58 protein-coding genes and 1 tRNA gene (2 of these 59 running past the window's edge) are annotated in these 57,671 nt (G+C 40.0%); 49 read left to right on the top strand and 10 right to left on the bottom strand.

From position 1 onward, the window contains the following. The 28 genes from rfaE1 to LEPBI_RS08250 form a co-directional block, all read left to right on the top strand. Positions 1-554, top strand: partial view of a D-glycero-beta-D-manno-heptose-7-phosphate kinase gene (rfaE1, locus tag LEPBI_RS08115; protein ID WP_012388628.1) — the 3' portion only. It extends 466 nt beyond the left edge of the window; 554 of the gene's 1,020 nt are visible here — the last part of the coding sequence; its start codon lies beyond the left edge, outside the window; the stop codon is at positions 552-554. After that, entirely contained in the window at positions 551-1,039 is a 489-nt protein-coding gene (gene rfaE2 / locus LEPBI_RS08120; RefSeq protein WP_012388629.1) for a D-glycero-beta-D-manno-heptose 1-phosphate adenylyltransferase, read from the top strand. The genes rfaE1 and rfaE2 overlap by 4 nt, the downstream gene beginning before the upstream one ends. Before the next feature lie 63 nt (positions 1,040-1,102). Continuing rightward, a complete protein-coding gene (locus tag LEPBI_RS08125; RefSeq protein WP_012388630.1) occupies positions 1,103-2,725 on the top strand; it encodes a CTP synthase in 1,623 nt (540 codons plus the stop codon). A gap of 1 nt (position 2,726) precedes the next feature. Next, positions 2,727-3,572 (top strand): 3-deoxy-8-phosphooctulonate synthase, encoded by an 846-nt coding sequence (gene kdsA, locus LEPBI_RS08130; RefSeq protein ID WP_012388631.1) that lies wholly within the window; start codon positions 2,727-2,729, stop codon positions 3,570-3,572. A gap of 12 nt (positions 3,573-3,584) precedes the next feature. Further along, positions 3,585-4,130, top strand: coding sequence for an LPS export ABC transporter periplasmic protein LptC (gene lptC, locus LEPBI_RS08135; RefSeq protein ID WP_012476266.1), 546 nt, complete (start codon positions 3,585-3,587; stop codon positions 4,128-4,130). Further along, positions 4,127-5,464 carry an LptA/OstA family protein gene (locus tag LEPBI_RS08140; RefSeq protein ID WP_012388633.1) on the top strand — a complete coding sequence of 446 codons (1,338 nt, stop codon included), beginning with the start codon at positions 4,127-4,129 and terminating at the stop codon, positions 5,462-5,464. Before lptC ends, LEPBI_RS08140 begins: the two co-directional genes overlap by 4 nt. Before the next feature lie 49 nt (positions 5,465-5,513). Continuing rightward, the gene (lptB, locus tag LEPBI_RS08145) at positions 5,514-6,221 is read left to right on the top strand and encodes an LPS export ABC transporter ATP-binding protein (protein WP_041769999.1); all 708 of its coding nucleotides are present in this window, start codon (positions 5,514-5,516) and stop codon (positions 6,219-6,221) included. Further along, complete coding sequence (rpoN, locus tag LEPBI_RS08150) at positions 6,222-7,643, top strand: RNA polymerase factor sigma-54 (RefSeq protein ID WP_012388635.1); 1,422 nt, start codon at positions 6,222-6,224, stop codon at positions 7,641-7,643. It begins immediately after the preceding gene. A 3-nt stretch (positions 7,644-7,646) separates the two neighbouring features. After that, positions 7,647-8,615 carry an HPr(Ser) kinase/phosphatase gene (gene hprK, locus LEPBI_RS08155; protein WP_012388636.1) on the top strand — a complete coding sequence of 323 codons (969 nt, stop codon included), beginning with the start codon at positions 7,647-7,649 and terminating at the stop codon, positions 8,613-8,615. Next, positions 8,590-8,865 carry an HPr family phosphocarrier protein gene (locus tag LEPBI_RS08160; protein WP_012388637.1) on the top strand — a complete coding sequence of 92 codons (276 nt, stop codon included), beginning with the start codon at positions 8,590-8,592 and terminating at the stop codon, positions 8,863-8,865. Before hprK ends, LEPBI_RS08160 begins: the two co-directional genes overlap by 26 nt. Beyond that, positions 8,855-10,678: an LIC_11548 family sensor histidine kinase gene (locus LEPBI_RS08165; protein ID WP_012388638.1), complete on the top strand. Its 1,824-nt coding sequence runs from the start codon at positions 8,855-8,857 to the stop codon at positions 10,676-10,678. Before LEPBI_RS08160 ends, LEPBI_RS08165 begins: the two co-directional genes overlap by 11 nt. Then, positions 10,678-12,030, top strand: a complete 1,353-nt coding sequence (locus LEPBI_RS08170) for a sigma-54-dependent transcriptional regulator (protein ID WP_012388639.1) — start codon at positions 10,678-10,680, stop codon at positions 12,028-12,030. The genes LEPBI_RS08165 and LEPBI_RS08170 overlap by 1 nt, the downstream gene beginning before the upstream one ends. 1 nt (position 12,031) lies before the next feature. Beyond that, a complete protein-coding gene (locus LEPBI_RS08175; protein ID WP_012388640.1) occupies positions 12,032-12,850 on the top strand; it encodes a hypothetical protein in 819 nt (272 codons plus the stop codon). 1 nt (position 12,851) lies between these two features. Further along, entirely contained in the window at positions 12,852-14,804 is a 1,953-nt protein-coding gene (gene priA, locus LEPBI_RS08180; RefSeq protein WP_012388641.1) for a replication restart helicase PriA, read from the top strand. A gap of 9 nt (positions 14,805-14,813) precedes the next feature. Further along, a complete protein-coding gene (gene fmt, locus LEPBI_RS08185) occupies positions 14,814-15,782 on the top strand; it encodes a methionyl-tRNA formyltransferase (RefSeq protein ID WP_012388642.1) in 969 nt (322 codons plus the stop codon). After that, positions 15,779-16,798, top strand: a complete 1,020-nt coding sequence (locus LEPBI_RS08190) for a PASTA domain-containing protein (protein WP_012388643.1) — start codon at positions 15,779-15,781, stop codon at positions 16,796-16,798. The genes fmt and LEPBI_RS08190 overlap by 4 nt, the downstream gene beginning before the upstream one ends. 1 nt (position 16,799) lies before the next feature. Beyond that, positions 16,800-17,462 carry a ribulose-phosphate 3-epimerase gene (gene rpe / locus LEPBI_RS08195; RefSeq protein ID WP_012388644.1) on the top strand — a complete coding sequence of 221 codons (663 nt, stop codon included), beginning with the start codon at positions 16,800-16,802 and terminating at the stop codon, positions 17,460-17,462. Positions 17,463-17,509: 47 nt separating this feature from the next. Then, positions 17,510-17,767 carry a 30S ribosomal protein S16 gene (gene rpsP, locus LEPBI_RS08200; protein WP_015675939.1) on the top strand — a complete coding sequence of 86 codons (258 nt, stop codon included), beginning with the start codon at positions 17,510-17,512 and terminating at the stop codon, positions 17,765-17,767. Between the two features lie 7 nt (positions 17,768-17,774). Further along, a complete protein-coding gene (locus tag LEPBI_RS08205; RefSeq protein WP_012388646.1) occupies positions 17,775-18,005 on the top strand; it encodes a KH domain-containing protein in 231 nt (76 codons plus the stop codon). Next, entirely contained in the window at positions 17,995-18,531 is a 537-nt protein-coding gene (rimM, locus tag LEPBI_RS08210) for a ribosome maturation factor RimM (protein WP_012476268.1), read from the top strand. Before LEPBI_RS08205 ends, rimM begins: the two co-directional genes overlap by 11 nt. After that, positions 18,521-19,174 (top strand): tRNA (guanosine(37)-N1)-methyltransferase TrmD, encoded by a 654-nt coding sequence (gene trmD / locus LEPBI_RS08215; protein ID WP_012388648.1) that lies wholly within the window; start codon positions 18,521-18,523, stop codon positions 19,172-19,174. The genes rimM and trmD overlap by 11 nt, the downstream gene beginning before the upstream one ends. Before the next feature lie 8 nt (positions 19,175-19,182). Beyond that, the gene (gene rplS, locus LEPBI_RS08220) at positions 19,183-19,611 is read left to right on the top strand and encodes a 50S ribosomal protein L19 (RefSeq protein ID WP_012388649.1); all 429 of its coding nucleotides are present in this window, start codon (positions 19,183-19,185) and stop codon (positions 19,609-19,611) included. Next, a complete protein-coding gene (locus LEPBI_RS08225; RefSeq protein ID WP_012476269.1) occupies positions 19,608-20,348 on the top strand; it encodes a ribonuclease HII in 741 nt (246 codons plus the stop codon). The genes rplS and LEPBI_RS08225 overlap by 4 nt, the downstream gene beginning before the upstream one ends. Next, entirely contained in the window at positions 20,323-20,997 is a 675-nt protein-coding gene (locus LEPBI_RS08230) for a hypothetical protein (protein ID WP_012476270.1), read from the top strand. Before LEPBI_RS08225 ends, LEPBI_RS08230 begins: the two co-directional genes overlap by 26 nt. After that, positions 20,994-21,254: an EscU/YscU/HrcU family type III secretion system export apparatus switch protein gene (locus tag LEPBI_RS08235; protein WP_012388652.1), complete on the top strand. Its 261-nt coding sequence runs from the start codon at positions 20,994-20,996 to the stop codon at positions 21,252-21,254. Before LEPBI_RS08230 ends, LEPBI_RS08235 begins: the two co-directional genes overlap by 4 nt. A 34-nt stretch (positions 21,255-21,288) precedes the next feature. After that, positions 21,289-22,476, top strand: coding sequence for an HD-GYP domain-containing protein (locus tag LEPBI_RS08240; protein ID WP_012388653.1), 1,188 nt, complete (start codon positions 21,289-21,291; stop codon positions 22,474-22,476). A 174-nt stretch (positions 22,477-22,650) separates the two neighbouring features. Further along, positions 22,651-22,995: a YraN family protein gene (locus LEPBI_RS08245; RefSeq protein WP_012388654.1), complete on the top strand. Its 345-nt coding sequence runs from the start codon at positions 22,651-22,653 to the stop codon at positions 22,993-22,995. Positions 22,996-23,097: 102 nt separating this feature from the next. Next, positions 23,098-23,298 (top strand): hypothetical protein, encoded by a 201-nt coding sequence (locus LEPBI_RS08250; protein WP_012476271.1) that lies wholly within the window; start codon positions 23,098-23,100, stop codon positions 23,296-23,298. Here LEPBI_RS08250 and LEPBI_RS08255 read toward each other — a convergent pair whose 3' ends face one another. Continuing rightward, positions 23,299-24,744, bottom strand: coding sequence for an ATP-binding protein (locus LEPBI_RS08255; RefSeq protein ID WP_012388656.1), 1,446 nt, complete (start codon positions 24,742-24,744; stop codon positions 23,299-23,301). It lies immediately after the preceding gene. Positions 24,745-24,840: 96 nt separating this feature from the next. Between LEPBI_RS08255 and LEPBI_RS08260 the strand changes: the two genes are divergently transcribed. From LEPBI_RS08260 to gspN, 14 genes are all read left to right on the top strand, one after another. Next, complete coding sequence (locus LEPBI_RS08260; RefSeq protein ID WP_012388657.1) at positions 24,841-25,233, top strand: type II secretion system-associated lipoprotein; 393 nt, start codon at positions 24,841-24,843, stop codon at positions 25,231-25,233. Between the two features lie 78 nt (positions 25,234-25,311). Next, positions 25,312-26,247: a peptidoglycan DD-metalloendopeptidase family protein gene (locus LEPBI_RS08265; RefSeq protein WP_226992917.1), complete on the top strand. Its 936-nt coding sequence runs from the start codon at positions 25,312-25,314 to the stop codon at positions 26,245-26,247. A 29-nt stretch (positions 26,248-26,276) separates the two neighbouring features. Beyond that, a complete protein-coding gene (locus tag LEPBI_RS08270) occupies positions 26,277-27,191 on the top strand; it encodes a general secretion pathway protein GspC (protein ID WP_012388659.1) in 915 nt (304 codons plus the stop codon). A gap of 1 nt (position 27,192) precedes the next feature. Then, the gene (gene gspD / locus LEPBI_RS08275; protein ID WP_012388660.1) at positions 27,193-28,956 is read left to right on the top strand and encodes a type II secretion system secretin GspD; all 1,764 of its coding nucleotides are present in this window, start codon (positions 27,193-27,195) and stop codon (positions 28,954-28,956) included. Beyond that, complete coding sequence (gene gspE, locus LEPBI_RS08280) at positions 28,953-30,629, top strand: type II secretion system ATPase GspE (protein ID WP_012388661.1); 1,677 nt, start codon at positions 28,953-28,955, stop codon at positions 30,627-30,629. Before gspD ends, gspE begins: the two co-directional genes overlap by 4 nt. A gap of 4 nt (positions 30,630-30,633) precedes the next feature. Continuing rightward, positions 30,634-31,860: a type II secretion system F family protein gene (locus LEPBI_RS08285; RefSeq protein WP_012388662.1), complete on the top strand. Its 1,227-nt coding sequence runs from the start codon at positions 30,634-30,636 to the stop codon at positions 31,858-31,860. A 5-nt stretch (positions 31,861-31,865) separates the two neighbouring features. Continuing rightward, positions 31,866-32,327 carry a type II secretion system protein GspG gene (locus LEPBI_RS08290; protein ID WP_012388663.1) on the top strand — a complete coding sequence of 154 codons (462 nt, stop codon included), beginning with the start codon at positions 31,866-31,868 and terminating at the stop codon, positions 32,325-32,327. Beyond that, complete coding sequence (locus LEPBI_RS08295; RefSeq protein WP_012476273.1) at positions 32,302-32,934, top strand: prepilin-type N-terminal cleavage/methylation domain-containing protein; 633 nt, start codon at positions 32,302-32,304, stop codon at positions 32,932-32,934. The genes LEPBI_RS08290 and LEPBI_RS08295 overlap by 26 nt, the downstream gene beginning before the upstream one ends. Further along, positions 32,894-33,439, top strand: a complete 546-nt coding sequence (locus LEPBI_RS08300; RefSeq protein ID WP_420804591.1) for a prepilin-type cleavage/methylation domain-containing protein — start codon at positions 32,894-32,896, stop codon at positions 33,437-33,439. Before LEPBI_RS08295 ends, LEPBI_RS08300 begins: the two co-directional genes overlap by 41 nt. Continuing rightward, a complete protein-coding gene (locus LEPBI_RS08305; protein WP_012388666.1) occupies positions 33,439-34,110 on the top strand; it encodes a type II secretion system protein GspJ in 672 nt (223 codons plus the stop codon). Before LEPBI_RS08300 ends, LEPBI_RS08305 begins: the two co-directional genes overlap by 1 nt. Then, complete coding sequence (locus LEPBI_RS08310; protein ID WP_012476275.1) at positions 34,073-35,173, top strand: type II secretion system minor pseudopilin; 1,101 nt, start codon at positions 34,073-34,075, stop codon at positions 35,171-35,173. Before LEPBI_RS08305 ends, LEPBI_RS08310 begins: the two co-directional genes overlap by 38 nt. A 2-nt stretch (positions 35,174-35,175) precedes the next feature. Beyond that, positions 35,176-36,798 carry a cell division protein FtsA gene (gene pilM / locus LEPBI_RS08315; RefSeq protein ID WP_012388668.1) on the top strand — a complete coding sequence of 541 codons (1,623 nt, stop codon included), beginning with the start codon at positions 35,176-35,178 and terminating at the stop codon, positions 36,796-36,798. Next, the gene (locus LEPBI_RS08320) at positions 36,798-37,322 is read left to right on the top strand and encodes a hypothetical protein (RefSeq protein WP_012388669.1); all 525 of its coding nucleotides are present in this window, start codon (positions 36,798-36,800) and stop codon (positions 37,320-37,322) included. The genes pilM and LEPBI_RS08320 overlap by 1 nt, the downstream gene beginning before the upstream one ends. After that, positions 37,323-38,285, top strand: coding sequence for a type II secretion system protein GspN (gene gspN / locus LEPBI_RS08325; protein ID WP_012388670.1), 963 nt, complete (start codon positions 37,323-37,325; stop codon positions 38,283-38,285). It abuts the gene before it with no gap. Positions 38,286-38,521: 236 nt separating this feature from the next. On the opposite strand, the gene LEPBI_RS08330 is transcribed toward gspN, so the two are convergent. Then, positions 38,522-42,148 (bottom strand): vitamin B12-dependent ribonucleotide reductase, encoded by a 3,627-nt coding sequence (locus LEPBI_RS08330; protein ID WP_012388671.1) that lies wholly within the window; start codon positions 42,146-42,148, stop codon positions 38,522-38,524. Positions 42,149-42,370: 222 nt separating this feature from the next. Between LEPBI_RS08330 and LEPBI_RS08335 the strand changes: the two genes are divergently transcribed. Continuing rightward, a tRNA-Asn gene (locus LEPBI_RS08335) sits at positions 42,371-42,443 on the top strand. Between the two features lie 47 nt (positions 42,444-42,490). Next, positions 42,491-43,210 carry a L,D-transpeptidase family protein gene (locus LEPBI_RS08340; RefSeq protein WP_167530797.1) on the top strand — a complete coding sequence of 240 codons (720 nt, stop codon included), beginning with the start codon at positions 42,491-42,493 and terminating at the stop codon, positions 43,208-43,210. A 151-nt stretch (positions 43,211-43,361) separates the two neighbouring features. On the opposite strand, the gene LEPBI_RS08345 is transcribed toward LEPBI_RS08340, so the two are convergent. Next, positions 43,362-44,828, bottom strand: coding sequence for a flavin-containing monooxygenase (locus LEPBI_RS08345; RefSeq protein ID WP_012388673.1), 1,467 nt, complete (start codon positions 44,826-44,828; stop codon positions 43,362-43,364). Positions 44,829-45,684: 856 nt separating this feature from the next. Between LEPBI_RS08345 and LEPBI_RS08360 the strand changes: the two genes are divergently transcribed. Next, positions 45,685-46,260 (top strand): hypothetical protein, encoded by a 576-nt coding sequence (locus LEPBI_RS08360; protein WP_012388676.1) that lies wholly within the window; start codon positions 45,685-45,687, stop codon positions 46,258-46,260. A gap of 5 nt (positions 46,261-46,265) precedes the next feature. Here LEPBI_RS08360 and LEPBI_RS08365 read toward each other — a convergent pair whose 3' ends face one another. Next, positions 46,266-46,739 carry a hypothetical protein gene (locus tag LEPBI_RS08365; RefSeq protein ID WP_226992918.1) on the bottom strand — a complete coding sequence of 158 codons (474 nt, stop codon included), beginning with the start codon at positions 46,737-46,739 and terminating at the stop codon, positions 46,266-46,268. 332 nt (positions 46,740-47,071) lie between these two features. Between LEPBI_RS08365 and LEPBI_RS08370 the strand changes: the two genes are divergently transcribed. Then, positions 47,072-47,458: a DoxX family membrane protein gene (locus LEPBI_RS08370; RefSeq protein WP_012388678.1), complete on the top strand. Its 387-nt coding sequence runs from the start codon at positions 47,072-47,074 to the stop codon at positions 47,456-47,458. 16 nt (positions 47,459-47,474) lie between these two features. On the opposite strand, the gene LEPBI_RS08375 is transcribed toward LEPBI_RS08370, so the two are convergent. Together LEPBI_RS08375 and LEPBI_RS08380 are read right to left on the bottom strand one after the other, a co-directional pair. After that, complete coding sequence (locus LEPBI_RS08375) at positions 47,475-49,649, bottom strand: bifunctional SulP family inorganic anion transporter/carbonic anhydrase (RefSeq protein WP_012388679.1); 2,175 nt, start codon at positions 49,647-49,649, stop codon at positions 47,475-47,477. 116 nt (positions 49,650-49,765) lie between these two features. Continuing rightward, a complete protein-coding gene (locus LEPBI_RS08380; RefSeq protein WP_012388680.1) occupies positions 49,766-50,305 on the bottom strand; it encodes a hypothetical protein in 540 nt (179 codons plus the stop codon). A gap of 173 nt (positions 50,306-50,478) precedes the next feature. Here LEPBI_RS08380 and LEPBI_RS08385 point away from each other — a divergent pair, with 173 nt between their 5' ends. The 3 genes from LEPBI_RS08385 to LEPBI_RS08395 are packed head-to-tail and all read left to right on the top strand — an operon-like array spanning position 50,479 to position 53,852. Continuing rightward, a complete protein-coding gene (locus LEPBI_RS08385; protein ID WP_012388681.1) occupies positions 50,479-51,168 on the top strand; it encodes a succinate dehydrogenase cytochrome b subunit in 690 nt (229 codons plus the stop codon). 18 nt (positions 51,169-51,186) lie between these two features. Further along, the gene (locus tag LEPBI_RS08390; RefSeq protein ID WP_012388682.1) at positions 51,187-53,112 is read left to right on the top strand and encodes a fumarate reductase/succinate dehydrogenase flavoprotein subunit; all 1,926 of its coding nucleotides are present in this window, start codon (positions 51,187-51,189) and stop codon (positions 53,110-53,112) included. Between the two features lie 8 nt (positions 53,113-53,120). After that, positions 53,121-53,852, top strand: coding sequence for a succinate dehydrogenase/fumarate reductase iron-sulfur subunit (locus LEPBI_RS08395; protein WP_041770003.1), 732 nt, complete (start codon positions 53,121-53,123; stop codon positions 53,850-53,852). A gap of 66 nt (positions 53,853-53,918) precedes the next feature. Here the strand turns inward: LEPBI_RS08395 and LEPBI_RS08400 are convergent, their stop codons facing one another. The 4 genes in view from LEPBI_RS08400 to lepA are tightly spaced (at most 20 nt apart) and all read right to left on the bottom strand, a layout consistent with a single transcriptional unit that may run on beyond the window. Beyond that, positions 53,919-54,749 carry a hypothetical protein gene (locus tag LEPBI_RS08400; protein ID WP_012388684.1) on the bottom strand — a complete coding sequence of 277 codons (831 nt, stop codon included), beginning with the start codon at positions 54,747-54,749 and terminating at the stop codon, positions 53,919-53,921. A 20-nt stretch (positions 54,750-54,769) separates the two neighbouring features. Beyond that, entirely contained in the window at positions 54,770-55,756 is a 987-nt protein-coding gene (locus tag LEPBI_RS08405; RefSeq protein ID WP_012388685.1) for a glycosyltransferase family 2 protein, read from the bottom strand. Between the two features lie 5 nt (positions 55,757-55,761). Then, positions 55,762-56,832, bottom strand: a complete 1,071-nt coding sequence (locus LEPBI_RS08410; protein ID WP_012388686.1) for a 1-aminocyclopropane-1-carboxylate deaminase — start codon at positions 56,830-56,832, stop codon at positions 55,762-55,764. Positions 56,833-56,844: 12 nt separating this feature from the next. Further along, positions 56,845-57,671 carry the 3' end of a translation elongation factor 4 gene (gene lepA / locus LEPBI_RS08415; protein WP_012388687.1) on the bottom strand. Its footprint extends 979 nt past the window's final position, so 827 of the gene's 1,806 nt are visible here — the last part of the coding sequence; its start codon lies off the right edge, out of view — the gene reads right to left on this strand; its stop codon occupies positions 56,845-56,847.

Genomic DNA, 57,671 nt, shown 5'->3' on the forward strand with positions numbered 1-57,671 from the left:
AATCTTCTGCGGTGATCCTTTCTGATTATGATAAAGGTTATTTAACTCCATCACTCATTCAATCGGTGATCTCACTTTGTAATGCGGAAGAGAAAATTGTCACTGTAGATCCGCAGGTCAGCCATTTTTTCCTTTATAAAAACATTCATATCATGACACCAAATCATCATGAAGCAGGAAAAGCTTTAGGAAAAAAATTGGCAAGTGATTCTGAAATTGAATCCGCTTGCCGTGAAATTTCTGAAAGAATCACACCCGATGCAATGATGATCACACGAGGGGAGAAAGGGATGTCTATATATGAACGTAAAACCAATACATTTTACCATATCCCCACAGTGGCAAAGGAAGTGTTTGATGTGACGGGAGCGGGAGACACAGTGATTACCACTTACACAGCGTTTGTTGCCAGTGGGATGAGTATCAAAGAAGCAGCCCTTGTTTCGAATGTCAGTGCCGGGATCGTCGTCGGCAAATTGGGAGCGGCAACGGTCACACAACCCGAAATTGAAGATGCACTTCGAACTCTTGGTTATTTGGATGAGGCAGTATGAGTTTTTATCAAGATTTACAAAACAAAATCATTCCATTTGATGCGATAGAATCCAAACGAAAGTCGTTAGAAGGCAAAAAGATCGTTTTTACAAATGGTTGTTTTGATATTTTACACCCAGGTCATGTTTCATACTTAGCCCAAGCTCGCGATTTAGGTGACTTACTTTGGATTGGAGTGAACTCTGATGATAGTGTTAGGCGACTGAAAGGAGAATCCAGGCCCATCAATTCTTGCGAAGACAGGATGTTGGTGCTTGCTGCTTTATCGTCTGTCAATTTTGTATCGAGTTTTTCCGAAGACACACCCCTAACAATTCTAAAGAAGGTACAACCATCCATCCATTCCAAGGGTGGGGATTACCAAGTGGAAACCCTCCCAGAATACCAAATTTTAAAGGAGATGGGTGCGGATATTCAAATTTTACCTTTTGTCTCAGGAAAATCCACAACCAAGATTTTAGAAAAAGCGAAATCTCCTTCCTAAACGTATTGATTTTGGACCCAAATCCCGACAGTCTGTAAAAAACATTCTTTTTTGAGGTCCAGTTTGTCCAAGACCAGATATATATTCATTACCGGTGGCGTTTCTTCTTCTTTAGGGAAAGGTGTCACTGTTGCCGCTCTCGGTTGTTTGCTTGAAGCGAGAGGTTATACCGTCTCTTTACAAAAAATGGATCCTTATATCAACATTGACCCAGGTACTATGAGCCCGTACCAACATGGCGAAGTGTATGTCACCGAAGATGGTGCCGAAACCGATTTGGATTTAGGATACTATGAACGATTTACCAAATCTAAATTTTCACGAAAAAATTCTGTATCCACTGGGCAAATTTACCATGCCGTCATCGAGAGAGAAAGAAAAGGGGATTATTTAGGTAGAACCGTACAAGTTGTACCACATATCACGAATGAAATTCGAAGCCGTATTTATAACCTAACACGGGACCAAGAAACTGACTTTGTCATTGTTGAAATTGGTGGAACTGTGGGAGACATTGAGTCAATTCCATTTTTGGAAGCCATTAGACAAATGCGTTACGAACATGGTAACCAACAGGTATTATTTCTCCACTTAACGCTTGTCCCAACCATTACTGCAGCTGGTGAAGCAAAAACAAAACCAACCCAACACTCTGTAAAAGAGTTACTTGCCCTTGGAATCCAACCAGATGTTTTGATCTGCCGTATCAATAAACCAATGTCCAAGGAGATGAAAAATAAAATCTCTCTTTTTTGTAATGTAAAAGAACAAAATGTAATCTCGGCGGTTGATATCACTACGTCTATCTATGAAATCCCTCTTATGTATCGGGAAGATAAATTGGATGAAGTGGTTTTGAATGCTCTTGGAATGGATTTACGAAAACTCAATTTTTCCCAATGGGAAAATATGGTTAAAAAAATCAGGAATACAAAAAAGACCGTTAAAGTTGCGTTAATCGGGAAATACATTTCACTCCAAGATGCTTATCGTTCCGTATATGAATCTTTGGCACATGGCGGAATCGCAAATGATGTCGAAGTGAGTGTCGTCAAAATCAATCCGGAAGATATCGATTCTAAAAATATCAAAGAATTGTTAAAAGGTGTTCATGGAGTTCTTGTTCCTGGTGGTTTTGGAGAACGTGGCATCGAAGGAAAAATTGCAGCAATTCAATACGCAAGAACCAAAAACATTCCATTTTTTGGAATTTGTTTAGGAATGCAGTGCGCGGTGATTGAATTTGCAAGGAATGTCCTAGGATTCAAAGATGCCAATTCGACTGAATTCAAACCAAATGTGCAATACCCTGTCATTTCGATGATAGAAGAACAAAAGGAAATCGAACGAATGGGTGGAACCATGAGACTTGGTGCATATCCTTGTCTTGTTAAAAAAGGAAGCCTTGCCCATTCGGAATACAAATCGGATCGAATTTCGGAACGTCATCGTCACCGTTTTGAATTTACACTTCGTTATAAGGATGATTTTGAGAAAAAGGGAATGAATCTCACTGGGTTTTCGCCTGATGGCAGTTTGGCTGAGATTGTTGAGATTCCAAACCATCCTTGGTTTATCGGTGTACAATTCCATCCAGAATTCCAATCGAAACCAACAGACCCACATCCACTCTTTGCAGGTTTTATCAAAGCTGCATCGAAATTAGCAAAAAAAACAGAGGATTAGTATGTACGATTTAATTGAAGAAAGAGAATTTTTTGGAAAAAAAATCGGAGGTCGTCAGCCGTTTTTTCTTATCTCAGGGCCTTGTGTGATGGAGAACAAGGACTTACTCGATCGAGTTTGTGGAGAAATGAAAGCAATTTGTGATGATTTAGGGATCGTATATATTTTTAAATCTTCCTTTGATAAAGCAAATCGATCCTCCATCAATTCCTACCGGGGACCAGGTCTCGAGGAAGGTCGAAAGTTACTCGATTTTATCAAAAATAAATACAATGTTCCTGTACTCACTGACATCCATGAAACCATCCAAGTGGATCCTTTAAAAGACACTGTCGATATTTTTCAAATCCCTGCCTTTTTAAGCCGCCAAACTGATTTGATCGCCAAAGCCGCAGAAACCGGAAAATGGGTGAATGTCAAAAAGGGACAGTTTATGGCTCCCGATGATACGAGGCATATCAAAACCAAGATCCAAGAATCTGGTTCTGAAAAATACATGGTAACGGAGCGCGGTGCCAGTTTCGGATATGGAAATCTTGTGTTTGACCTACGTGGCATACCCATGATGCACAAACATGGGATTCCCATTGTGTTTGATGGCACTCACTCTGCCCAACTTCCTGGAGCAGCAGGGAATATCACAGGTGGATTACGAGAATTCATTCCCCATATGATGCGAGGTGCCGTTTCTGTGGGAGTGGAGGGACTTTTTATGGAAGTCCACCCAGACCCAGAAAAAGCCTTATCGGATGCGACCACACAGTTTCCCTTAGCAAAAGCAAAATCATTACTCACACAACTTTTAGAACTCGATCGTTTGGTCAAAACGAAGTTCTTAGAAGATTAAGACAAGTTCCAAATGAAAGCGAAGGGATGTACATTGTGTTTACTTTTGGTTTTGGCCTCGTGTAAAGACAAAGAATACCTTCGTATCGAAGTGGAAAAAGAATCAGGGTCAATGGTTTCCATGCGAAATTTTAGCAGATCATCTTATAAGGAATCTGGAGAATTGGAATGGAGATTGAAGGGAGATGAGTCTTATATTTTTCCAAAAGAAAACAAAACCATTGTTTACGGGTTTGAATTCAACCAATTTGAAAAGGGAAAAGTCACTTCCATGATGACAGGAAATCGTGGAGAGATCAACCACCAAACTAAAACGGTGGTCCTTGAAGGAAAAGTTCGTTTGAAAACCAACGATGGAAAATTCATTGAATCGGAATCTCTCACTTACAATTTGGATGAAAAAACTTTATTCTCGGAAGCAGATGTACTCGTGTATTCAGATGGGACAACAATCCGTGGCAAAGGATTAAGGGCTGATAAAAGTTTAAATAAATTCACGATCATCCAACCGAAAGCAATCACTGTCGGTGGTTCAAACCCTTTAAAGGATAAACCATGAAATTCCTTTTGATTTCGGTTTTAAGTCTGATTCTGTTTTCAGAAACCTTTGCTTCACCGATACCAATTCTTTATGGTTCAGAAGATTTCTTTAAAAAAGAAGATACTTCCTTCTTGAAAGAGGAGAAAAAAACAAAAAAGGATAAAATCCCTATCATTTGGGGTGGCAGTAGTCTCACCCAAGAAGAAAGAATCGTCAACGGATTTCCGATGAAAGTTTTTATCCTAGGTGGTGGGGCTTATATCATGCATAAGTCCATCAAACTAAGTGCCAGAGAGATTGAAATCATTGGAGAAGAAGCACTCCTAGGCAATTTAAAAGGACAAGTCATCGTCGAAGACTTTCAGAATGGAGTCACATTGACTGCCACAAAAGGAATTTATGATAAAATCGCAGGAACTGTCAGTTTAGAAAACCATCCCATCCTCACTCAAAAAAAAGAGGGAAAAACAGTTCGGATCAAATGCCAATCCATTGTTCGCAATTTAGAAGAAGCAAAAACAACTCTAGCTGGGAGGGTGGTTGTCACATCAGAAGAATTCCAAGTTTTCGGTGAAGATGCTGTGTTTACTGAAAAAGAGGATCGTATTGATTTAAAAGGGGAACCATTTTTGTTCTCTGAAAATCGTTTCCTCATTGGGCAAACTCTCTCCTACTTTGTCAAAGAAGGAAGCATTCAATTAGATGGAGAGGCAACGATTTATCAGGTAAGTTACGAAAACAAAAAAGACAAAGAAAAGGATACTGTGACGAAAGAACGTGTTTTAACTTTGTTTTCTGGTAAAACATTAACTCATTTGAATAAAGGAAAAGAAACTGTCACATCTATGAATGGTGATGCCTTTATGTATCGTAAAAATTCCGAATTTAAAGCTGACCTTTTAGAAAGTAGAAAAAGTAATAAAGAAATCAAAGCAACAGGTAACGTTAGTTATTTGGATAAAGAAAATGGATATAGAATGGAAGGAGGACTTCTTTTTTATGATAAGGAAAGAGGTTATTCTTATTTTACTGAAAATCCAAAGATAGTATTTTTAAATAAAAAAGATTTAATGGAACGAGGCCAATTGACCTCAGTATTTATCGAAAGGTTCGATGAACGAAATGAAACTGTAGCTCGTGGCGACGTTCAAGTGGAAACACAATCAGCAAAGGCAACTGGTGAATTTGCAACCTATTATGAAAAAAAGGACGAACTTGTTTTGGAAGGTAATCCGACCCTTGAGCGAAACACAACAAAGGTTTCAGCAGGGAAAATCATATTATATCCAAAATCGGATAAAGCCTTGTTAACAGATGGATTAAAGGTAATCCCGAATGGTGAAAAAAAGTAAAGTTCCAGTTCAAAAAAAGGAATTAGATCCGAATGTAAAAACATTTAGGATGGAAAATTTGGTTAAAATCTATAACAAACGTAAGGTTGTAGATGGAGTCAGTTTTTATATCAAAAAAGGTGAAATTGTAGGATTGTTAGGTCCCAATGGCGCCGGAAAAACCACAAGTTTTTATATGAGTGTTGGATTTGTCACTCCTGATGAAGGTCATGTGTTTATCGATAACGAGGACCTCACAAAATCTCCTATGCACATACGAGCCAGGATGGGAGTCGGATACCTTGCCCAAGAAGCAAGTATCTTTCGTAAACTGACTGTTGCTGAAAACTTAGAAGCCATTTTGGAAACAATGAACTTACCTGGTGACGAAATCATTCGCCGTCGGGATGAATTACTCATGGAATTACAAATCATGCGGGTTGCCAACCAAAAGGGTTATACACTTTCTGGTGGAGAAAGAAGGCGATGTGAAATTGCAAGAGCCCTTGTGACAAATCCTGACTTCATATTGTTAGATGAGCCTTTTGCTGGGGTTGACCCAATTGCAGTAAAAGACATTCAAAATGTCATCCAGTCTTTGAAAGAAAGAGGGCTCGGGATTTTAATCACAGATCATAATGTGCGTGAGACTTTAAAAATTACAGATAGAGCTTATATCATGTATAGTGGTCGAATATTAATTTCTGGAACTGCTGATGACTTAATCAATGATCCCGAAACACGTAGAATTTATTTAGGTGAGGATTTTAAACTATAAATGAAACTCGGGGCTTCACTTTCACACCGCCAAACACAGAAACTGGTGATGACCCAGGACTTACGTCAGTCCATAGAACTTTTATCCTTATCCACATTAGAACTTTCTGATAAAATCCAAAACGAATTACTTGAGAATCCTCTTCTCGATGAATTAGGCGTTGATGAAAAAACAAAAATGCCAGAACTATTTTCCATCGATGAAGTGAAACGATTGGAAAAATTAAATCATGAAAAGAGTACAGATGTCAATTGGCAAGACAGTTATTCTTTGGAAGGTCCAAGGACTTATGATTCTGAAGCGAGTGACAGAAACCAAAAATATATCGAATCCTCGACAAGAGGTGAAACCTTAGAGGAACACCTGTTAAATCAACTTCGTCTTATCAAACTCACAAAATTAGAGTTTGAAATTGGGGAAGTTCTCATCAGTATGATCGATGATAAAGGATTCATCACTGATGATTTGACATTGGTAGCCAAAGAGATGGGTTATCCGGAACCAAAACTTCGTCGTGTGTTACAAGTCATCAATGAGCTTGACCCGATTGGCATTGGTGCAAAGGACATGCAAGAAACCCTTCTCATCCAAGGGAGGATTTTATTTCCAGAAAACACTCTTTTACACCAATTAATTGGCGAGTTTTTATCTGATTTAGAAAAGGTAGATTATAAAAAAATCGCCAAGAATTTAAAAATCACAGAAGAAGAAATTTTAAGTTTAGCAAGGTTAATTAAAAAGTTAGAACCATATCCTGCGACCACCTACCAAGGACGAAAAATCGATTATGTGGTAGCGGATGTAGTGGTCAAAGAAGTGGGAAATGAATTTAACATTTTTATCAATGATGAATGGTTACCAAAACTAACAATCCAAGAAGAATACAAAGAACTCCTCGGACAAAAACTCCCACCGAAAGAAAAGGAATACTTCCAGACAAAATATAGTTCGGCGCAGTGGCTCATTCGTTCGATCCAACAAAGGAGACAAACCTTACAAAGAGTTGTGAGTTGTATCATTGATTTCCAGGTGGATTTTTTTCGCGGAGGGATTGGATTTATCAAACCCCTGACTCTGAAAGAAGTCGCTGAAAAACTAGGCCTTCACGAATCGACAATTTCAAGAATTACAACGAATAAATACATCCAAACCACATGGGGTATTTTTGAATTAAAATGGTTTTTTTCATCAGGTGTGAAATCCGCAGAAGGTGGAAAAGAAAGTTCGAAAAAAATCCATGAGATCATTCGGAATTTGGTGAAAGAAGAAGATGAACAAAATCCTTTGTCCGACCAAGACATCGTCGAACTGATGGAAAAAAAAGGTATTGAAATTGCTCGTAGAACAGTGGCAAAATACCGAAAGGTTTTAAGAATCCTTCCTTCCAACGAAAGAAAGCGAATCAGTTCGCTCAAGGGGTAAACAATGCCAGTTCCTGGAATCACAGTGGAAACCATTCTCCGAGACCACGACGACTTACAATTGCAACTCGTGACTGGCGAAGTTGGTCTTTCGAATCGAATCAATAGTGCAGAAATCAATCGGCCTGGTTTATCTCTAACTGGGTTTTTTGATTTTTTTGCCAATGACCGAATTCAAATTTTAGGAAAGGGAGAATGGGCCTATCTCAATTCCTTGTCAGAAGAAAAACTAGGTGAGATCACAGATAAATTTTTTGAATTCCATCTCAATTGTATCATCTATACACATGGCAATGAACCCCAAGTTCCATTTGTGGAAAGAGCAAAAGAGAAAGGTATCCCATTATTCAAAACAGAAATTGCCACACACCGTTTCATCACCTTGATTTCCCAAATTTTAGACAGAGCACTCGCGCCAAGAACGATGAGGCATGGTGTTCTCATCGAAGTATTTGGAATTGGAACCTTACTCACTGGTAGGTCTGGTGTTGGAAAAAGTGAAACAGCACTCGAACTCATCGAACGAGGCCATCGTTTAGTTGCAGATGACATGGTTGAGATCAGGAGACTGAGCGAAAGTTATTTGATAGGGTCATGTTCTGATTTACTTCGCCACCATATGGAAATCCGAGGTCTTGGCATACTCAATATCAAAGATCTATTTGGTGTTGGTTCAGTAAGAGACCACAAACTGATCGAACTCATCATCAATCTAAAAGAATGGGAAGAACAAACCTCTGGTGATTATGAACGTACAGGCATCGAACAGAGTATGGAAGAAATTTTAGGTGTCTCTGTTCCTTATATTGAAATCCCTGTCAAACCTGGTCGGAATATTCCCATCATCGTAGAAACGGCAGCTATGAACCAAAGGCTCCGAAAGATGGGAAAAAATAGCGCAAAAGAATTTTCGAATAAACTCAATACTTATATCCAGCAGAGCTCCATTGAAACAAATCCAATTAAAGATTAGAGAAGATAGTACAGGTCTACATGCAAGGCCAGCTTCCTTATTTGTAAAGGTAGCAGCGAGTTTTCCTTGTGAAATATTTGTGATCAAAGATGACATCGAAGTGAATGGAAAATCGATAATGGGTTTAATGATGCTTGCCCTCGGTCCGGGTACAGTGTTTTCCGTGAAAGCAGAGGGAAAAATGGAAGAGGAGGCACTACAAGCGTTAGAAACTCTCGTGGTTCAGAATTTTGAAACCAATGCCAAATAAATTCCTTCGATTTTTCCCAAACATCTCTGATGAAAATCGTTATTATTTAAGAGATATCTTTATCTTTTTTTTGACTCTTGCTATCTCCATTGGGTTTTCAGAACTAGTATTCTTTCGGGAAGAAGAAGACATTTCGTTATATTCAAAATTAGATACTTATGTTTTTATTCTCATTCCATTTTTTATCTTATCCTTAATTCTAAGTTATGTTTATCGAAACCGTAGAAATCGAGAAACTGGGAAAATTAGAAGTTCTATTCGATACCGACTAACGCTTGCATTTTTATTCGTGGCACTTGTACCTTCCTTACCAATTTTCATTTTGTCCTCTAACTTGACAGGAAGGCTCATTGAAGGATTCTATCAAGTTGACATTTCGAATGCATTACGTTCTGCCAATTTTTTTGTGAATCAAATTGAAAAAGAAAAGGAAGTTTCCTTTTTGGAAATGATCTCGCGTTTTCGTTCTATTTTGCTTCGCGAAAAACCTGATAGTTTTTCCATTTTTCAAAAGGGTATTAAAAACGGATTTTTTGAAAAAAATGAATTTTATTTAGGATATATTGAAAAAGAAAAAGTTCAATTTGAATCAAAGGGTTTGTACCGGCATTTTCATTCCTTGGAATTTGACGAATCCAAAGAAAAAGGTATTTATCTAAGTCGATACTATGATGCCGATAAGGCATATTTAGTTGCTAAGTTTAGTTTGGATGGTAATGCAAAAGTTTTGATTGCCCAAAGGATCCATAGGGGAATGGAATCCGATGTATTGAATATCGTCAATGCAACATCCACTTATGAGAAAGTGAGTTTATGGAAGGAAAAAATTCCCTTTAGTGTTCGTATCACTATTGCTAGTTTTTCGTTTAGTATGTTTCTCATTGCCATTCTGTTCTCATTCCTATTTGCCAGGCGAATTTCTAAACCTATCATCAATTTGGCGAACGCAACCAAAAAGGTATCTCTTGGAGAATCTGATATCCGTTTGGAAAAAACGGAAGAAGGAGAAATGGGAATTTTGATTGATAGTTTCAATCAAATGGTGAGTGACTTAAAAGCAAAATCTGATGAACTGATGCACACGCAAAGAATTGCTGCTTGGAAAGAAGTGGCACAACGAATGGCACATGAAATCAAAAATCCACTGACTCCCATTCAATTATCTGCTCAAAGGATACAAAGGAAATTTCAGAATCCAAAAAAAGAAAATTTGGAATCTGTGATTTTTGACGCAACGGAAACGATCATTGGGCAAGTGCGTGTTCTGGAACATTTGGTAAAGGAATTTAGTGAATTTGCTCGAATGCCGGTACCTGTTCTCATCAACCAACATATCAATCCCATTCTAGAAGAAGCGGTTGCACTCTTTCGAGATACATCTGACATAGAATTTGAATTGAAACTTGCCGAAGATCTTCCTGAAGTATTTCTCGATAAACGATTGTTCCTTGGTGTTGTGAATAATCTCATTAAAAATGCGGTAGAAGCCATTTTATCGCAGGAAAATTCGAAAGAAGAAATGGATTTTCTTGGTTCGAGAAGAAAAAAAATCCGAGTGATGTCGAAATTACAAAAAAAAGCCCTACGTAGGAGTATTGTTCTTGAGATCGACGATTCAGGCCCTGGTTTAAAAGAGGAATGGCGGGAAAAAATTTTTGAACCCTATTTTTCAACAAAAGAGAAACATGGATCAGGGATTGGGCTTGCAATTGTCCAAAAAACGATCATTGACCATCATGGGCATATTTCCGTTGAGAACTCAAAGTTAGGTGGCTGTAAGTTTCGTATTGAACTTCCTTTGGATCTTTCATAATGCAAAAATTAATCTATATTTTAGACGATGAAAAAGAAATCCGAAAAACGTTACGAGTGATTTTGGAAGATGAGGAATATTCTGTCGAAGATTTTTCGAGTGGGAAGTCATTGATAAAAGCATTAACCAAAGAGAGACCTTCACTTGTATTACTCGATGTATGGGTTGGAAAAGAAGACGGACTGACCATTTTAGATGAATGCAAAAAGTTATATCCTAGTCTTCCCATTGTGATGATTTCAGGTCACGGGACAATTGAACTTGCGGTCAATGCGACGAAAAAAGGTGCCGTGGATTTTTTAGAGAAACCATTATCCATCGAAAAAGTAATCCAAACGATCGAGTCTTCCATCGAAAAAACAAAAGAAGTTCATTTTCCCAATTTTAAATTAGATGTAGATGAAATCTTAGGTGTGTCTCCATCTATCACTCGAGTTAAGTTTGCTGTTTTCCAGGCCGCAGAAACGAATGCTCGTGTTTTTATTTATGGTGAAAATGGCACTGGAAAAGAACTTACTGCAAGAGCCATCCATCAAAATTCGAAACGAAAAAATGAACCTTACATTGAGTTCAATTGTGCGTCCTTACCAGAAGAGAGCTTAGAACAAGAGTTATTTGGTTTAGAACTTGCTTCACAGACTGATTCTCCTGAAATCCGAATTGGAAAATGGGAACAGGCTCAAAATGGTACTTTATTTTTAGATGAAATCTGTGATTTGAGTTTGGCTCTCCAATCGAAAGTTCTAAAAGTCATTCTGGATCAAAAATTAGAACGAGTTGGGGGTAAGGAGTTCATTCCCGTTGATGTTCGGATCATCGCCGCAACCAATTCCAATGTGGAAGATGCGATCCGTGAAGGAAAATTTAGAGAAGATCTATTTTATGCTTTAAATGTAATTCCTCTGGAATTACCACCGTTACGCGAACGTAACCAAGATATCCCACTGCTTGCCGAATACTATTTAAAAAAATCAATATCTGAAAATCATCTATCTCAAAAAACCATTGATCGAGACGGATTAGATGCACTTTCGTCCCATTTTTGGCCAGGAAATGTAAGGGAACTAACCAATATCATCGAACGATTGAGTATCTTAGTTCCCGGAGATACAATCAAAGCGAAGGATGTCAAAGAAGCCCTACATGGGTTCAAAAGGGCAAACGAGATGGTGGCGAGGGGTGATTTAAAACATGCAAAAGAAGAGTTTGAACGTCAGTACATTATCAAAACCTTACAAATTTGTGAGGGGAATGTCACTCGTACTTCCAAAGCATTAGGAATCGAACGAACTCATTTATACAGAAAGTTAAGATCACTCAATATTTCTGTTGATCAATTGATAGAGGGTTAGTATGGACCAAAAAACAATATTAGAGACATTTACCGATATTCTCAAAGAAACTAAATTTCTCATCCAAAATCATTCCATATCCATCTATCGATTTCAAGACGAATCAGATCCAAATGATTTTGTTTTTCCTTGGAAATCGAAAGTGCCTGAATCCATTGAAATCCAAAAAAAACAACAAAAGGAAAACCAAAGAAAAAACAGAGATTTGATCAATTTTTCTTGTACGCTATGCCAAGGGAAATTGAGCGGAGTCAGACAGTTTTTACACAAAGGTAGAAAACCAATTCTGGTTTTGCATTATTCTGGAGCGACCACTGCCAAAGAAAAACCATTCACAAAAACAAGACCCAATCAGATTTTTAAAGATAAGCTAACGGAAGTAAGTTGGGACGGAATCATTAAAAAAGCATTTGGATTCTCTTATGAAGAGTTATATTACGAAGAATACCCTGCTTGTACATTTTCGCATACCGATTCCAAAGAAACTGATTGGAAACAAAGATTAGAATCTTGTAAAATACATGTCAAAGAAACTGTTGATGAGTTTGGGATCAAAGCCATTGTCATTTTAGGATCGTCTGCTCGGTTACTCTTTGGTGCAGACAAAGCAAAAGAACAACTGGGCAAGGTTATGGATTGGGATTTGAATGGTCTAAAGATACCGATTCTCACAACGAGATCGCCGGAAGCACTGGTTTTCCTCGGCGAAAAGGCAAAAAAAGCAGATTCGGAAACAAACCTTTTTCAATATGGAAAAGAAAAACAGGACTTAGAAGAAAGTTTTATCTCTCATTTATCGATTCTAAAACAATATCTATAGTATGATCCAGTATGCGGAAGTTGCCTTAAATCTTTCTTGGGAAAGTAAAACCTTAACCTACGAGATTCCAAATTCGATTACCGCTTTACAACCAGGTGTTCGGGTTCTTGTTCCCTTAAACGGAAAAGAATGGGATGGAGTGGTGATTCAGATCCACAATAACGAACCCAACTATGAAACACTTTCGGTCTTAAAACAAATTGATCCCGAACCTGTTATCACAACAGAACAATTGGAACTGGCAACATGGATGTCTGAGAATTATCTTTCCTCTCTTGGGGAAGCATTGTTTCTTATGGTTCCCAAAGGGAAAAAAAGGAAACTCACGAAAGAAGTTGATACGGAAGTCCAATCCCACTTATTACACCCGTTAAATGAAGCACAAAAAAAAGCTTATACTGAGATCAAACAGAATACACATGCGAATACTCATCTTTTGTATGGAATCACGGGAAGTGGGAAAACGGAAGTTTACCTTCATTTGATGCGAGACATTTTGCAAGAACCTAAGGGTTCGGTTATTTTCCTTGTCCCAGAAATTTCTTTAACCTATCCTACGATCGCTCGGATCGAGGCCATTTTCCCAAACCAAGTGGCAGTTTTACATTCGCATTTACGGATTTCAGAAAAGTTCCAAAACTATTTGGATTTAAAGGAAGGAAAAAAAAGGATCTGCATTGGAACTCGGTCGGCAATTTTTGCGCCCCTTTCTGACCTGAAACTAGTGGTAATGGATGAGGAACATGACGCCTCTTATAAAGAAAATGGTTCTCCTCGTTACCATGCAAGGCAGGTCGCCTTACAAAGGATTTTGAAAACGGGTGGCAAACTCCTACTGGGTTCGGCCACACCGAGTATCGAGTTGTATTACTTAGCTAAATCAGGACAAATTGGATTTTCCATTTTGGAACAACGTGCCAATCCCAAAGCCAAACTTCCTTTCGTAGAGATGTCTGATAAACAAGATGATAAACATTTGATCTCAGGGGACTTACAATTTAAAATTTCTGACCGATTGAAAAAAAAAGAACAAATCATCTTACTCCTGAACCGTAGAGGGTATAACCCTTTTATTTTTTCACCGCAAACAAAGGAGTTTGTCCATTGTCCCAAATGTACGGCAACTCTTTGTTACCATTCTGACCAAACGGTACGTTGCCATTTATGTGGCTATCATTCCAATTTTTACAATCTAAAACAGACGTTTGGTGAAGATTTAGAGCTTTTTGGAGCTGGCACACAAAAATTAGAGGAGTATCTCTTATCTCATTTTCCGAGTGCAAGGATCGAACGCCTCGACCAAGACAGTTCCAAAAACAAAGATGTCACCCGCCTTGTGTTAGAGAAATTAGGAGAAGGGGAACTTGATATCCTCACCGGTACCCAAATGATATCAAAAGGCTTGGATTATGCAAATGTGACTCTTGTGGGAATCCTTAACGCTAATCATGGGTTAGGTGTCCCTGACTTTCGAAGTAGCGAACGCACCTATGCCCTTGTCTCCCAAGTGGCGGGCCGGGCGGGACGCGGTGAAAAACCAGGAGAAGTCATCATCCAGTCGAATGACCCGGAACACCCTGTCCTTAAAATGGCCAAGGAACAAAACTACCCCGCTTTTTTTGAATGGGAACTCCAATTTCGAAAAGATCTGTTTTACCCTCCCTTTGCGAGACTTGCTCGCCTTGTCTTTCGTTCTAAATATGAAGAGGTGGCCAACAAACAATCCGTTGTCTATGGAGAGCTCATCAAAGAAAAAAAAGAGGATTCAATCGTGATGCTTGGACCAAGCCAATGTCCGTTTTATAAAATTGATAATAACTATCGGTACCATATACTACTCAAAGCAAAATCGATCACCGCTCTACGAAATCTTTTAAAAGAAACAAAACAAACGTTCAAACTGGATTCTAAATGTTATATCGAATATGATTTGGATCCTATGGAACTTGTGTAAGGAAAGGATATGAAACTATCAATTGGATACTTTGGATCTCCCGAACATTCAAAAGAATTATTACAAATGATTTTGGATGCGGGAATCCAAGTGGATTTTGTTGTCACCAATGTGGACAAACCGGTGGGGCGTAAACAAATCATCACGCCCACTCCCGTGAAACAACTTGCAGAAGAAAAAGGAATCCCTGTGATCCAATCGGTCCGTCTTCGCACTGACGATGCCGCACAAAAACAAATTCTATCGTTCCGATCCCCGGTCCATGTGGTGTATGCCTACGGATCCATAGTCCCTGAAACGGTATTTATGGACCCTAAATGGGGCAGTATCAACCTTCATGGGAGTTTACTTCCGAAGTATAGGGGTGCCTCTCCCGTCCAAACTGTTTTACTTACGGGAGAGAAGACCACTGGGTTTACCATCCAATACTTGGCAAAGGAAGTGGATTCGGGGGACATCATTTCCCAAAAATCATGGACTGTATCCTTAGAAGAAACAACGGGTTCCCTCTTAAAAACCATCACCAAAGAGGGAGGTGTGGAACTCATACGCCTCTTACAAACATTGGAATCCACAGGGGAAGGTTGGAAGTCCACCCCACAAAAATCGGAAGAGGCCACCCATTGCCAAAAGATCACGGCAAATCATAGGCCAATCGATTGGTCCAGGTCGGCAAAAGAGATCCACAACCAAATCCGGGCTCTAAACCCAGACCCACTGGCCACTACCGAGTTTCGAGGGAAAAAACTGATTCTGGTTTCCTCGTTTTTACCCGAAACCCAAACAGAACCCATCCAAATCCCAATTGAGGCGAAAACAGGTTCCTTTTTTCTTTACCAGAAAAAAAGGCTTTTCTGTCTCTGTGGAGACGGAAACCTGCTTGGTATAGATACCTTACAACCCGAAGGGAAAAAACCCATGAAGGGATTTGAATTTTTTAATGGGGCGCGGGTTTTGACCGGAGAATCGTTTACGTGAAAGAAAAGTTTCTAAAAATTTTACCTTACAGTGGTTATGTTCTATTTGTTGGTCTCGGACTCCTCGTTTTTTTTGTCGCAGCCTTCCTTGTGGTGGTTGTTCGCACCAAAGAAGAACAAAAGGTGATGATGCCGTATGTGATTGGAAAAAATTACATTGAAGTGCATAATGAACTCCAACGCCTCCAACTGAAAGTTCGCCTAGAATCGGAACGGATCCCTGAAAAAACAGATGGGATCATCTTAAGCCAATCCATCGATGCAGGAAAGGAAGTTGAAGCAGGTTCCAAACTTTATCTGACTGTCAATATTGGTTTTGACCGCGTGACGATCCCTGATGTCAAAGGACAAGACCTGAAACGTGCCAAAGCCATTTTAGAAAAAGTGCTTTCGGGTGAAGTGTATGTACCTTTACAAATTGGTGGGATTACCTATGTGCCTGCTGTGGGAGATGAACCTGCTGATACCATCATCGACCAAATCCCTGCACCTGGGAAAGAAACCCATTCTGGTGAAAAAATTTACCTTCTTGTCACTGAGTCGAGTAACGAAAAAAAATCGAACCAAAGTTTGAAAGAAAACAGTGATGAATCCAAACTCGTTGGAACACCTGTTCCCTTCGCTGTCGACTATTTACAAAGGAAAAAAATTCCCTATCGTATCAAAGAAAGCACAAAACCTGAGTTTCGCGAATCCCACGGGCTTGTTTCTTCTTTTGAATTAAAACCAACTGGTGCCGAAATTGGTGCGTTTTATTTGAAACCATCCACTTCTCTGAAACAAGATTATGAAATTTTAGAATACGAAATTGATGACGATGATGTATACTCAGCAAAGCTAAGTTATACGAAGCCTGGGGATGACTCAGAAATTGAAAAAGAAATACTCACAAGCCAACCTTTAAAAGAAGATGAAATTCTGCGACTTGTGGTCCATCGTTCGACAAATACCAAAGTCACTCTGATAGGAAAAGAAACAGGTGTCGCCAAAGTTTGGAAATTAAAAGGAACCTACTAAGATGAAGATTTCAGCCTCTATCCTTGCAGCCAAACTCACGGGACTGGCAACAGAACTCCCTACATACAAAAAGGAAAGTATCGATCTCATCCACATAGATGTGATGGATGGCAATTTTGTACCGCAGATTTCCTTTGGAGAAGCCTTCACGAAGGAAGTGAAGTCTCACACAGATATCCCACTTGATGTCCACCTGATGGTCAGTAACCCGGAACTCCATGTTCCCAAATACTTTGACCTAAAGCCGTATTGTATCACCTTTCATATTGAAACGACGAATTTTTCGGTACGCCTGGCGGAAGAGATCAAAAAACAAGGGATACGAGTCGGTGTTTCCTTAAACCCGCAGACTCCACCCGAATCCATATCGCAAATCCTTCCATATTTGGACCTTGTGCTCCTCATGACAGTGGACCCAGGGTTTTACGGGCAGTCCTTTGTGAAGTCGGGATTTGAAAAAATTGCGGCGGTTCGAAAGCTCACAAAACCATACGATATTGAACTCGAAGTGGATGGTGGTGTGAACGAATCCAATATGGAAGAACTCGCAAAACTCGGTGTGGACATCACTGTCGTGGGCTCGGGACTCTATAAAACAGGGGATCCCAATGCTCAGGGCAAAAAATTAAAGGAACTTGCTGCAAGTGGCCGAACTCGCTCTTGACAGAACGTCCCTATTTAAAAAACTCGCTAGAAAAGGGGTATTTTTCCTTGGTTAAATTAAGATTACAAAGAACGGGAACAAAAGCTGACCCGCATTATCGCATTGTTGCCGCCGACATTCGTGCGCCGCGTGATGGAAAATTCATCGAAGCGATTGGTCACTTTCACCCAACAGCATCTGCTGTGAAAAAAGCAACTTTCAACGAAGAAAAAACACTTTCTTGGTTAAAGAAAGGCGCACAACCAACTGACACGGTTCTTGCTCTTTTGAAAAAAGACGACGTTTGGTCAAAATTCAAAGGTTAGTCTGGATATGGATTCCTTAGTTCGTTATATCGTGACATCTCTCGTTGACCAACCTGACCAGGTGGCTGTCAACCAAGTACCCGGAGAGGAAGAAACTGTGATCGAACTTCGGGTGGCTCCTAAAGACCTAGGTAAGGTGATCGGAAAGAACGGAAGGATTGCAAAGTCACTCCGTACGGTGTTACAAGCCGCGGGAACCAAACAAGGCAAAAACTATACTTTAGAAATTGTCGACTAAACCAAGTTTAGTGAAAGTGGGGGTCTTTGGATCCTCACATGGAATCAAAGGGTTCATCAAAGTTTTCACAGAAGGGGAAACACTGCACACCCTAAAAGCTCCCGCAACCTGCACTGTAGAGGACCCGCAAGGCAAAACATCCACAATTGCCATTGAAGAGTTTCGTCCCAATGGGAATCATTTCCTTGTCAAAATCAAAGGCTACGACACTCCTGAAACTGTAGTCAAATACCGTGGATACTCACTCCTCTGGAAAAAGGAAGACCTTCCGAAGCCGAATGAAGGGGAGATTTATTCAGAAGACCTCATCGGGCTCCTTGTCATTTCCAAAGAAACAAAACAACCGTTAAATTATAAGATCACCCAAGTGATGGATAACCCAGCCCATCCAATTTTGGAATGTAAACCCATCCAAGGGGAAGGAGAGACAATACTCGTTCCTTTCCTAAACCAATTTGTGGGTGATTGGGATTTAGAAAACCAAACCATCGAATGCATTCATTGGGAGCAGTGGTTTGCGCTTTAATTTCATCACACTATTCCCCGAAAAAATCACTTCTTATTTTGATACTGGGATCCCTGGAAAAGCAGTGAAACAAGGGGTCGTCGAAATCAATCCTGTACACTTACGAGACTTCGCCGACAACAAACACCAAAAGGTAGATGATACGATTTACGGGGGAGGTCCTGGCATGCTCTTGCAAGTGGGGCCAATTTACCGTGCCCTGGAATCCTTGGGAGACAAAAAAGGAAAGGTGATTTTACTCAGTCCCTCGGGGGAACTGTTCAACCAAACACTCGCTCGTGAAATTTACGAGTCCTCGGACACCTTCACCTTGGTTTCCGGGTATTATGAAGGGGTCGACCACCGTGTCACGGAGCATTTAATTGACAGGGAAGTGGCCATTGGAAACTATGTTATTTCATCGGGGGATTTAGCTGCTCTCGTTGTTGCCGATTGCCTGTCTCGGTTTGTTCCGGGGTTTTTGGGTAAGGAAGAAAGCCTTCTAGAAGAATCGCACAACGAAACGGAAGAATTAGAATACCCCCAGTATACAAAACCCTATGATTTTATGGGTTGGACTGTTCCAGATGTACTCCTCGGTGGACATCATGAAGAGATCCGGAAATGGCGGCAAAAAAACCGCAAAACAAGAAATCATTCTTAGAGGAAGCCATGAATCAGATTCTAGAAACAGCACTCGCAGGCGAAGCAAAGAACGAACTTAATTTCGAAATTGGTGATACAGTCAAAGTTCACTACAAAATCGTTGAATCTGGAAAAGAACGTGTTCAGGTTTACGAAGGTGTTGTGATCTCCATTGCGAACAAATCACAAAGCAAAACATTTACAGTAAGACGTGTTTCTTACGATATCGGAGTGGAACGAATTTTCCCTCTTCATAGCCCGCGCATTGCCAAGATCGAACTCGTTCGTAAAGGTTCTGTTCGACGTGCAAAACTCTTTTATCTCCGTGAGAAAAAAGGAAAAGCAGGTCGTATCAAAGAAAGAAAAGGCGGACAAGCAATTGTTGCCAAAGACAAAAAGAGACAGGACGAAGCTTCTAAAGCCGCAAAAGCCACAGCAGAAGCACCTAGCGCATAATCTCTTTCGATCTAACGGCCATCAAACGGCCGTTTTTTCCAGAATTCCAAGTCCCACAGTTTGTTCCTTTCTCCTTTGATGAAGCAGGCCGTGGCACACTCGCGGGTCCCGTTTCCGTTGGTTGTGTTTCTTTTTCTTCCCAGACACTAGAAAAAATCCAGTCGGGTACAATCTTAAAAAACCTTCGCGACTCTAAAAAAATCCCCGAACCCAAACGATTCGAACTCCGAACCGAAATTTTACAATACGCTGCGTATTGGCATGTAAGCTTTGTGAGTGCAAAGTTTATTGACAGGTTCAATATCAACCAAGCCATCTTTTATGGGATCAGTCGTGCATTGCCTGTGAATCCAAGACAAGTGACTGGTCATCTTCACAAAACTGGAATCCCGCTGGGAACACAAACAAAGGAAACTCTCGCCCCCTTTCTATTCGTAGATGGAAATTACAAATTAAAGATCCACAAACCCATTGAGGGATACCTTTCGATTCCCAAAGGGGATGATTTGGTCCCATCGATTTCCGCAGCTTCGATCCTTGCGAAAACCTACCGAGATGAATACATGGAAAAAATGGATGCCAAATACCCTGGCTATGGATTTGCCAAACACAAAGGGTATGGAACCGAAGAACACCGGGAAGCACTTCGAAAATTGGGAATTTCTCCGATCCATAGGTTGAGTTTTTGCAATTTTCTCCGAAGGGAAGGGAGTGAACCCTCTCTTTTTCCACTCTAATCCTTTCGGAAACTCAAACCCTCCTTTCTTCCAGTCCTTTGGAAAACGATCTCCTTCGAACCAAGAATTCAAAGATGGTATGGATTTGTCTTTTTCGAAGAAAATTCTTGGGAAAAGAAAAATTTCCCAAGCTTCAATCTCAGAAAAAACGACTTCCAGTACGAAACTTTCTGATTTCCCTCTGGCGATCCAACAACAAAAGTCCAAAACGAATGACCTTTCCCGATGGGAAAACTTTGTCATCCGCCAAAAAGATGACCACCAAACAAACGATCTTTCCTCGCAAAAAACACTTTGGAACTATTTACTGGGAGAGTCACCCTTGACTGACTTCGTCTCCCTTTTCACAAAAGAGCAAAAAGAAAACTTACAAATGGTCGCCGAAGAGAACCAAACAGGGTTTACATTGTATCTCTTTTGGAAGGCGGAAGGATTTGGACCCTTTGGGATCTTTTTTCATTTTGAACCTCAAAATGAAAAGTCTGTCCGCATAAAGTTTGTTACAGAACCCATGGGTGAGGAGAGGGGATCCGCGAATCTGACTTCTCTGCAACACAAAATCCACCTTTTATTACGGGACTTCCCTCAAATTGGTAGCATATCATTTGAAGATTGGGAACAGTCTTCCTTTAACGGAGATTATAGATGAAACAGAAAATGGTTGCTCTTGCCTACAATCCCAATGAAGACCCGGCTCCAAAACTTGTTGCCAAAGCGGAAGGACTCCTTGCCTCTCACTTGGTTCGGATCGCAAAGGATGCTGGTGTTTTCATTGTACAAGATGAGATGATGGTCAAAACACTCGCACATCTCCCTAATGGAAAAGAAATTCCAAGAGAATTGTATGAAGTCGTTGCTTCCGTCTTTCGTATCCTGGTTTTAGAGAGAGAAAAGAAAAACAATTGAAGTTTCTACGCTTCCTACTAGGATTTACGCAATTATGCGGAAAATCTCCATACGTGACTTAGAGGCTGGTTCTAAGTTTACCAAGTCTCTTTACTTAGATAAGGACACTGTTTTTGTTGGAGCCGACCAACCCATCACACAACAAGATCTAGACCGTCTCGTCCAATTCGGGATCACATTCATCCTCACGGATGGAGAAAAAGTCACCGCCGACCAAAGTGACAAATCAGCAAACACCAATGGACCTGGATATTTTGATACCAATCTTCCTTTTTACCAGGATGATGAAAACTCGACTCGTTATAAATACCTTCTTGAAAAAACCAATACTGCGAAAGTAGAGTTCAATGCTGTTTTCAAAGATTGTTTTGATTTAGTGCAAAAAACATATAAGTCAGCATCGGAAGGGCGTTATACGGAGATTCGAGAGTTTCGTGAAATCGCGGAGCGGATCGCAGACCATACCAAAACAAACGCACAAATTCCGATTTTACTTTTATCCCATTCTCATTCTGGTTATTACCTCTACACTCATATTTGTTATGCGACTTTTTTTTCAGTGATGCTTGGAAACTTTTTGGAATTTTCCAGACCCAAACTCATTGATTTGGCACTCGCCTCCCTGTTTGCTGATATTGGAATGGTCACCGTTCCTGAAGAAGTCTCCGAAAAAAAAGGAAACCTGACAGAGTTAGATCTAAAAACCATCAAACGCCACCCTGTCACGGGTTACCAAATCCTCACCCAAAGGTTAAAATTAAAAAATTCCCTGGCGATTGTTGCCTTACAACACCATGAAGCCGTTGATGGATCTGGTTACCCACAACGAATCCTTGCCAACCAAATCGAAGAGCTCACCAAAGTATTTATGATTGCAGACCAATTTGCTGCGATGATCCATCCAAGGCCCTATCGACAAGCCATCCTTCCATACGAAGCAATGAAGATCATGATCAGCGAAAACGTGAACCGTTTTGATTTAAAAATGGTTCGGCTCTTTTTAAATAAACTTTCTATGTTTCCAGTGGGGTCCGGTGTTGTACTTTCTGACCTCAGAATGGGTATGGTGATCGAATCCAATAAAGACAAACCTCTAAGGCCTGTGATCCGCGTGACAAAGGATGCCGAAGGAAAACGATTGAAACATTTAGAGTTTGTGGATCTTATGAAAGACCTAAATTTATACATCCAACAGGCCATTCCTTTTTCACAAATTTATTAACCAATTTTAGAATTGATATTCTAACGGTAGTTAATTTCTATTTGTTTCGGTTGGACTTTGGTTCCTAATTGAAAATTCAAGAATTCTCTAGGCCAAAGGAATCTTAGATCCAAAGGGTCAGATTGTGTTCTCTTTTTTTTTCGATCGATTCTAATCCGTTGGAGTGAGCTCAATTTGAAAAAGGGAACGATTGGAAAAAAGGGGGAAGAGTTTGCGAGTTTTTATTTACAGTCCCTTGAACACACCATTCTCTTTTCGAATTACCGAAAAAAAATCGGTGAAATTGACATAATCAGTATAAAGAACGATACCCTTCATTGTTCGGAAGTCAAAACCTGGAATGAGAGATTTGGATTCCATCCAAAGGAATGCCTTCATGCGACAAAACGTGCCCGAATGAGGAAGGTATATCTCTATTTATTACAAGAAATACCCGCCTTTTACCACCTAACACCTAGCTTTAATTTGATCCATATCACCGAAAAAAAGGAAGTGCGTTTTTATTCGTCAATCTTCTAAATACTTCATCAAGGGAATTTTGTACTGGGCCGATTGGTTCTGTATCCCATAAGGGAAACGCTCTCAAGGATGAGAGTTTGATTGTTACAAGGAAGTAACCACATGAGTCAATTTAGTGTATTTGGGAATTTAGCAGAGACCGATGAATTTGGACCCGATCCAGTACTCTTACGCAAAAGAGGAATGGCATCCACAATCCAAAAAAAATTCGATACCTATAAGAAAAAAATCGATGACCCTGCCTATATGGATTATGCGATCAATAAAATCGCCATGGAAATTTCACATTTTATTTCCAAATAATCAACCTAGGCTATAGATCCACTGGTATCCCAAGGAATAATCCAAAGCCTCTTGAATATGTACTTCCTTTGTTCTAGGGGAGAGGTTCCAATCAGCAATGGTCCTTGCGAGAGAAACAATTTGTTTTTTCTTTCGTAGGGATAAATGTTTGGTTTCTTTACTTATATCTAATTGTTGTAATATTTTTTTAGTTTCCTCATTCGAATTGATTCTATTTTTTTTAAAATCAAATCTTTCATTCACAATCCGTTTTAGTTTTTCTTCCTCCAAACGAATGTTTCGCTCTACGTTCGAAACAAACAAAGTTTGGAAGATAGTGATCCGATCCAAAAAGGCTCCGCTGATTTTTTGTAAATACAATCGGATCTTTTGTAAGGAACAATGGCAGTGGTTCTGACTTTGGTAATTGCCACATGGGCACGGATTGGAAGATAAAAACAAAGTGAAATCGGTTTTCATTTTTGTGACTTCATTCAGACGAGTGATTTCCAAATAAGAATCTTCCATCGGCATTCGTAAACTTTCTAAAATTCGATCCTTGAATTCAAGAGCTTCATCCAGAAACAAAATCCCTCCCTCTGCTCGTGTGATTTCTCCAGGTTGGTAGGGGAGACCTCCACCTAAAAGTCCTACCTCTGTTGTGGAATGATGGGGACTACGAAAAGGTCTTTTATTTGTAGGAACTTCAAACTCTCCGTTTGCCCGCCAAATCCCCAGATTTGATTGTTCCCCAGTTAGTTTCGGAGGAAGGAGTGGTTCGAGTAATCGGTGTAACATGGTCTTTCCAACACCAGGACTTCCCAGTAAGAGACTGTGGTGGTTCCCAAGCAAGGCATAAAGAAGGCCTTGGAAGGCATTCATCTGAAAAGGATCGAGATACACTTCTTCCCAAACTGGGTTTTCCATTGTGTATGTTTTTTTCTGAACATCCGGTGGTTTTTGACTCAGACTCTCTAATTCTTGTAAGTCGGTGAGAAAATAATATTCTCCATCAGGTAAGGATTCGTTTCGTAACGAATCGGGAAGGCAATAGACTTGGTCTTTCTTTTCCGCCTTTTGCCAGAGGAAGGGAAGGAGCTCCTTTCCCCCCACAAGGCTTCCATCGAGGCCGAGATTTCCCAAATACACAATCCTTCGATTGGGTCGTTTGATTTGATCCGTCGCCTGTAAGATTCCCACAGCCATTGCCAGGTCCAAGGATACCTTCTTCTTTTGGATATGGGAGGGTTTGACATTGATGATGATGGTTTCCATCGGAAAATCGAAATGAGAGGCATCTAAAGCCAATCGGATGCGGTCTCGAGCTTCCTTTGCTTCTTGTGGGACATTGCCTAAAATTTGGAAATGGGGAAATCCCCTTCGGATTCCCACCTCCACTTGGATTTCTTTTGTCCCATTCCATTCATACATCAAACTTCCAACTTCTGCTCGTTTGGGGGGGCTCACATCTGAGGTAGGTTCGATTGGATCGCTTTTGGTTCAAAAAATAAAAAAGACTTTTCATAATTAAGGCATCATGGTGACTTTTCCTGAGAGTTTGCTTTGGTTTGTAGTATCATTCGTGTAATCCCCCTCGTTCTAGTCCTTGTGTTCAGCCAATGTTCACAACGATTGATCAAAAAAGAAAGATTAAGGGAAATCAACGAATACTATGATGGGAAAACGTATGCGCTACGTGAGGAAATCAAATTCTCCCAAACAGAAGTTTGGAAGAAAGGAACCCTCGTTAAAATCTACATCGAATCAACTCCCTCTCTTTTGAAATTAAAAGTATACCCGATCCAAGACACACGTGAGTCATCGGTAGGGAAACTGGCAGATTACATCATCAATGATGATGTCAAAAAAAGAGAATATGAATTGGCTGACGTGGAAGAGTGGGTGAACCAAAAGTTTTCCCAAGTCGAACAAAATGCCAAAAAAACAAAGAAATAAAGGTTTGGGATGCTCTCATTGTCGTATTATTTTCATTTTCCAGCTTTCTTTGTTTCTTGTTCAAGAATCCTCCTTCGAGTGCCCGATAGAATATCTGTGAAGGCAATTCCATTCATCACTGTTCTTTTGTTTGCACTGTCTGGATCAGGGCTTATGGCCAATCCTTTCCAGAAACTCCAACAAGAGATCAATGAAAGCCTTCCTACTGGCGATTCTACTGTGTTTCGTATTTTTAGTAACCAATCCCAAGAACAAGAAATCCATAGATTATTTTCTGTCGGAGTGAACCAAACAGAAGAAGAAGAGGTGGAACTTGCATCCCTTGGCCTTCCCAAATACATTGATGTCTCTCCTGTTGTGAGTAATACAGTGGTCCATGAATCAGGGATCGTTGTGAAAAAATACACAGTCCAAAAAAAAGACAATCTTTCCAAAATCGCTCGTTCCTTTTCCATTGATGTCGCCAGACTGAAAAAAGCAAATTCCCTCACGAGTGACCAATTGAAAATTGGTCAGGTATTGGAAGTTCCCGTACAAGTGAAAAATGCTTCCTCCTCTCGTGTTGTCTTAAAAAAAGTTTTTATCCTACCTGTCCCGCAAAGCCGTGTGACCTCTCGATTTGGCCGACGTGTGGATCCGTTCAACAAATACAACCGTGTCTACCATTCAGGTCTTGACCTTGCCGCAAAAGTAGGGGCACCTGTTCTCTCAGCAGCCGATGGGGAAGTTGTCTTTACTGGCCGGAATGGTGGGTATGGAAATTCCGTCACCATCCAACACAAAAATGGGTATAAAACAGTTTACGCCCATTGTTCACAGATTTTAGTTGAGGTTGGGGAAACGGTGAAGATGGGGCGTGTGGTGGCACTTGTCGGCAGGACAGGAACCGCAACAGGGGCTCATTTGCATTTTGAAGTGTTTCGAAACGGAAAAATCATGAACCCGGAATCGGCACTTGGCATGACTGAAAAACATGTCACAAAACTTCCCAAATCTGAAGTAGCCGGAATGTAATCGGAGTTTTTCTCCGATTTGTGGGGAGCATGAATCTAATCCTTCAAAGAATCCAATCGAGTCAGTTTTTGACATTGATTCCGGTCGTTTTATTATTTTCCTTTTCTTTGGCGTATCTCTTAAAATTGGTCCTCCTACTTCTTTTTTCTACAGAAACAGGAATGAATGTGGGAAGCCAAGTCCGCCCCAAACAAACAAGACAAGAAGTCATTTTGGCTGTGAGTACATATGAGGACATTGTCACAGGCAATCTCATCCGCGGACAGGTGTATGATCCCAATGACGCGACCAAACGTGGGGCCGACGGTTCCCCACTTGATCCTGAAATTGGCCAAGACAATGGAGACGATGACCAAATGCTTGTGACGGGTACTTTGTCTGGCCACTGGTCCTTTGCCCGGGTCACCATCAGAGAAAAACAAAACAATGACTCTGAAGAATACGGAGTGGGAGAAATGGTGGGTGGCTACAAAGTCCAATCCATTGAACAACATTACGTGGTCTTAAAAAAAGGGGGCTTAAGCCTTCGAGTCAATATTGGTGAAACCCCGGCCCAGGCCAAAGAGCGGATCCGACCAAAAGATGCAGAAGCAGTCTCCAATTTAGGTCCTTCCAGCCAAACCATCCAAAAAGTCCTTTCCCGGGAAGACGTGAATCGGAAATTAAAAGACCCGAATACAATCTACAAAAATGCAAGGTTTGGCCCTCATTTAGTAGACGGAAAGATCGAGGGTTACAAAATCTATCAAGTGGCAAAAGACCATGTCTTTTATTCTCTCGGAGCACGTGGTGGTGATATCATCAAACGTGTGAATGGAATGCCACTCAATGAAACAGAGAAAATGTTGGAAATTTGGGGTTCGATCAAACAGGCTCCGAAAATTACAGTGGATTTAGAACGACAAGGCAAAATTATCACATATGAATTTATCATTCGGAATTAAAATGAGAAATCGACTTCCCTCAGTTGTACTTTGTATTTGCCTTTACTTAATTGTAACCCCCAACTTTTCACAAGAGAAAGGGAAACCGAAAGCAAAAACCTCACAAGAACCAGCTAGTTTCACTGCGGATTGGAGGGATACAGAACTCAAAGACTTCCTTATGGGAATGAGTGCCATCATCAAAAAAAATATTCTGATCGATGATGCGGTGAAAGGCAAAAAGATCACAATCATTTCTCAAAAACGAGTTCGGATTGAAGATGCCTTTGGATTTATGAAGTCGGTTTTGGAAACCCAAGGGTTTGGACTCATCGAAGAAAATGACCTCATTAAAGTTGTCAAAATCAAAGACGCACTCGCTAAGTCACAAATTGTTCGGATCGGAAAGGATCCAGTCTCTGATTCGGAAGTTGCCTTAAACAAAACTATCACTCAGATTGTTCCACTAGAGTTTTCGAATGCCATTGAACTTGAGCCCATCTTGAAACGTGTCACGTCTCCCGATACCGATATCATCATTCCTAAAAACCAAAACACATTGATTTTTTCTGGTTCCACAGCAGATATCAACAAATTACTCAAGTTAGTTGATAATTTGGATGTAAGAGCAGATGGACCCGGGTCCATTTCTTCGGCTGGTGACATCCATATTTATACTTTGGAATACAATGAAGCAGAAAAACTCGCAGCCATCCTTGTGAAATTGGATATGCCTGATGCGCCTGTCGCTCCGACGACTCAAGGTGCACCTGGTGAAGCGGGGGCTGATGGAAAACCTGCCCCTCCACCACAGCCAACTGCCCAAGCACCCAAGGTTCCAGGCAAACAAGATAAAATCAAAGCAGTGGCCCATAAAGAATCGAATTCACTCATTGTAACAGCCACGCCACAAGAATGGGAAGAAATTAAAAAAATCATCAAAATTCTAGATACACCGAGAAAACAGGTGTTACTCGAAGTTCTCATTGTGGAGCTTAGTTCGACTGATTTAAATGATTTTGGTATCGATTGGCGTTACCAAGAGCTTGCCTATGGACAGTTTAACACAGGTCTTGCGGCACAAGGGGGAGTGATCGATAAAAATGGTCGTCCTACCAATGTGAACACACTATCTGGTTTTTCACTTGGATTCATCCGCCGTGGTGGGCAACAAATCATTGGTATTTTGAATGCAAACTCTACCAATGAAAACTTCAATGTATTGTCGGCTCCGCAAATTTTGACCTTGGACAACCAAGAGGCAGAAATCAATGTGGGTCAAGACGTTCCCGTTCGTACCCAAAATCGAAATGCGGGTCTTGGTGGAGACAACGCGGTAACGGTAGCCAACTTTGAATACCGTCCAACAGGGATTAAACTAAAGTTTACCCCACATATCAATAAAAACAACCGCATCACTCTCGATTTGTACCAAGAAATCAAAAACGTCGCGGGGATTTCATCGGAAGCCACTGGTGGAAACCCAACGTTTAATAAACGTGATATCAAAACAACCATCGTTGTGGATAATATCCAAACCATTGTGATAGGAGGACTCCTCTCCAATGACAAACAAAAGAAAGTGCAAAAGATCCCCATTTTAGGGGAGATTCCCCTCCTTGGGACTTTGTTTCGTCGTACCACAAACCAAAATCGCAAAACCAATTTGATGGTGTTTTTAACACCGCACATTCTGGACGATCGGGATAAATCGGATCGAATGACCATCCAAAAGAAAAATGAACAAGAAAGGATGGTGGATGAACGAGAAAAGAAACTGAGATGAGAAAAAGTTTAGGGCAGATTCTTTTAGAAGATGGAATCCTTACCATTAAGGATTTAGAGGATATTTCCAAACAACAGGAAAAAACAAATCTTCCACTCACTCATATCATCCAAAAAAAAGGACTCGCATCCGAAACAGACATTTTAAAGGCACTGGCAAAACTCCATAGAATGGAATTTTACGACAAACTTGAGTTTGTTGCCAGTGATGAGATCTTTAGTAAGATCCCTTTGAAACTAGTCCAACGTTCCAAAATTGTTCCCTTCCTAGTCAAAGGAAAAAAAGTTTTTGTCGCCACAAGTGATCCAACGGACCTCCATCCGATGGATGATATGCGATCCTTCTTAAAAGGATACGAAATTCAATTTGTTCTCGCAACCGAGAACGAAATCATGCGCATCGTCCATTCTCAGTTTGATAAAACAACTGCAGAAGCAAAAGAAATGATGGATGAGATGGATGGAAGTTTCGGAGATCTCTCCGATGCCTTCGAATCCGACGCACTCGATCTCTCTAACGAAGCACCCATCATCAAGATGGTGAATGTGATTTTATCCCAGGCTGTGTCCGAGCGCGCTTCCGATATCCACATCGAACCATTTGAAAAATCTGTCATCGTTCGGTATCGTGTGGACGGTGTGTTACAAAAAGTTTTAAATCCACCTAAGTCCTATTTGGCGGGAATTTCCACTCGTATTAAAATTATGTCGAATCTCAATATTGCGGAAAATAGGCTCCCGCAAGATGGTAGAATTAAACTAAGATTAGCTGGTAAAGACGTGGATGTCAGGGTTTCCATCATCCCATGCCAATTCGGCGAACGAATTGTAATGAGGATTTTGAATAAAACGGACCAAAAGTATTCCATTGATACGATGGGTTTTAACCCTCAAATCTTAAAAGAATTCAAAGAACTCATTTATAAACCATACGGAATCATACTTGTGACGGGTCCTACGGGATCTGGTAAATCAACCACTCTCTATTCTGCTTTATCTGAGATCAATACAGAAGAACGAAATATCATCACCTGTGAAGATCCAGTGGAATACCAAATGGATGGAATTTCCCAAATGCAGATGAACGATAAAATTGGACTTACATTTGCAGCAGGACTTCGTTCCATTTTACGACAAGATCCGGACGTAGTAATGGTGGGGGAGATCCGGGATGAGGAAACAGCAAGGATTGCCATCCAAGCTTCCCTAACAGGTCACTTGGTATTTTCAACCTTACACACCAATGACGCATCCTCAGCAGTGACAAGGCTTGTGGATATGGGTATTGAACCATATCTCATCACGAGTTCTGTATTAGGTTTTATGGCACAAAGGCTTGTTCGTGTGATTTGTAAGGATTGTAAAACTTCCTACAAACCAACTGACAAAGATTTGGCGGGACTTGGAATCCAAAGAAAAGAACTAAAAAATGGGGTTTTGTACCGCGGGAAAGGTTGTAGCTCTTGTCTCAATTCAGGTTACAAGGGACGAACTGGTCTATACGAACTCCTTACCATGAACGATGAAATCAAACGCGCTATTTTACAAGGTGCCGATGCCAATCGCATCAAAGAACTTGCCGTTAAAAATGGACTATCTGTCCTTCAAGAATATGGTAAGTACAAAGTGATCGAGGGAGTGACAACTCCTGAAGAAGTCCTTCGGGTATCTTAAGTTTATGCCACTTTATACCTACGTTGCCTTTAATAAAAAGGGAAAAGAAGAAAAAAACATCATTGATGCTGTGAATTTGCAAGCAGCACGGAACAAACTAAAAGCGAAAGGTTTATACGTAAGATCCATTCAAGAAGATAGAGAAAAAGAAGAAAGGGAATTGTTTCCTTTTTTATCAAAACTTTTGTATCGAATTCCAAGAAAGGATGTTGGTCTTTTTTGTAAACAATTAGGGACTCTCATTGGAGCTGGAATCCCACTGGATAAGTGTTTACTTTCCATCATTGACCAAGTGGAGAATATTTACTTCAAAAAAGTTCTGATTGAAATGCGGGCAGACATTACAGAAGGAATGAGTCTTTCTGAATCCATGAAAAAACACAAAACTGTGTTTCCCGACCAATACCCAAGTTTGATATCCGTCGGTGAATCGACAGGAAATTACGAAAACACCTTGCACCGGTTAGCGGAGCTGGAAGAAAAATCATCGGAACTAAAATCAAAGGTGCAGGTGGCAATGATTTACCCCATGATTATGGGTTTATTGTCTCTTGGTGTATCCATCTTTTTACTTGTGGTGGTGATCCCACAAATTGAACAGTTGTTTGCATCCTTTGATGCCAAACTCCCACTCCTCACACGAGCTGTGATTTTTTTGTCCTATGTTCTCACCAATTATTGGTATTTTATTTTGGCATTCATCGCTGGTAGTTTTTTAAGTTTTTTGAAATGGAAAAGTTCAGAGGATGGAAAAAAAGTTTGGGATACATTTTTACTAAGACTCCCTGTGATCGGGACATTACTTCGTAAAATTTTAGTTTCCAATTTTGCAAGAAACCTGTCCATTTTACTTCTGAACCGTGTGCCTCTCATTGTTTCATTAAATATTGTTTCGGATGTTGTGGGACATACGGTTTTTAAGGAAGAGATTGATGCAGCGATCATCAAAATCAAGGAAGGGGGAAAACTTTCCGACTCCTTACAAGGAAGCCAAGTCCTTCCGCAGATGGTCCTTGGGATGCTCAGTGCCGGGGAAGCCTCCGATAAAGTCCCAGAAATGATGAATAAACTCTCAGAAATCTACGAATCTGAGGTGGATACAGCAATAAAATCTTTGACCCAATCATTAGAACCTATGATGATCATAGTAATGGGTGGAATTATTTTTACCATTATGGCGGCAATTATGACGCCAATGTACAAACTAACTCAAGAAATCCAGGGGATGTAGAGTTCATGAAAATCAAAGGAAACAACAGAAAGATCCGTGAGGGATTAACTCTAATTGAGATTACTGTCGTGATGCTCATTTTAGGATCACTTATGGCCATTCTTTACTCGAGTATTGGAAACCGAGGAGAAGGGGAAAAAAAATTGAAACTGAAAAATGACAGTGCCGTTTTAAAAACCGCATTGGAACGATATTTGGAAGTTTATGATAAATATCCATCAGAAGAACAAGGTTTACAAGCGTTGATTGAAAAGCCGGACGATGACAAAATCGGTGATGATTATGAACCAATCATTCGCGAAAAGGCAGTTTTAAAAGACCCATGGAAAACACCGTATGTGTTAAAGTTTGAAGGAGCGGTTCCTCAAATTTATACTTTAGGTGAAGATAAAAAAGAAGGTGGAGACGGAAAAAATAAAGATTTTAATATCCTATCTCCTGATGATTACCCAGCCGCTTTCCGTTAAAAAACGATTTCCGTTTAGGAAAAGAAAATTTCGCGACGGTCTCACTCTCATTGAGATCGTCGTTGTGATTTCTATCTTAGGACTTCTCATGGTGATTGTGGGAGGTTCGCTTCGAAACCTCATCATCCCTTCCACCGAAGATATCTCTGTCAAATTACAAGAATCCTTTAAGTTTGGTTATAACAAAGCCCAACTCACAAACCAAGCTGTTCTCTTTGTTTATGATTTTGAAAAAAGGGAATACCAGTTTTTTTTACTGAAACGAGAAGAAGGGGGACTCGAGGAAGAACCGATTTTAAAAAAGGTTACCCTTCCGTTTTATTCCAAAATTACAAGCGTACGGGACTTAGGTGGGAAACCAAGGAATGAAGGTAAAATTCGAATTATCTTCACTCCTCAAGGCACAACAACGGATATGTTTTTGTATGTTGGTTCCGATACGGAAATCAAACGGACCATTCAAATTTATCGTTATGGTGGGAAAATTAAAATCCACAAATTCGAATTTTTTCCAGAGCCAGAAACAAATTCAATCCAAAAGATTTCTTACGGATTGGATGAACGAGATGAACAAATTGACCCCAATGCAAAAACACAACCTCGTTAATCCCAAAAGGTCAGCCTTCACATTATTTGAAGTCACAATTGCGATGGCTATGGCCGCGATGGTCATGACCTATACCTATTCGATGATCGCTGAGGGAATCTCTTACCAAAAAAAAGCTGTTTTACTTTCCAATGCGGTTCACTTGGCAAAAATCAAAATGGCCCAAGTGGACTCCTCTACTACGATGCAAACGGATACATCACGCGGATCCATTGATGCGTTTCCTGGATATACATTTGAAACAGAAATCAAAGAAGAGGAAATGGATCTACTCAAACTGGCTGGTGGTCCCAATGCAGAAGAACTACGTAAAAAAGCACCGAAAGATATGTTAGGTGACAAGGATGTGGGACTCAGTGACTTAATGAAAAAAAGGGGACAGAAAAAAAGTTTTGAAACTGGGGGAGTTCTAAAGGTATTCCGGGTGAAAGTGTCCATTTTTTATATGGATGGGAATAAAAAAGAAACCTATACTGTTGAAACTTTCCGGAGTACGAAATACTAATGAAAGTTTGGTCTCGCACATCTCACTTTCTTAAAAGCTTGAAAGTTCGAAAAGGGTTTACCTTAGTTGAAATTTCGATTGTTGTGATGATTATGGCGGTTATCTTTACTGGCATTTTTTCTGTTTTTTATACTGCCAATAAAATCTCTAAAAAAGGTGCTTCGAACAAAGGTGCCAACAGGAAAGATATTTTATATGCAATGGAAAATATCCGCGGGACACTATCTCGTACTTATTTTATCGATAACCAAAAACGAATTTTATTTGTAGGAAAACAAGAGGGAGTGACTGGGTCAAGGAATGACAGGATTGTATTTGCGACGTCCAATCCCAATTCCGAAGAAGAGGGACAAGCCTCTGTAAGAGAAGTATCTTTTTATTTACGAAAAATGCCTAACCCTAAAATGGATGGTTTATCCTATCTGATCCGCCGAGAAGATGAAATGATTGATACATTTCCCACCCAAGGTGGCGTTGAACACGTATTACTCGAAAATGTAAAAAGTTTTCAAATGAAATTTTCTGAAAGGGGAGATAAATGGGTCGATGATTGGAACTCTCGGACCACAAAAAAAATCCCACGTCTGATTCGGTTTGAAATTATATCTTTAGTAGGGAGTGCCTTTGTTAAATATGAATCGCTTGCGCATCCGGTCATTCTTTACAAATAAACAATTCAAAAAAGGATTTATGGTCTATCTCCTCGTGATGGCGATAGGAACTGCATCCCTTTTTACTGCGTCCAAATTTTTTGAGGATGCGGCAACTGAATACCGCGTAGCAAGGGCACAAGCAGATGGTTTTCGGGCCCATATGTTGGCTAAGGCTGGATTTATGGGTGCCGTTGGTGCTCTAAAAAAAATCCCAGAAGAGGTATTGTACCAATCAGGCCTCGCGATGGATCCACCTCCCATCCCCCTCGGAGGTGGTGTGATCTATTATACCATGAGTCCTGAAGATGGTAAAATCAATATCAATTCGCTTGTGAAAATTTATGATGACCAACCGAACCAAAGGACAATTGAAATGGTCACGAGATTATTTTATCAATTTGGGCTCAAACGTGAGATGATCTTTCCGATTTTGGATTGGATCGATGAAAACCATCAGGAAACGGGTGGTGGTGCGGAGCAGTATTATTACAATCGTTTGACTCCTCCCAGAAAAATCAAAAATGCACCTTTTTACTCCCTTTCAGAACTTTTGAACGTAAAGGGATTTGATCGGGCGACGGTGTATGAGAGTTTAAAACCCAAAGATTACGACAAAAATAATTCAAAAGACTTTATGACAGAAGAGGAAAGGGCGCTACGTTCCGATAAAGATTATGTGCTCTCCAATAATATCACCGCCTATTTGCCCGCGGGGGATTCCTATGATGACCGAATCAATATCAATACAGCACCTTATTTTGTCCTCATTTCCCTTTCCGATTTTATGACCAAACAAGCCGCCATGAAAATTTTGAAACTCAAGTTGCAGAAAGGAGGCTATATTAAAGAATTGAAAGATCTGGAGACAGAACCGGAGTTCCAAGTGAAAACCACAGGAGACCTAACCTTATATAAGGAATTGGCTGGAGAAGGAACTGATGTTTCTGGTGGTCGGATCAAAACAAAAGGTGAAGTTTACAAAATAACGGGAGTAGGGATCATTAAGGATAAAGTGGTTCGTAAGGTAACAGGTTTATTTGATCTTACCAACAACCAGATGTTATACTACACAGAAGATTAATTATGTTATCATTTGACCAGTATCTTGCAATCGATTACGGCTCCACATTTTTGAAGGGAGTATTATTTAAGAAAGTTTTAGGCAAAGTAGTGATCCTTCGGACAGAAAGTTTACCAATCGTGGAACTTGAAGAAAATGAAGGAGATCCTTTTGAATACAATATCATTCGATTCATCCAAAGTTTTTTCCCCGAAGAAAATCGATTTCTCATTAATTTAGGAATTCATAATTTATTTGTACGCGATATTACAGTTCCTCTTGTTTCTGAAAAAGCCATCCAGGAAGTTTTACCTTTTGAAGTCGAAAATTTAGTTCCATATCCCATGGAAGAATTGGAAGTCATCGGGAAAACCTGGAGAACTGGAAAAGAAAATTCAGATGTCATCACCTTTAATGTTCACCATTCCGAATTATTTCGTGCTTTAAAACCATTTGCGAAAGGGGATCTAACTTTAAGTTGTTTGTCATTGGACTCATTTGTGCTTTCGGCGTTAATCACAAAAAATTACCCATTGTTAGTTGGTGATAAAACTATCTTACAACTCGATTTAGGTGGTAGGTATAGCATATTAAATATTTTGTACGATGGGAAACTAAGACACACTCGCCAAATTTATATTGGTGGAGAAGAGGTTACTTCCGAAATTGCAAACATACTTAGGATAGATATGGACGAAGCAAGGCTTGTGAAAGAATCTTTGCCAGTTGGTTTTTTATATGATACAATTGAGAAATCGGAAGAAACAAAATTTTTAAATCAATTTCATATCAATCTGACACAATTTAAGTCACTTAAGAAATTTATTTTAGCCAAATTAGACCAAATTATACATGAAGTTGAAAATAGTATTTTTTCATTACCGGAACAAGAACGACCAAGTTTGATTCTACTTTCTGGTGGTGCAAGTCTCTACCCTGGCCTTACAGCCTTTTTAGAAGAAAAATTAGGGATCAAAACAGGTCGGTATGAATTTTTAGGAATCAATGATCCGAGTTTTGTGACGGCAGTCGCGACTGGTGTTCATTTTGAATCACGAAGCCGAGTCAATTTTTTAGAAACTGGATTTGCTAAAAAAATACACACAAACCGGTTTAAACTTTCAGCGTTCAAACCACATATCATCTTAGTCAGCATTTCCTTAGTTTTGTTATTTGGTGTTTTTCTCATCGGGATTATTTTAGATAAACGTAAAATTGCCGCAGGCAAACAGATATTAATGGAAAAGTATAAAAATGGAATTGGTGGGGAGTTAGGTGAAGATGAAGATCCTGTTTTTGCAGCTAACAATAAATTGAAAGCTGAACGTAAAAAAACAGAAATTTATCGCTTATTTTTATCCCAAGAGAGTGTTTTGGATGTTTTGAATGAAGCAACTGAACAATTTCCATCTCCTGAAGTATTACCTTTCATTTTGGATCAATTTAATTTTGAAGAGAAGGAAATTCAAATTTATGGAAGGGTCAATGAATTTGGAGAAATTGGAACCATCCAATCCGCCCTAGAAAAATCCGAAAAATTTACAAATATCCAAATTCAAAACAAACGACTCATTACAGGAGTAAATAAGTATAAGGTTAGTTTTAAAATCAAAATGGATGTTGTGACACCTAAGGATGAACCATAATGTTTGATCGTTTGAACGATAGAGAACGGGTCCTTGTGATTGGACTTATCAGTTTTGTCTCTCTTCTTGGCATTTATACAATTGTGACATTGTTATCTGATCTAAGAAATAATCTATCCGAAGAAATATTTGAAACAAGATCACAGGCGGGTGAACTTGATCGTGTGATTCGCGAATACAATTATTTGCGAGGTTTACAGTCGGGTGGTAGTGAAGAAGATGTCAGCGTGATGTATTCCAAACTCGATCAGATTTTGGTGCGATATAATTTAAAAGACAAAGTCCAAACCATGAAGGATACAAGTAACGTCATTCAAAAGGATTATAACAAAATCACAATTGACGTTTCTTTTCGATCAGTTTTGTTACAAGACATTATCAAACTTGTATATGATATCGAAAAAAACAAACAAATCCAAGCAAAGGTTGATCTCCTAAGTTTTCGAAAACCATTTGCTGAAAAAGAGATCTATGATGTGAATCTTAAAGTTTCATCTTATAGTCGTTTGTCGAAGGGTAAATAAATGGCAAAAGAAAACGATTTAGAGGAAGATTTTGATTTAGAAGAAGATTTGATTGTTCAAGAATCTCTTCTTGAAGAAGATAACGAATTATTTGAAGAAGATTCTGATGAGGAACATACTAAGGTTAATCGAAAAGAAATTTTAATTTTAATCACCATTTCTATCGTCTCTTTTTTTGTTTTCACTATTTTTATTTTTCCACTCAATGAAATAGTTCGTTCTCTTCTCATTAAAACGGGCAAAGAAACTGGAATTTTTATGGACGCAAAGGAAATTCATTTCCCTATGATTGGACGTAAGTCCTTTGATAGTTTTGTCGTCAGTTTTCCTACTGGAACTTCTTTAAAAGCAGAAGAAGTAAGTCTTGGAATTTCACTCTTGGGATTGTTACAATCCCGTTTGGAAGGAGATGTAAATGTTGGATATTTTAGTTATGAAGGAAGTGACATTTCGATTGGAATTCAAACCCTTGATTTACCAATTCGTTTGTCTCCGTTAGACGAAAAGATTACGAAATGGAATGGAGAAGGAGAAATCTCTCTATCTGGCGGGAAAATCAAAGAATCCATGGACATACCTTTTTTGGGGACATTAAAAGGAACTGATATCAAAAAGGCAAATTTACTATTTAAAATTCGTTCTGGAAAACTACTCATCGAAAGAGGAAGTTTGGATTCGAATATTGCAAAATTCCAATTCCAGGGAGTGGTTCGGTTATCGGATACTCTTTCTTTTTCACAATTGGATTTGAAATTGTGTTTTTCTTTCACAGATAAGTTTGCATTGGAACGTCAAGATTTAGTAGGAATGGTTGCATTATTACCCCAAGAAGGTGGAAAAACTTGTATTCCTCTACGTGGTACAATTGCTTCTCCCAAGGTGGATCTACCCAACCTAAACCAGTTAGGTGGTGGGCTTCCCAAATCAGAAGAAGGTTCGATTGAACCTGCACCAACCCCATAACACGATTCTCATCGCGAATTCATTCGTGACTAACATCGATTTTTAATGGATGTTAGTTACTTTCGTTATCGATGATCATAAAAACTGGATTTCAGATTTGTGATTGAATTTCGTTAGAAAAAAAAAGGACTGTTTGAACAGTCCTTTTTAGCACCTTTTCCTGTTAAAAAGGACGATGTTTTGGATACAAATCCCTCTAGTGTTTTGTATTTTCCACTAGAGGTTTTGCTGTTTCTTTAGGAACAACCTGTTGTGGAGCCACAAGAGATACACTTGAGGCATGCTCCATTTCTCACCATTTGGAAAGATCCGCATTCCGTACAGGAATCTCCTGTATATCCCTTGGTCCTTGCTTCTGCGATGATTTTCAGAGTTGCCGCCGCTGATTGCGCTTGCGTTGGTTGTGTTGATTGTCCCGCAACCGCCACTACTACTTCTTGTTTATCTTCAAGGACTGATTTCATAGAGATTGCATTGACAGGTAGCGGAGTACGAGGTCCGCTACTTTCCAACTTTCCCACGTTATCTTTCGCCGGTTCTGCTTTCCTTCCCACTTCATCAGTTCTCAAATCATCAGGTGATACTTGTGCCAAGTCGTATCGACCAAGATAAGTGATCGCAAGTTCTCTAAAGATGTAGTCAATCACAGACGTGGACATTTTGATGTGAGGGTTGCCAGACACCATTCCGTTTGGTTCAAATTTGAAGAAGGTAAATGCTTCCACAAACTCTTCCAAAGGAACGCCGTGTTGTAATCCAAGTGAAACTGCGATCGCAAAAGCATTCATAAGGGACCTAAAAGCAGCTCCTTCTTTATGCATATCGATAAAGATTTCACCTAGTTGGCCATCTTCGTATTCGCCAGTTCGGAGGTATACTTTGTGACCACCCACCATCGCTTTTTGAGTGTATCCTGCACGTCGGTGAGGGAGTTTCCTTCTTTCCGAAATGTATTTATACACTAGTTTTTCAGCAACTTCTGTTACCGTTTTCGGAGCAGAAGACGTTTGTAATTCTTCTTCATCCTCACCAACAGCACTTAACAACTGGAATACGGAGTTGAGTGGTTGGGAAAGTTTTGATCCGTCTCGGTAGAGAGCGTTTGCTTTGATCATTACCTTCCAGGACATGAGATATGCGTTTTTCACATCTTCAATGGTTGCCTCTTCTGGAAGGTTGATTGTTTTGGAAATGGCACCCGAAATGAATGGTTGAGCCGCCGCCATAATTCGGATGTGTGATTGATAAGATAAAAATCGTTTTCCGTATTTCCCACATTTGTTGGCACAATCAAAAACTGGCAAATCCTTCTCTTTGATAAAAGGAGCATTTTCGATGGTCATTGTCCCACAAACATAATCATTTGCTTGTGTTATTTCATCTGCAGAAAATCCCAAGGTCTCTAATAAATTGAATCCCATTGAGTTGTAAAGGGAAGGGTCAATTCCCAATGTTTTTGCAAGGAAATCTTCGCCTAATGTGAATTTGTTGAAAGCAAATTGGATGTCGAAAACAAATGGAAGTTGTTTTTCCAGTTTTTCTAAAACATCTTCTGTGAATCCTTTTTCTTTCAAACGAGCTGTGTTGACCCCAGGAGCACCATTAAAGGTTGCATGGCCTTTGCAGTAATTGACTATCGCATCTTGTTCTGCTTGGCTATAACCAAGTTTTTTCAGCGCTGCTGGAACTGATTGGTTGATGATTTTAAAGTAACCACCACCAGCCAATTTTTTGTATTTCACGAGAGCAAAGTCAGGTTCGATCCCGGTTGTATCACAATCCATCACAAGACCAATGGTTCCTGTTGGAGCAATCACAGTGACTTGTGCATTGCGGTAACCATATTGTTCTCCAAGTTCCAATGCTCTGTCAGAATCTTCTTTTGCTGCTTCGAGTAGGTATGAAGGTAAGAAGGAAGGGTTGATTCCCACGGGAGTGATGGTGAGGCCTTCGTATTCTTCTTTTGGTGCATTATAAGCAGCACGTCTATGGTTACGAATCACACGTAACATATGGTTTTTATTTTTTTCGTATCCTGCAAATGGTCCCAGTTCTTTTGCCATTTCTGCTGAAGTGGCATATGCTGTCATATGCATGATGGAGGAAATCGCACCAGTGACAGCCATCGCTTCTTGTGAATCATAAGGAATTCCCATGATCATCAGAAGGGAACCAAGGTTTGCGTAACCGAGTCCTAACGTTCTAAACTTGTAAGAAAGTTCCGCAATTTCTTTGGAAGGGAACTGCGCCATAAGAACTGAGATTTCTAAGATGATGGTCCAGATTTTGTTTAAGTAACGGTATCCCTCTACATCAAAGGTTCCATCTTCTTTTAAGAATTTTACTAAGTTTGCAGATGCCAAGTTACATGCCGTGTTGTCTAGGAACATGTATTCCGAACATGGATTGGATGCATTGATCGCGCCATCTTCAGGGCATGTATGCCATTCGTTGATGGTACTATGGTATTGTGTTCCTGGGTCAGCTGAGTTCCAAGCAGCGTTTGCAATCCTTTCCCAGAGGTCACGAGCCCTTAACGTTTTTGCTGCCTTGGGTTCACGACCATCTTTGCGAGCATTTTCTTTTTCTGTACGATTGATGAGGTGGAAGGGAAGGTCTTTTTCCACCGCTTCCATAAATTCATTTGTGATTCGCACTGAGTTATTGGAATTTTGACCAGAAACAGTATTGTATGCTTCTGATTGCCAATCAGTTGTGAGTTCTTCAAAGAGTAGGTCTTTGTATCCTTGTTTGGATAAGTCGATCACTCGTTTGATGTAGTTGTCTGGAACAAAGGCCTTCCTTGCTTTTTGGATGGCTTTTTTGAGTTCCACATTGGCAGCTGGATCGTATGCTTTTTCCTCACCGAGTGATTGTTTGGCGGAAGCACAAGCACTCATAATATCGTTTAAGAGTCTGTTGTTTAAGATCGATCCAGTCACAAGGGAAGCTACTTTTTTCTCTTCTTGTACTTTCCAATCGATAAACTCTTCGATGTCGGGGTGGTCCATATCGAGACAAACCATCTTTGCGGCACGTCGAGTGGTTCCACCCGATTTGATGGCCCCTGCAGCACGGTCTCCAATTTTTAAGAAAGACATGAGCCCTGAACTTTTTCCACCACCAGAGAGAGATTCATTGGCAGCTCGTAAATTGGAGAAATTGGTTCCTGTACCAGAACCGTATTTGAAAAGGCGAGCTTCTCTGACCCAAAGGTCCATGATCCCACCTTCATTCACTAGGTCATCATCGACAGATTGGATGAAACATGCATGAGGTTGTGGGTGTTCGTAAGAAGAGGCGGATCTGACTAATTTTCCCGATTTTGGATCTACATAATAATGGCCTTGTGATTTTCCATCAATACCATAAGCCCAGTGGAGTCCTGTGTTGAACCATTGTGGGGAGTTGGGTGCTGCCATTTGACTTGCGAGCATAAAGATGACTTCTTCGTAAAAAACACGGGCACTGTCTTCTTCCGTAAAGTAACCGTATTTGTATCCCCAATAGGTCCAACATCCCGCCAATCGGTGGAATACTTGTTTGGAATCCAATTCTCCTACATAACGGTCTTCTGGATTGAGGGCGGCAAGTTTTTCATCATCGGGAACTGAACGTTGTAACCATTCAGGGATTCCTTTTTCGGATACTTTTTTGAGATACTTGGGTACACCTTTTCTGCGGAAGTACTTTTGCGCGAGGATATCGGTTGCCACTTGCGACCAAAAATCAGGAACTTCGACGCCGTTTGCTTCAAACACAACGGATCCATCGGTATTGGTAATCTTTGAGTCCTTACGAACCCATGTTAAATTTGGGTATAAACCCTTGTTCCCTTTGGTAAAATGCCTCTCAATCTTCATGCCAGAACCCCATCTCAAACAACATATAAAATTTCTATTTTTTCCTCTACCAGGAACGGAGAGGATTATGTCACAATGAAGGAATCTTAAGTTGGAAACATCTATTTTTTCAGCCTAAGTGACGGGAATTTTTAGAATTTTTTCAAAATTTCCCGTAGGTATGAGACATTTTTTTCGTTGACCTAGCGACCTTTCTCCGTAGCATGGTCACAGATTCGAGATTCCCCTTTAGCTCAGTCGGTAGAGCAAATGACTGTTAATCATTGGGTCGCTGGTTCGAGCCCAGCAGGGGGAGCGGTCTTGCTTTTTAGCAAATTGAAATCCACGTCCTTTCCGAAATTCTTGGATATTTCCCTAAAATTTTCTAGCATTTTTCGTTCCAATTTCCATTTTTACCTCAATTTTTTCCTTTTTTTCCTGATTTCAGGGAGTTTTCCTTCGTTTTTAGTCGCCTCTCCCAAGGAAGTTTTCCCTCCATCTGTCCAAGTTCCCGATGTTTACCAATCCGAACAAATCCTTCTCATCATAGGGAAACCTGGTGAAACCCAAGGGAAACTTCATTTTTTTTCTGTGGAAGGGGGAGAGTGGAAAACCATCCTTTCTTCGATTCCTGTTTGGTTCGGTAAAAGTGGCCTCATCCAAAAGGAAAAAAAACGTGAAGGGGATGGGTTCACGCCAAAAGGTGATTTTCCCATAAAAAGAGTTTTGGGAAAAGGAAACCAGTCCATTCGTAATTTAGAATATATTAAAATACGAAAAAATGACCATTGGAGTGATGTCACCACTTCAAAACATTACAATCAATTCATCCGCCAGAAGGAAAAAGGAGCGACACCCTTATGGAATTCTGCAATTTACGAACTTTTGATTGTCATTGAACATAATACAAATCCAAGCATTCCCGGTTTTGGGAGTATGATTTTTCTTCACCCTTGGGCGGAAACCAAACCTACGTCAGGTTGTGTTGGCATCAAACTTACCGATTTAGAATCCATTATACAAAGATTAGATGGCAAAAAAAATCCATACTTCCTTTTGATCGAATCAGAAGATCAAATTTGAATTCTAAATTCAAAACGTTCACTCACCATACCGTTTCGATGATGATTGGTTCTCAGTATATTTAAAATTTATATTACGATTCTAAAATCAAAAAGGCCGGAATTCCTTTCGAAACTACCGGCAAAAATGTTGTTTAGGTTTGGATTATAATTTATTGGGTGGTGAGACTAAAATCATTGTAATCAGGTGTTTTCATTTCCTTTTCCCATTGTTTCCAGGTATAGGGCCACATGGCAGGGTCTCCATCAGGATCTAAATACCAACTTTGACAACCACCGAGCCAAACAGTTCCAGCCATTCCTTTTTTCAAATACGCTGCAAATCGATGTAAGGCTTCCTCTGTCGCTTGGATTGAGTTGAATTTTCCTCTCCTCCAATCTTCAATGATCTTTAAGACGTATTTGGTTTGTACTTCGCTCATTGCAATGACAGAAAAATTTCCAATGGGGGTGTTCGGTCCTAACATTAAAACAAAATTGGGGAAGTGGGGGATAAATAGTGATCGATATGCTTGTACCTTCTTTTTCCAGGCTGTTTCGATGGAGATTCCATTTTCTCCGGTTAAATTCATAGGACGCATAAAATGAAAGGGGTGGAATCCAGTCGCGAGAACTAAAACATCCAATTCATGGAGTTTACCATCTTTTGTCACCACACCTTTTTCTGTGATTTTTTCTATCCCTTCTGTCACCAGATCTGCGTTAGGTTTTTGGATGGCATCGTAAAAAGTAGAATTTACAATCACACGTTTGCAACCAACTCGATAGTTGGGTGTTAGTTTTTTTCTCAATTCAGGATCTTTTACAGATGTACGAAGATTTCGTTTGCATAAAAAACTCATGAGCATATGAGGAATTTTTTTGCCGATCACGGCTTTGGAAAAGGTTTGTTCGACGGCAAATGTATACCATTTGTGGAATCGTTTTAAGAGATTCGGTTCCTTCCTCCATTTTTTTTTGTCTTCTTCTGTGTAGGTTGTATCGGGTACTTTTACAATCCACTGAGGAGTCCTTTGGAATACAGATACTTTTTTGCCAAGTTTCATCACTTCCGGAATGACTTGTGCCGCTGTGGAACCTGTTCCAATGACTCCAATTCGTTTCCCTTCGAGAGGAACAGAATGGTCCCATTCCGCTGTATGGAAACATTTTCCTTGGAAACGTTCGAGACCAGGGATATTTGGTTTGGCTGGATGGTGCAGGATCCCTGTTGCCGAAATGAGAAAATCAGAAACATAGGTTTTGTCCTTTGAGGTTTTGATGGTCCACTTTGCATTCTGATAAGAACTTTCCGTGACTGCCTCGTTGAAGTGGATTTTGGGAGTCACTTTGTATTCATCACTCACACGTTTGAAGTACGCTTGGATTTCGTCACCATGGGCAAAACGATGGCTCCATTCAGGATTTGGCGCAAAACTATAAGTATACATATGGGCCGGGATATCACAGGCAACACCAGGATAGGTGTTCTCTCGCCATGTCCCACCTAAGTCATGTTTCTTTTCTAAAATGGTAATGTCGGTGATCCCTGCTTTTTCTAATTCAATCGCTAGAAGAATGCCTGTCATTCCAGCACCGATCACCACAACAGATGGATTTCTAAAACCTGATGTTGTCATTTGTTCCCTCATTCGGTATGTTTCAAACTTTGTATTGTTACGAGAACATGGTTCTGTATTACACAACTGAGAGAGAATGACATCAGATTATTGAACATTTGCAATAAAAAAAACATATGTATGATAAAAAAGGGAAAACGGAAATTTTTATGGGAATCTTCCTGATTCTAGAATTCGATCCTTGAACAAATCTTACTTTGGTTCAAACCAATGTTACCATAGGCCAGAGCGCCCAGCCAAACTTGAAAATGGTAAAGAAAGTCAATTACGGAATCGAGGAGCTAGAAGATTGGTGAGTAGAGATGCAGAATCTTTGGATGAAACGATTCGATATGTGAGATTAGGGTTCATTTTTTTGAATCGGTGGTTCGTCTGTATGATTGAATCGTTTCCTTATCTAAATTTGGAGTAGATTTTTAGATGATGCAACGGCTAGGGTTTCGAGTAGATTCTTACGTGATGCAGTGAGTTACTTCCCATAATCAATCTTATGTCGCATTAGACCCATGCCGTTTGAGTGTACTCGTATATCCTTTACAGTTTTGTTCCAATACATACTTTACAAAAAGTATGATGAATATCCTGGTTCAGACGTGAATGAATATGAAACTTCTTTCGGATTGTTGATTCGATGTATCGTATCGAAGGCCAGAGTATTGGAACTCAAGTTTTGATCTACTGTTCCAGTGGTTCGGTCATCAAATCGATCTGAATCCCATCTTACTTCTTTCGCAGCTAAAAACAAAAAAGAATTCCAGTAGAGAACCAAAAGAAAAAAGATTTGATTTTTATACCCCCCCCCCTATATGAATGGAGATTCGATAGTTAGTCTATTGAATTTTAAAGTGAGATAAAAATGAAAACATTTAAAAAGAGTATCTATGCGATGATTGTGATATTGGCATTCGGCTGTGCCACCTTTAAGGGAAACAAATTACCTTTGGTGCAACAAGACGAATACATTCATCTTAAAAAAGAGAAAGTGAAAGTATTCAGCCGTTGGAAATATGAGGCTCCACAAGGTATCGATGCAGTAGCTATGGCGGCAGTTCATAAAAGTTGGTTTGATAAAGCAATGATTGAATCAGGCTGTTGTGAAATTGTAGAAGGACCAAAGGAAGCCCAATTGGTGATTGACGGGATTGGATTTGACAATACCAGTCCTTGGCTTGCTCTTCCTAGAATTTTTAATGCATCATCATTGACGGTGATACCATTTTGGCAAACGGTTACATTTGAATTGAAAGTTTCCGCTTCTAAAGGGAATAAATCGAATTCCTATGAATTAAAAGATACCGTTACCTTAGTATCGTGGCTTCCCATGATCTTTGTGTTTCCATTTACGGGTGGTCCCACCAAGAATAAGGAAGAAGTGCTACTCAATACATACCAAACGTTGGTTGTCAATTTGAGAAAAGACGGGTATCTTTAATCCCACTATTCAATTTTCTGTTGGAACATCACTTGGTTTGATTCAATGCTTCCAATTTCTTTTGAGGCAACGATTTTGCGTAGGCCTATTTCAATCGCCGAACGGATGCTAGCCTCGATTGTTTCTTCTGATTCACTGTCATTCGGTGAAAAAGGGATTGTATTTGTTCTAATGGGATGAGACTTACCCAAAATCCGAAAGGATTCCCCTGTATCTTTTACAAGTAAGAACTCAACAATTGAGGCAAATGTTGCATGTTGGAATTTTGTTGTCCCTTCTTCAAAAACGAGCGAACGATCCACTTGGACCTTTCTCAGAACAATGGTTCCTGGTTCAAGTGGATCATTTTCATTGCGAGCTTTGTAGGAACTAACATTGAATATTTCAGTTGCCAGCGAATTGAACGAATGCAGTGCAAATTTCCCGATGGAAATTTCTAAATTGGGTCCTACTTTTAACACTTTGGAGGGAAGATCCATCTCGTATTGTAGTGTAATTGATGACTTTGTGATCTTGTCCTGCGAAATGAAAGAGTCATTCCTCCTTGTCGATTGACAGGAAACCTCCAAATACATGATCAAAAGTAAGAATAAAACATGAGTTTTCACAATTAAATCCTAATGATTAATTGCAAATAAACGAAAATATATTGCTCGTTACTGTAAAAAATTGGGCAATTTGTCCTAAATTTTGTAAATTGTGAGTAGAAAAGAATTCGAATTTCCTATACATTTGAAATTGATTTGTTTCCTTCGCAAAAATTCTAAATACGAAACGATTTTAGCGAACAAACAAATCAAAGGAAAAATGAATGAAAATTTTATACATCATTGTGAGGACGCTCCTCGGAGCTTTGTTTCTCTTTTCTTCCATAGCAGTTTTATTTAACCTGGTGCAACAACCAGAAATGACAGGGAATATTAAAATTTTTAACGATGGCCTTAAGGCATCAGGATACTTGATGACTTTCATCAAGGTTACGGAGCTTGTTTGTGCCATCGCCTTTTTAACGGGACGATTTGTTCCATTAGCGTCTGTCATCATTGCCCCTGTGGTCATAAATATCTTTATGGTTCACATTATGATTGCACCTGAGGGAATACCCGTTGGAATTTTTGTTGTCGTTGCGAATGCATTTTTAGGGTATTACAATCGTTCTGCATTTGCAGCATTGTTTGTTCCGGTACACAAAGTATAACTAAAAAAAGAAACGATCATTTTACTTTGATCGTTTCAAAAAACTGCACTTCCCCTGAAGAAGTATCATAAAATGCCGGTACAATTTTAAATTCACCGGCATCTACTTGTTCTTTTAAATAAATACTTGAACTTAAGATTTCATCAATGGAATTCAAAACATTTGCTTTCACAACATGATTAAACATATGTTCGTTTCCCCCTTTTTGAATTTGAGGGTTGGCGTCCGAGTCGTCGATAGCCTTTTGGATTTTGTTTGTGATGCTTGCAATGTTTCCATCTTTCAGTGCATAAATAGCACTAGAGACAGCACCACAATTTGAATGCCCCAATACGACGATGAGTTTAGTCCCAATTTTGGCGCAAGATAACTCCAAACTCCCTAAAATTTCTTGGTTCACAATATTGCCTGCGATGCGAATCGAAATGATGTCCCCAAGTCCTGCATCAAAAATAATTTCGGGACTTGTGCGTGAGTCAATACAGGATAATACAACCGCTATAGGATTTTGGCCAAATGCCGTGGCATTCACTTGGTGTTTGAAGTATTTTTCCGACCATTTGCCTTTGACAAATCTTTCGTTTCCTCTTTTTAGAAATTGAAGGATTTCGTCTGGTGTTAGTTTTTGTTGGGCTTCCTTATCTAAAATATTAACAAACTGCACTTGATCGCTCAATTCATAATTTTCTTTCACTCCCACTAAATTGAGTTGGATGTTTTTTTCAACCGCTACAACCGATTTAAATTCTTCTAAAACCTCTAGGATATCATGGTCAATGAAATTACAGTTGGATGCATCCACTATCAGTTTTGCATTTTTAGGCAATGACCAGAGTGTATCTTTGATCGATGCTTTATTCAAAAAGGAAACTTGGTTGGGAAGTTCAATCCGAATGGTTTCTCCAATATTCAAATTTTCCGTTTCTACAGAAAATGGGTTTTTGTAATTATTTTTTAAAATAAAGATAAAACTGATACCTAAACCAATCAAGACACCTGTTAGGAGGTCTGTGAAAATGATAGCCAAGATCGTCGAAATAAAGGGTAAAAACTGATAAAATCCTTTTTTATAAATGGATCGGTAGACGGAAACATTTGTCAGTTTAAAACCGGTGACGATCAAAATTACAGCCAAGGAAGAAAGGGGAATTAAATTTAAGGAAGAACTTAGGAAAACAACACTGAGTGCTAGTAAGATTCCATGGAATATTGCAGAGAGTTTTGTACTGGCACCTGCATAAATATTCACAGAACTTCGAACAATGACGGATGTGATCGGCAAACCTCCGATAAGACCAGACAAAGAATTTCCAACTCCTTGTGCAACAAGCTCCCTGTTAGGTGAAGCGAGTCGTTTGTGTGGATCGATTCGTTCCACAGCATCCAAATTGAGTAAAGTTTCTAAGGTAGCAAATGCAGCGATCGTAAACGCAAAATACCAGACGTCTTGGTTTGAAATCTTAGAAAAATCGGGATAAGAAAAGATACTTTCCCAATTTTTTACATTCGGAATACTCACTAAATGTTTTTCGGTTAGGTAAAGTTTAGGAAATGAAGTTCGGAAAATTTGATTCCAAACGACTCCGAGTAAAATTACAAGGACGGGCGAAGGAACATAACGCAAAATTTTCCACTTGAGTTTATCATAAAATACCATGAGTGCCAAAGAAGATAAGGCAATCACCACTGCTCCCCAAGAAAAATACTTTCGAATGTTTAAAAGTTCAGAGAATGTATTTTCTCCGTCTTTTTGAAAGAAGATAAAGTCCTCTTCTGGATCAATATCAAATCCAACAGAATGTGGGATTTGTTTTAAGATCAGGATGATACCAATGGATGCAAGTAAACCTTGGATGACATTGGACGGAACATAATTTGCGATAAAACCAGCACGTAAAAAACCAAGTGCAATTTGGATGAGCCCTGCAAGGAAAACTGCTAGTAAAAATGTTCGATAATCACCGAGGGCTGCGGTTGCCGCAAGAACTAATGTGACAAGTCCTGCCGCAGGACCACTAACACTTGTTCGTGAATGACTTAAAAATCCAACAACAATTCCACCAATCACTCCTGAGATCACACCTGACATTAAGGGAGCGCCACTCGCTAAGGCCACACCCAAACAAAGAGGAAGAGCAACTAAAAATACAACGAGTCCAGCAGGAATGTCTTGTTTAAGATTGGAGAACATAATAGTCTAATAAAGCTAATTTGTGTGGTACATAGTGTCAACACGAATGGAATTTTGAAACAGTTTCTTTTGTAACATTTTGTCCAATTTTTTTTCCAATGATAACGATTGTTTATTTACAACCAAAGGACAACATCATCCAAATCATCTTCGCTGATGACATGGCGGATTTGGTCTTCTGTTGTGAACGAAATCGATAGGATATGAATAGAATTCCAAATTTGTTGGTACACAAATGGTCCTACATGGCATTTGTAGATAGAATTTGGTTGAATCTGTTTTGGAATGGAACAAATGAGTTCGGGAGTTTTTTGTTCTTCGGGAATGAGAAATTGACGATTTTGGTCACTTGCAAAAAACAATATTTGAAATTTGGTGATGTTAATCTTGGTTAGGTTTTCTGTTTTGATAAAAAGTTGTAATTCTTTTTTCTCACGATTGTGCCTTGGATGGATGGAAACAAGGATGGGCAAACCAACTCCCTTCAGATAGGCTTTCCTTGTCTCTAGAACCGTTGTTTGGTTCTTCGCTCCGCAAGATCCAAAGAAAAATACGGACACTAAGAGAAGAAAAGAGAGAATGGAGAACGAATGGTTGGGAGAAAATACGGACTTCCTAGATGGCTGCAACAAATTGTAGTAAGTTTTCCAAGACATTGTATTGGCTCAATCCCTTTTCCTTTGTTGGAAAGGTTTGGTTCTTAATTGAGAAACAAACTCAAAATCTCATTTTAGCCCTCATAAGATTTATGAATTTACGGAAAGTGGATTCCGTCTAAATCTGGACGTAATAGAAAATTTTACACCTACACTCTAACAGGAGCTCTTCAATGACGTTGAGTCTAGACTTCTTTCGATCCTCAATTGGAAAGAAGATCATAATGGCCATTACCGGATTTATCTGGTTTGGATTCGTGATCCTTCACATGGTCGGAAACCTACAAGTTTTCCAAGGACCAGAAAAATTAAACACCTATGCAAAGTTTCTCAAAGATTTAGGACCCCTTCTCTGGGTGGCTCGGATTGGACTCATCGTGGCTTTTGTTGCTCACGTATGCACTGCCATTCTCCTAAAACTAGAAAACAGTTCTGCTAGACCCGTCTCCTACGCTAAAAATTCTACCATCCAAGCATCAGTTGCCTCGCGCACGATGGCTTACAGTGGTTTATTACTTTTAACGTTTCTCATTTACCATTTAGCACATTTCACTTTGGGTTATACCAACCCAGACCACTACACTCACGAGTACATTTTAAAAAATGGAGATGTGGTGCATGATGTGTATGCGATGGTGATCCTTGGGTTCCAAGACCCAACTATATCCATTTCCTACATCGTGTTCATGGTTTTCCTTGCCCTACACTTTTCCCATGCTTTGGGTTCCATGTTACAAACGCTTGGGATTCTGGCACCAAAACACAATCCCGCCATTCAAAAGATTTCCACAGGACTTGGTCTACTTGTCTTCATTGGAAATTGTTCCATGCCACTCTCGATTTTACTCGGGTATGTGCGTTAAGGGGATTTAGGAGAGAATATGAAATTAGATTCAAAAATACCATCAGGCCCATTGGAACAAAAATGGGACAAACACAAACAAGACATCAAATTAGTGAACCCCGCAAACAAACGGAAATACAAAGTCATCATTGTCGGAACAGGTTTAGCGGGAGCATCCGCTGCTGCCACTCTTTCCGAACTTGGTTACCAAGTGTCTGTATTTTGTTTCCAAGATAGTCCTAGACGTGCGCACTCGATTGCTGCCCAAGGTGGGATCAATGCGGCTAAGAACTACCAAAACGATGGAGATTCCGTTTACAGATTGTTTTATGACACTGTAAAAGGTGGTGATTTCCGTGCCAGAGAAGCAAACGTTTACCGATTAGCACAAGTTTCCACAAACATCATTGACCAGTGTGTGGCACAAGGGGTTCCGTTTGCACGTGAATACGGTGGAACACTCGCCAATCGTTCGTTTGGTGGTGCGCAAGTGTCTCGTACTTTTTATGCAAAAGGTCAAACAGGTCAACAGTTACTCCTTGGTGCCTACTCTGCCCTAGAAAAACAAATCTCTCGTGGTGCTGTCAAAATGTATCCTAGAACAGAGATGTTGGAGTTAGTCCTTGTGGATGGCCATGCGAAAGGGATTGTAGTCCGTGACCTAGTCACAGGAGAAATTTCTTCCCATGCAGGTGATGCAGTGATTTTGGCATCTGGTGGTTACGGAAACGTATTTTATCTTTCCACAAACGCGAAAGGATCGAATGTAACGGCAACTTACCGTGCTTACAAAAAAGGCGCTGCGTTTGCAAACCCATGTTATACGCAAATCCACCCTACTTGTATCCCACAATCTGGTGACTACCAATCGAAACTTACCCTAATGTCGGAATCTCTCCGAAATGACGGACGAGTTTGGGTGCCAAAGAAAAAAGATGACCTTCGCCCTCCTCATCAAATCCCTGAGGAAGAAAGAGATTATTACCTAGAAAGAAAGTATCCTTCTTACGGAAACCTTGCCCCTCGTGACATCTCGTCTCGTTCTGCAAAAGAAGCCTGTGACAATGGCCTCGGTGTGGGACCAAAAGTGGGAGACAAACGTCTTGGTGTGTATTTGGACTTTTCGGATTCCATCAAACGATTGGGAGAACCAGTCGTCGCAGACCGTTACGACAACCTCTTCCAGATGTACGAACGAATCACTGGCGAAAACCCATACAAAGTGCCAATGCGGATCTACCCTGCCGTTCACTATACAATGGGTGGGCTTTGGGTCGATTATAACCTCATGTCAAACATCCCTGGTCTCCATGTCCTTGGGGAAGCCAACTTCTCTGACCATGGTGCGAACCGCCTCGGTGCCTCTGCCCTCATGCAAGGCCTTGCGGATGGTTATTTTGTCATCCCTTACACAATTGGTGATTATTTTGCCAAAGAAGGAGCCAAAAATATTTCCACAGACCGCCCTGAATTCAAAGAAGCAGAAGCCCGTGTTCGTGAAATGACAAACAAATTCTTAACGATCAATGGGAATAAAACTCCAGATGATTTCCATAGAGCGCTTGGAAAAATCATGTGGGACCAATGTGGTATGGCGCGTAACGAAAAAGGCCTAAAAGACGCTTTGAAAAAAATCCCTGAACTCAGAGAAGAATTTTGGAAAAACGTAAAAGTTGCGGGCAAAGGGGAAGAACTGAACCAAGAGTTAGAGAAAGCAGGCCGTGTTGCCGACTTCTTAGAGTTTGGCGAACTCATGTGCCTTGATGCCCTTACAAGAGAAGAATCTTGTGGTGGTCACTTCCGAGAAGAACACCAAACAGAAGATGGCGAAGCAAAACGTAACGATGATAAATTCTGCCACGTATCCGCTTGGGAATACCAAGGAGAAGGAAAAACTCCGGTAGAACACCGAGAAAAACTCGAATACGAAAACATCCACTTAGCCGTAAGGAGCTACAAATAATGGATACAATGAAGTTACACCTGAAAGTTTGGAGACAAAAAGACAAAAACGACAAAGGTCGTATGGTGAGTTACGAAGCAAACAACGTAAGCGAACATATGTCCTTTTTGGAAATGCTTGATGTTGTGAACGACGATCTCATCAAAAAAGGAGATGATCCCATCGCTTTCGACCATGACTGTCGGGAAGGGATTTGTGGATCATGTTCTATGGTGATCAACGGTGTTCCGCATGGTCCAGAAAAAGGAACCACCACTTGCCAATTGCATATGCGTAAGTTCAAAGATGGTGATACCGTCGTGATCGAACCTTGGCGTGCCAAAGCATTCCCAGTCACTAAGGACCTCGTGGTAGACCGATCTGCATTTGATCGCATCATCCAAGCCGGTGGGTATGTCAATGTAAACACTGGTGGGGCTCCTGATGGAAATGCCCTGCCGATTCCAAAAGTAGATGCTGACCTTGCGATGGATGCGGCGACTTGTATTGGATGTGGGGCTTGTGTCGCTGCCTGTAAAAATGCATCAGCGATGTTATTTGTTTCGGCGAAGGTATCTCACTTGGCTCTTTTACCACAAGGTGTGGTAGAGAAAAAAGAAAGGGTACGTAAAATGGTAAGTGCAATGGACAAAGAAGGTTTTGGAAATTGTACAAACCAATACGAATGTGAAGCAGCTTGTCCGAAAGAAATTTCTGTCAACTTCATCACAAAGCTCAACAGAGAATTCATTTCAAGCTAATCCACTTAGATTGATTTCCTTTGAGAAAAGAAAAACCCGGAATTAATACTCCGGGTTTTTTTATGTTTAAATCTTAAAAAGTTGGTTATTCGTTTTTTGGAAAACTTTCATAGTCTCTAGTTCTTTTGAAAACAATTTCATCACATATTCGGCGCGTAATTTATCATCCCCTTTCAATTGGTTGATTTGATCTTGTGATTTAGATTTGATCTCCTCTGCTATCGGTAAATTGCGTTGGATGAGAGCGAGTTGGCCTCTCGTTAAAAATGCATAAAATTTTTCGAGTGGATGACTCTTTTCATCCGTTAAGATTTTTTCTAAGAGTGGGTCTACCAAATCATCGTTATTTGGATCTTCATCCATCAAATACAAATTGGCAAGGCTTAAGAGTTTCCCCTCTTCCTTGTATTCCGTTGCTTTTTTATCTGAATATAAATCTTCAAAGTAAACAAATCGGTTGGATTTGACTTGGCAGATGGTTGCCAATTGTTTTTGGAAATCACTTGTATCAATTTTGTTTTTTTCAACATTATAATTCGTAACAACAAGAAAGAGCAAATCACCCTCTTTTTCGATGTAACGAAATCCGATGACGAGTTCAGAATCTTTTTCGTAACCTGGTAAATAAATTTGATTCGGATGTTCTTTTGACGCATGCGTGATCATAAAATCGACCATAGACTCGATCTCACTCGGAGAAAAATCCAAGTTCAAGTGACGAAAGATTCGAACTTCTAGGATATGACTTAAATAATACGGGTTGGTTTTTGCAGGAAATGGAACATTATTCACCGAAACACGAAACCGAATGTCATAGGGAACGTTTTGCTCAGCAAACGTTGGTTGTGTTAAACAAAATAATAAAAAGGAGAAAAAAATAACTTCGATACGTTTCATGTGACCTCATTTTGTATCGATTAGAATAAGGAATCGTCTAACAAAGTCAACAAATCCTTTTGGGGTATGGGTTGATTCTTACCGAATAATTCTTTCCAATTGCTGAATAATTGTACTTCTTTTCCGCGTTTTTTCCTTCCGTGGATCAGTGTATCCAAACGAAGGAGAATGGCTTTTTTGAGTGAATTTTGTTTGTTTGTCCACTGATTTGAGTTTTCCTTCCCATTTTCTAGTCCGCCTGGCACCGATTCAGATTTTTGCCAAGTTTCATTGGCTAGGCAGAGTAAAGAATACAAACGAAAACGTTCGATGGCTTGGAACTTGTTTGATAATTGGTCCTCATGGCCCCCATACCGAACGAGAAGATTTTCTGCAAGTAAACCGATGGAATGGCCTTGGTATAAAATTCGATTCCACAAATCATAATCCTCGCAGGTTTTCATTTCCTCTCGAAAAGACCCAATGTTTTCCAAAGTTTGTTTGTGAGCAATGAAACTGGAGCAAGTCACCATACACAATGCCAATGATTCCTCTAAAAAATGACCTGATAGTTTTTTGTATTTACCTTTGGGTTCGAGGAGATTTCCATTTTTATTCCAAATTTCATTCGTTTGCGAAAAATACAGTTCTTTATGGTCCGTATGGTATTGGATTTGTTTTTCTAGTTTCTCTTTGAACCATTCATCATCGGAATCTAAAAAACATACCCAATCACCTAAAGATTTTTGAATCCCAAAATTACGTGCCGCACTCACTCCCCTATGTTCTGTTTGGTGGATTTGGATTGATTTTAACATTCTGCCAAAGGATTGGATCTGGCGTTTCCATCCCATCAGTTGGGTCAGTAGATAGGACCAGGTGTCGTCGGTTGAACCATCATCAATGATATGCAGTTCCCAATTGGGATAGGTTTGGTTCAGAACAGAAAGGACGGCTCGTTCCACAAGGTGACGTCTGTTATGCGTCGGTATAATGATAGAAACGAGAGGAAATTCTTCCTTGTGCATGATGGTCACTTTCGTAGAACCAAATCCAAATGTTGGATCTGGCCTCCTTGGTGGAGGTAAAAAATAGGAGTTTGGGATTCTAAATTTTCCTTCGCAATCGAAGGAGTTGGATTCTCTCGCGAAATCCATTTCGTGAGTGAAAGAACGGTATTGGCACTATAAATCGGTTCGAGTAAGATTTCGTATGTTTCATAAAAATTTTGGATCCATTGATTGTGGAATGGTTTCCTTTTCCCAAAACGAGTACCGTTTGCACTTGCTTTCGAATCCAAATTGTGTTGGTCCATTTCTAAAATTTGTTCTTCTGGAATGGGGCGTATCTTCATTCCAAGTTTTGATTGGATTCCTTCCACTTTGGATAGCCAAGTTTTTTTTGGTTCACCGACCATCACTCCGAGAACTTGGACAGAGGAACCAAAAAAAAAATCAAATGCACTGAGAAAACTCACTCCTGATCCGATTTCCATGATCAGAATGGCGGGATATTTTTTTTTCTTTTGAATCTGGTTTTGGCCAGGGATAAGAATGGAAGGATCTGTTTTTACATTCGCATCAGGTGCCTTAGATTCTCGTTCGAGGCTTGGATGGTTGGTTCTTTCCATTTCCGCTTGTAATTCCAACCAAAAGGAAGTAAGGCCAATCGTAAGATTTGGATGGAGTCCAAATTCCGGAAGGCAAAGGCCTTGGAAATGTTTTGAGGTTTCTAAAAATTCGACCTCAGCGATTTTACGATTCGCATAACAACGTACATTCTCTGAATGGCTTTGTACCAATCGTTCGTTGTAAGTGCGTAAATTTGGATCTTTGGAATAGGTGATGGTTTCCACACTGATTCCAAATTGTCTGAGAATCGTAGTAAAACTTGCTAAGTAATTGCCATGGATGGCGCCCCAGAGTAATACCTTTGGGATTTGATTGGAATGCAAATGCGAAAGGATTCCCATCACCTTCCGCCATTTTGTACCAAATCCGAACGGGAGTAAGTCATCTCTGACCATCCAAAAATGAGGAAGTTTGGTAATCCTTATGTTTCCATTGGGAAATCCATTGGAGTGCCAGGTTTTGGTTTGGCACATCACAATGGTTGGTTAGTCCCCGGTTTTTAAAATGGATAAGAAAGCTTCTTGAGGGATCTCCACGTTTCCGATTTGTTTCATTCGTTTTTTCCCTTCTTTTTGTTTTTCGAGGAGTTTTTTCTTACGGGAGATATCCCCACCATAACATTTTGCCGTTACGTTTTTACGAAGGGCAGAGATACTTTCCCGTGCTACCACTTTGGATCCAATGGCGGCCTGGAGAGGGATCATGAATTGGTGTCGCGGGATGAGGTCTTTCAATTTTTCAATGATGACCCTTCCCCGTTCTTCTGCTTTGGTTTTGTGCACGATCGAAGAAAGAGCATCCACTGGTTCCCCATTCACAAGGATGTCCATTCGAACCAGTTTTGAATCACGATACCCTACCTCTTCATAATCGAGGGACGCATAACCTTTGGTATATGATTTGAGTTTGTCATAGAATTCAAAAATGAGCTCTGCGAGTGGAAGTTCGTAGGTCAGTTGGAGTTTGTCTTTGGATAAATACACTGTGTCCAAATGGATCCCCCGTTTTTCGATCACAAGGGACATGATATTTCCCACATAACTTTCTGGGGCAATGATGGTGGCTTTGACAAATGGTTCCTCAGACTTTCCAATTAAAATTGGATCGGGCCATTTGCTTGGGTTATCCACTTCGATCACTTCATCCTTAGTGGTGGTGATCCGAAATTTTACAGATGGGGCTGTGGTGATGAGTGCTAAATTGAATTCGCGTTCCAATCGTTCCTGTACAATTTCCATATGGAGAAGTCCGAGATATCCCACACGGAATCCAAATCCAAGGGCTGCGGAATTTTCTCTTTCAAAGGTGAGTG

The organism is Leptospira biflexa serovar Patoc strain 'Patoc 1 (Paris)' (assembly GCF_000017685.1).
In the GTDB taxonomy this organism is placed as follows: domain Bacteria; phylum Spirochaetota; class Leptospiria; order Leptospirales; family Leptospiraceae; genus Leptospira_A; species Leptospira_A biflexa.

Coding starts and splice junctions, on each gene's coding strand:
- rfaE2 (WP_012388629.1), top strand. CDS start 551: ATGAGTTTTTATCAAGATTTACAAAACAAAATCATTCCATTTGATGCG.
- kdsA (WP_012388631.1), top strand. CDS start 2,727: ATGTACGATTTAATTGAAGAAAGAGAATTTTTTGGAAAAAAAATCGGA.
- lptC (WP_012476266.1), top strand. CDS start 3,585: ATGAAAGCGAAGGGATGTACATTGTGTTTACTTTTGGTTTTGGCCTCG.
- LEPBI_RS08140 (WP_012388633.1), top strand. CDS start 4,127: ATGAAATTCCTTTTGATTTCGGTTTTAAGTCTGATTCTGTTTTCAGAA.
- lptB (WP_041769999.1), top strand. CDS start 5,514: ATGGAAAATTTGGTTAAAATCTATAACAAACGTAAGGTTGTAGATGGA.
- rpoN (WP_012388635.1), top strand. CDS start 6,222: ATGAAACTCGGGGCTTCACTTTCACACCGCCAAACACAGAAACTGGTG.
- hprK (WP_012388636.1), top strand. CDS start 7,647: ATGCCAGTTCCTGGAATCACAGTGGAAACCATTCTCCGAGACCACGAC.
- LEPBI_RS08165 (WP_012388638.1), top strand. CDS start 8,855: ATGCCAAATAAATTCCTTCGATTTTTCCCAAACATCTCTGATGAAAAT.
- LEPBI_RS08170 (WP_012388639.1), top strand. CDS start 10,678: ATGCAAAAATTAATCTATATTTTAGACGATGAAAAAGAAATCCGAAAA.
- LEPBI_RS08175 (WP_012388640.1), top strand. CDS start 12,032: ATGGACCAAAAAACAATATTAGAGACATTTACCGATATTCTCAAAGAA.
- priA (WP_012388641.1), top strand. CDS start 12,852: ATGATCCAGTATGCGGAAGTTGCCTTAAATCTTTCTTGGGAAAGTAAA.
- fmt (WP_012388642.1), top strand. CDS start 14,814: ATGAAACTATCAATTGGATACTTTGGATCTCCCGAACATTCAAAAGAA.
- rpe (WP_012388644.1), top strand. CDS start 16,800: ATGAAGATTTCAGCCTCTATCCTTGCAGCCAAACTCACGGGACTGGCA.
- LEPBI_RS08205 (WP_012388646.1), top strand. CDS start 17,775: ATGGATTCCTTAGTTCGTTATATCGTGACATCTCTCGTTGACCAACCT.
- rplS (WP_012388649.1), top strand. CDS start 19,183: ATGAATCAGATTCTAGAAACAGCACTCGCAGGCGAAGCAAAGAACGAA.
- LEPBI_RS08235 (WP_012388652.1), top strand. CDS start 20,994: ATGAAACAGAAAATGGTTGCTCTTGCCTACAATCCCAATGAAGACCCG.
- LEPBI_RS08240 (WP_012388653.1), top strand. CDS start 21,289: ATGCGGAAAATCTCCATACGTGACTTAGAGGCTGGTTCTAAGTTTACC.
- LEPBI_RS08250 (WP_012476271.1), top strand. CDS start 23,098: ATGAGTCAATTTAGTGTATTTGGGAATTTAGCAGAGACCGATGAATTT.
- LEPBI_RS08270 (WP_012388659.1), top strand. CDS start 26,277: ATGAATCTAATCCTTCAAAGAATCCAATCGAGTCAGTTTTTGACATTG.
- gspD (WP_012388660.1), top strand. CDS start 27,193: ATGAGAAATCGACTTCCCTCAGTTGTACTTTGTATTTGCCTTTACTTA.
- gspE (WP_012388661.1), top strand. CDS start 28,953: ATGAGAAAAAGTTTAGGGCAGATTCTTTTAGAAGATGGAATCCTTACC.
- LEPBI_RS08285 (WP_012388662.1), top strand. CDS start 30,634: ATGCCACTTTATACCTACGTTGCCTTTAATAAAAAGGGAAAAGAAGAA.
- LEPBI_RS08290 (WP_012388663.1), top strand. CDS start 31,866: ATGAAAATCAAAGGAAACAACAGAAAGATCCGTGAGGGATTAACTCTA.
- LEPBI_RS08295 (WP_012476273.1), top strand. CDS start 32,302: ATGATTACCCAGCCGCTTTCCGTTAAAAAACGATTTCCGTTTAGGAAA.
- LEPBI_RS08300 (WP_420804591.1), top strand. CDS start 32,894: ATGAACAAATTGACCCCAATGCAAAAACACAACCTCGTTAATCCCAAA.
- LEPBI_RS08305 (WP_012388666.1), top strand. CDS start 33,439: ATGAAAGTTTGGTCTCGCACATCTCACTTTCTTAAAAGCTTGAAAGTT.
- LEPBI_RS08310 (WP_012476275.1), top strand. CDS start 34,073: ATGAATCGCTTGCGCATCCGGTCATTCTTTACAAATAAACAATTCAAA.
- pilM (WP_012388668.1), top strand. CDS start 35,176: ATGTTATCATTTGACCAGTATCTTGCAATCGATTACGGCTCCACATTT.
- LEPBI_RS08320 (WP_012388669.1), top strand. CDS start 36,798: ATGTTTGATCGTTTGAACGATAGAGAACGGGTCCTTGTGATTGGACTT.
- gspN (WP_012388670.1), top strand. CDS start 37,323: ATGGCAAAAGAAAACGATTTAGAGGAAGATTTTGATTTAGAAGAAGAT.
- LEPBI_RS08330 (WP_012388671.1), bottom strand. CDS start 42,148: ATGAAGATTGAGAGGCATTTTACCAAAGGGAACAAGGGTTTATACCCA.
- LEPBI_RS08345 (WP_012388673.1), bottom strand. CDS start 44,828: ATGACAACATCAGGTTTTAGAAATCCATCTGTTGTGGTGATCGGTGCT.
- LEPBI_RS08360 (WP_012388676.1), top strand. CDS start 45,685: ATGAAAACATTTAAAAAGAGTATCTATGCGATGATTGTGATATTGGCA.
- LEPBI_RS08365 (WP_226992918.1), bottom strand. CDS start 46,739: ATGGATCTTCCCTCCAAAGTGTTAAAAGTAGGACCCAATTTAGAAATT.
- LEPBI_RS08370 (WP_012388678.1), top strand. CDS start 47,072: ATGAAAATTTTATACATCATTGTGAGGACGCTCCTCGGAGCTTTGTTT.
- LEPBI_RS08375 (WP_012388679.1), bottom strand. CDS start 49,649: ATGTTCTCCAATCTTAAACAAGACATTCCTGCTGGACTCGTTGTATTT.
- LEPBI_RS08380 (WP_012388680.1), bottom strand. CDS start 50,305: ATGTCTTGGAAAACTTACTACAATTTGTTGCAGCCATCTAGGAAGTCC.
- LEPBI_RS08385 (WP_012388681.1), top strand. CDS start 50,479: ATGACGTTGAGTCTAGACTTCTTTCGATCCTCAATTGGAAAGAAGATC.
- LEPBI_RS08390 (WP_012388682.1), top strand. CDS start 51,187: ATGAAATTAGATTCAAAAATACCATCAGGCCCATTGGAACAAAAATGG.
- LEPBI_RS08395 (WP_041770003.1), top strand. CDS start 53,121: ATGAAGTTACACCTGAAAGTTTGGAGACAAAAAGACAAAAACGACAAA.
- LEPBI_RS08400 (WP_012388684.1), bottom strand. CDS start 54,749: ATGAAACGTATCGAAGTTATTTTTTTCTCCTTTTTATTATTTTGTTTA.
- LEPBI_RS08405 (WP_012388685.1), bottom strand. CDS start 55,756: ATGCACAAGGAAGAATTTCCTCTCGTTTCTATCATTATACCGACGCAT.
- LEPBI_RS08410 (WP_012388686.1), bottom strand. CDS start 56,832: ATGTGCCAAACCAAAACCTGGCACTCCAATGGATTTCCCAATGGAAAC.